Genomic DNA, 56907 nt, shown 5'->3' with positions numbered 1-56907 from the left:
CCATTGACCATTACTGCGTTCATCACGCCATTGACGTTGGCGATCAGACGGTCAGCCGGAATCAGCGTCGGGTGCACGCGCAGCTCGATGCCCGCTTCGGTGCGACGCGCCACACCCAGGTGCTTGATGCGATAGCCCAGCGCTTCGGCGTAGTTCACGTCAGCCGTGGTCAGCTTGGTGATGCCTTCGGTGTAGGCCTTGTCGAACTGCAGCGGGATGCCGAAAGCGATGGACGCCAGGATGGTCAGCTTGTGCGCCGCGTCGATGCCTTCGACGTCGAAGGTCGGATCGGCCTCGGCATAACCCAGCGCCTGCGCTTCCTTGAGCACGTCCTCGAAGGCACGGCCCTTCTCGCGCATCTCGGTGAGGATGAAGTTGCCGGTGCCGTTGATGATGCCTGCCAGCCAGTTGATGCGGTTGGCCGCAAGCCCCTCGCGGATCGCCTTGATCACCGGAATACCGCCAGCGACGGCCGCTTCGAAGGCGACGATGACGCCCTTCTCGCGCGCCTTGGCGAAGATCTCGTTGCCGTGCACGGCAATCAGCGCCTTGTTGGCGGTGACCACGTGCTTGCCATTCTCGATGGCCTTGAGCACCAACTCCTTGGCCAGGGTATAGCCGCCGATCAGCTCGATGACGATATCGATCTCGGGGTTGTTGACCAGCTCGAACACATCGCTGGTCATGGCAATGCCGGTGGTGTCGTACTGCGGCTTGGGCGAACGAATGGCGATCTGGGCAATCTCGATGCCGCGACCGGCGCGCCGAGTAATCTCCTCGGCATTGCGCTTGAGTACATTCAAAGTACCGCCACCGACGGTGCCCAACCCACAGATGCCCACTTTGACCGGCTTCACACTCAATTCCCCATCAGCACTGCACGAAACGGCCGGAGCATGCTCCGGCCGCAGATAAAGAGCCGCACCTTACGAAGCGGCTGTTTGTTAGTCAATCCAACTCAGTCATTCGACTCCAGCGCAATCTTGGCCAGCTGCGGCGCCGGCTGGTAGCCCGGAATCATCTTGCCGTTGGCCAGGATGACGGACGGCGTCCCGTTGACGCCGATCAGATGCCCCAGCTCGTACTGCTTGGCCACCGGATTGTCGCAGGTCGCCTCCGGCACCCCCTGACGGGTCTTGGCTTTGTTCATGGCCGCCTGGCGATCCTTGCTGCACCAGACGCTCTGCAACTCACGCGCTGCCGAGCTGTTCATGCCCTGACGCGGGAAGGCCAGATAGCGAACCTCGACGCCCAGACGATTGAGCTCGGGGATTTCGCTGTGCAGCTTCTGGCAGTAGCCGCATTCGGTATCGGTGAAGACGGTGATATGAGTCTTCGCGTCCTTTGCCGGGAAGACCACCATCTCGCTGGTCGGGATGGCGTCGATCTGCTTGGCAACCGCGCGGCTTTCCTCGACTTCGGTGAGGTTGACGGCCTTGCCATCCTTGACCTGGAACAGATAACCCTGGATCAGGAACTGCCCATCGGCACTGGTGTAGAGCTGACGACCGCCCTTGAGCTGAACCTGGTAGATACCCGACATCGGGCTTTCGGCGATGGCCTCGATCGGCAGCTCTGCGTCCAGCGACTTCAGGCTCTGACGGATGGCCTGATCCGGATCGGCGGCCAGGCTGATACTGCTACCCAGTGCCAAAGCCAGGGCGACGGAAAGACGAATCGGGGACATGAATACTCCTGTCGAAGGACAAGCGGCGGAATGGGCACAGCCTACCACAGAAGCGCCACACGGCAGCGCGGCGCTGTGCCAGCGGTGTGAACGGGCAGACGGATCGCTCTGTTCGATTCGGCAACGCCGACGATGTTCCCCATCACCCTCGGGGATGGTGCCGAGCATGCAATTCCTGCAAGCGAGCACGAGCGATATGGGTATAGATCTGCGTGGTGGACAGATCGCTATGGCCCAGCAACATCTGCACCACGCGCAGGTCGGCGCCATGGTTGAGCAGGTGCGTGGCGAAAGCGTGGCGCAGGGTATGCGGCGACAATGCCTTGGCGATCCCCGCTACACGGGCCTGGAGCTTGATCCGATGCCAGAAGGTCTGCCGGGTCATCTGTTCACCACGCAGGCTGGGAAACAGCACGTCACTGGGCTTGCCCGCGAGCAGCAACGGGCGCGCCTCGCGGCTGTAGCGCTCGATCCAGGCAATGGCCTCCTCACCCAATGGCACCAAGCGCTCCTTGCTGCCCTTGCCGAACACACGCAGCACGCCCTGACGCAGATTGACCTGCTCCAACGTCAGACCGACCAGCTCGCTGACACGCAAGCCGCAGGCATACAGCACTTCGAGCATGGCGCGGTCACGCAAGCCAATAGGGTCATCCAGATCAGGCGCCTGCAGCAGCGCCTCGACATCCGCCTCGGACAGCGACTTGGGTAGCGGCCTGCCGATATGCGGTAGCTCGACCTGCAAGGTCGGGTCTTCGCTGATCAGCGTCTCGCGCAACAGAAAGCGGTAGAAACCGCGTACCCCAGACAGGAAACGTGCCGTGGAACGGGCCTGGTAACCCTGCTCCAGACGCCAGGCCAGATGATCGAGAATGGCGTCGCGACCGGCATGTCGTAGCACGAGGCCACGGCCATCGAGCCAGGCATTGAAATGCTCCAGGTCGCTGCGATAGGCGGCCTGGGTATGGGCAGAAAGGCCTTTTTCCAGCCACAGCGCCTCGAGAAAGCGCTCGATCAGTGGATCGGGTAAGGTTGCCATCGAAGACTCATGCACAGGTGAGTCGCCTAGTGTTCCATAGCCCCACGCCGATAGGGAGATCCGATGAGCGAGACACAGATCCTGCTGAGCCTGGGCGGCATCGGCCTGCTGGCACTGGCCAGCCAGTGGCTGGCCTGGCGCATCCGCCTGCCGGCGATCCTCTTTCTGCTGTTCGGTGGCATCCTGGCCGGCCCGCTGCTGGGCCTGCTCGACCCACAGGAACTGTTCGGCCCACTGTTGTTTCCCTTCATTTCCCTGGCCGTCGCACTGATCCTGTTCGAGGGCAGCCTAACCCTGCATCTGTCGGAATGGCGTGAGATCGGCCAGGTGGTACACCGCCTGGTCACCCTGGGCGCCCTGCTGACCTGGGCGGTGATCAGCATAGCCAGCCATTACCTGCTGAATTTTTCCTGGGATCTGGCCCTGCTGTTCGGCACCCTCACCCTGGTCACCGGGCCGACGGTGATCGCCCCGATGCTGCGCGTGGTTCGCCCCACCTCGGCAGTCGCCAATATCCTGCGCTGGGAAGGTATCGTCATCGACCCCATCGGCGCCCTGCTGGCCGTGGTCACCTTCGCCTTCATCGTCAGCTACGCCGAGGGCAACGCCTGGAGCGAGAGCCTAAGCACCTTCGCTGCGGTGATCGCCTGCGGCAGCCTGCTCGGCGCCGCTGCCGGCTGGGGTTTCGGCATCGTCCTGCGGCGCCGCTGGCTGCCCGAATACCTGCACACCTTTGCCGCCCTGGCCGCCGTGCTCGGCGTATTCATCGCCGCCAACTTGATCGAACACGAGTCCGGGCTGCTTGCCGTCACCGTGATGGGCATGTGGCTGGCGAACATGCGCGGCGTGGACATCCGGCCGATCCTGCACTTCAAGGAAAACCTCAGCGTGCTGCTGATCTCCGGCCTGTTCATCATCCTCGCCGCCCGCCTGGATCTGCACGCGCTACTGGCGCTCGGCCCGGTAACACTGCTTCTGCTGGCAGTCATCCAGTTCGTCGCGCGCCCGCTGAATATCCTGGCCTGCACACTGGGCTCCAACCTCAACTGGCGCGAACGCGCGCTGCTGGCCTGGATCGCTCCACGCGGCATCGTCGCCGCAGCCGTCTCGGCCATCTTCGCCCTGCGCCTGGAGCAGCAGGGCAATCCCCAGGCGCAGCTTCTGGTGCCATTGACCTTCATGGTGATCATCGGCACCGTCGTCCTGCAGAGCGCAACGGCGCGCCCGCTGGCACGCCTGTTGAGAGTGACCGAACCGTCGCCGAGCGGCTTTCTGATCATCGGTGCCAACCCCGTGGCCCGAGCACTGGGCAAGGCAATCCAGAGCCTTGGCAGCCAGGTGCTACTGACCGACTCGAGCTGGGAGAATATCCGCGCCGCTCGCATGGCCGGGCTGCCCACCTATTTCGGCAACCCGACCTCGCAGCACGCAGAAGCCCATCTGGATCTGGTCGGCCTCGGCCACCTGCTGGCCGTGTCGCCATCGGCGGAACTCAACGCCCTGGCCTGCATGCACTTCCGCCATGATTTCCCGGGCAACCGACGCTTCACCCTGCCGACCAGCAGCGACGGCAAACGCAGCGACAAGCATCGCAGCAGCGATGAAGTACGCGGCCTGCCCCTGGGCAGCCAGGCCACGAGCTATCCACGTTTCGCCAGCCAACTGGCCCGCGGTGACGAGGTACGCAGCACCACCCTGACGCAGACCTTCGACTGGCCGGCCTATCAGGCGCTGCATGGCAAGCGCGCGACGCTGATCCTGGCCCGCGACCCCAACGGCTGGCTGCATGTCGCCACGCTGCCGCTGACCTTCACACCCACGACCGGCTGGACGCTGACGGCACTGATCGAAACAGAACAGCCTCCAGTTGAGCAGGAAACACCCGACACCAGATAAGCGTCGACCAATAGCCTATCTTTGGTTGGGTGACGAACATGAGCGCCAAGCGCATGATTTCACCATGCCATCAGCCACCCGGAAGCATGCCATGCCCCAACACAGCAACTCGCGACTTGGCCAGATATTGATCAGCAAGGGGCTGATCACCTCCGCGCAGTTGGATGCCGCGATCAAACTGCAACTGGTCAGTCGCCAGCGCTTGGGCGAAGTACTGCTCGAACAGGGCCTGGTCACGCAAAAGCAACTGAGCAAGGCGCTCAAGAAACAGACCAACCTGCGCCTCGCCGCCACGCTGGTAGCCGCCCTGCTGAGCCCCTTCCAGATGGCCAGCGCCGATATCCAGCGATTGCAGCCCCCGACCAGCATCACCCGCCAGGAAACACCGCCCGGCATGCGCAGCCTGAGCGACAGCGAAATGAGCGAGGTTAGTGCGCAAGGCCTGGACGCCGCCCTTCAGGGGCTGCTGCTGCAAGCGGAAAGCGGCGACGGTATGGGCGCGATGCAACAACTGGCGAAACTGGTCATGCCGGCGCTGGAAAGCCTGGAGGCGGAGACCACACTGAGCGATGTGCGCTATGACACCAGCAAGCTACGCTCGACACTCAATGCCGACGGCTCGTTCAACGTCAACCTTCCCAGCTCGATCGGCGAAATGCGCTTCGACAACATTCGCGTCAAAGGCGCGGCCCCAGAACAGAACTTCGGCAGCCTGCGCCTGCACGACATCGACCTGTCACAGGCCAGCTTGAAGATCAGCCTGCGCCCATGACGGAACACAGAAACGAAAAAAGCAGCCCGAGGGCTGCTTTTTTCTTGGAGAGCGTCCGAACTTAGGACAGCTTTTCCTTGATGCGCGCGGCTTTGCCGGACAGGTCGCGCAGGTAGTACAGCTTGGCCTTGCGTACGTCACCGCGACGCTTGACGCTCAGGCTGTCGACCAGCGGCGAGTAGGTCTGGAAGGTACGCTCGACGCCCACACCGCTGGAAATCTTGCGCACAGTGAACGCGCTGTTCAGGCCGCGGTTACGCTTGGCGATAACAACGCCTTCGAAAGCCTGCAGACGCTGACGGTCGCCTTCCTTCACTTTCACTTGCACGACAACGGTGTCGCCCGGTGCGAAAGTCGGGATTTCTTTGTTCATCTGCTCAGCTTCGAGCATCTGGATAATCTTGTTGGTCATGCTGCGCTCCTAAGACAAGCCTCCCGGCCTGCCATCGATACGTTAACTATCGTCCCGCTGGCGGATGTATTCCTCCAGCAGCTTCTTCTCTTCTCCAGAAAGCGAGCGGCTATCCAGAAGATCAGCGCGGCGTTCCCAGGTTCGTCCAAGGGACTGCTGCAAACGCCAGCGCCGGATGTGTTCGTGATTGCCACTAAGCAATACTTCAGGAACACGTTTATCCGCATACACCTCCGGGCGGGTGTAGTGCGGGCAGTCGAGCAGGCCATCCGTAAAGGAGTCCTCCTCGGCCGAGTCGGCATGACCCAATGCACCAGGCAAAAGGCGCGTCACCGCATCGATCAGCACCATGGCCGGCAGCTCACCGCCGGACAGGACGTAGTCGCCGATCGACCATTCCTCATCGACATGCGCTTCGATGAAGCGCTCGTCGATACCTTCATAACGACCGGCAATCAGGATCAGTGCTTCTTCCTGAGCCAGCTCACGAACCGCAGCCTGATTCAGCTGCCTGCCCTGAGGCGACAGGTAGATCACCTTGGCCGCCTCCCCCGCTGCCTGCCTGGCGCTTGCCAGAGCATCCTCGAGGGGCTTGATCTTCATCACCATGCCGGGGCCGCCACCGAAGGGGCGATCATCCACCGTGTGATGTCGATCGGTCGTGTAATCCCGCGGATTCCAGCAATTGAGCTTCAGCAGCTCCTGCTTCACCGCGCGACTGGTGATGCCATACTCGCCGATGGCGGCAAACATTTCCGGGAACAGGGTGATGACTTCTACGCGCATGAGCCTTAGAAATCCGCATCCCAGTCGACCCGCATCTCACCGACTGCCAGATCGATCGAAAGCACGCACTGATCCGTGTAGGGCAGTAGACGCTCGCGATCATCCAGGCTGCCTGCGCAAGCCTTGACCACCATCACATCGTTGGCACCGGTCTCGAACAGATGGTCGACCACACCGAGCAACTGCCCCGCCTGATCAATGACCTTCAAGCCCTGCAACTGGTACCAGTAGAACTCGCCTTCTTCCAGATCCGGCAGCTCGCTACGCGGCACGCAAATCTCGAAACCGGCGTATGTACGCGCGATCTCGCGATCATCCAGACCTTTCAACTTGGCTACCAGCACCTTGCCTTGTAGGCGGCCGCTGGCCAATTCCACTTTTTTTACCTCACCGTCACGCCTGAGCGTCCAGTTTTGGTAATCGAGCACGTTATCGATGGGATCGGTAAAGGAGTACACCTTCACTTCACCCTTGACGCCGTGCACCGAAACAATCTTGCCGAGAACTACCAGATCCTCGGCTACGGCCGGCGTCGTACTCATAAAAGCGCTTAGGCAGCAGCCTTGGCAGCTTCCTTGAGCAGCTGAGCAACGCGCTCAGACGGCTGTGCACCCTGGCTCAGCCAGTAGGTAGCGCGCTCTTGATTGACGGACAGCTTGACTTCAGCACCCGAGGCGATCGGATTGAAGAAGCCGATACGCTCTACGAAGCGACCGTCGCGCGCATTGCGGCTGTTGGTCACGGTCAGGTGGTAGAAGGGGCGCTTTTTGGAGCCGCCACGAGCGAGACGAATAGTTACCATGAGAACATCGTTCCTGTTGTCGGTGCTAACTTGAGGCACACATTAAAAATGGGCCTGGGCCCGAAAGGCCGCATATTCTAAGAGCTTATGCGGCATGCTGCAAGCGGCAGGCTGAAGGCAATTGCAACGCAGACCCAAGGCATAGCCTGAGGCCCGCAACCTACAGCCTGCCGCCACTTTTCTAGAACTTCGGCATCCCGCCACCACCGGGCAGCATGCCGCCCATACCGCGCATCATCTTGGCCATGCCACCCTTGGCGGTGAATTTCTTCATCATCTTCTGCATCTGCTTGTGCTGCTTGATCAAGCGGCCAATGTCCTGCACCTGGGTACCGGAACCCATTGCGATACGGCGCTTGCGCGAGCCGCTGATGATGTCCGGGTCACGGCGCTCGGCCGGCGTCATCGAATTGATGATGGCTTCCATCTGCTTGAACTGCTTCTCGGCCGCGCCCTGGGCGTTACCCATCTGCGACAGGTTGACGCCACCGATAGACGGCAACTTGTCCATCAGGCCGCCGAGGCCGCCCATGTTTTTCATCTGCTGCAGTTGGTCACGGAAGTCTTCGAGATCGAAGCCCTTGCCCTTCTTCAGCTTCTTGGTGAGCTTCTCGGCCTTCTCGCGATCGAGGGTCTGCTCGGCCTGCTCGATCAGGCTGAGCACGTCGCCCATGCCGAGGATGCGCGAGGCGATACGATCCGGGTGGAAGGGCTCGAGTGCGTCGCTCTTCTCGCCCATACCGATGAATTTGATCGGCTTGCCAGTGATCTGGCGCACCGACAGCGCGGCACCGCCACGGGCATCACCGTCGACCTTGGTCAGCACCACACCGGTCAGCGGCAGCGCATCACTGAAGGCCTTGGCCGTGTTGGCCGCATCCTGGCCGGTCATGGCGTCGACAACGAACAGGGTCTCGACCGGCTTGACCGCCGCGTGCAGCGCCTGAATCTCGGCCATCATCTCGGCATCCACGGCCAGACGACCGGCGGTATCGAGGATGACCACGTCGATGAATTTCAGCTTGGCTTCGCGGATCGCCGCATTGGCGATATCCACGGGCTTCTGGCTGGCATCGGAGGGGAAGAAGGTAACGCCCAGATCGCCGGCGAGGGTTTCCAACTGCTTGATCGCTGCCGGGCGATAGACGTCGGCCGACACCAACAGCACCGACTTTTTCTTGCGCTCCTTGAGGAACTTGGCCAGCTTGCCGGCAGTAGTGGTCTTACCCGCACCCTGCAGGCCGGCCATCAGCACAACAGCGGGCGGTGCGGCATTGAGCGCGAGGTCTTCGTTGGCCGCGCCCATCAGCTCTTCCAGCTCGGCACGGACGATCTTCACGAACGCCTGACCCGGCGTCAGGCTCTTGGAGACCTCGGTGCCGACGGCACGCTCCTTGACCTTGCCGACGAAGTCCTTGACCACCGGCAGGGCCACGTCAGCCTCGAGCAGCGCCATGCGCACTTCGCGCAAGGTGTCTTTGATGTTGTCTTCGGTGAGCTTGGCCTTACCCGTGACGTTACGCAGCGTCTGGGACAGGCGGTCGGTAAGATTTTCGAACATGCGCGTTCCTTTGAGGTCCGACCCGACATGGCGGGCATGCGACAAGCGGCGGATTATAGCGAAGTCCCCTGGCTGCCGACACCGCCAGCGGTCTTTCGTGACGACCGCGTTGTGTGCCACACTCAGCGTCTTTCGGGCCCGCCTTATACGGATTTATGCACCCTCTGCTGCCCAGCCTCGCCGCCGCCGTCCTGTATGCCGGCGCTGCCACCTACCAAGGCCTGCGCCTCTCCCAGCGCAGCCCCGTCGACAAGCGCCTCCTTGCACTATTCGGCGCCTTCGCACTTGTGCTGCACGTCGCCAGCCTGTTCTACCAGCTGAATCAGGGCGGCAGCCTCAACCTGGACTTTTTCAATGCCGCGAGCCTGATCGCCTGCGCCGTGATCGGGCTGACGCTGCTGGCATGCCTGCGCATCCCGGTGGAGAACCTGCTGCTGTTGCTGTTCCCGCTCGGCACCCTGACGGTACTCAGCGCCGAGTTCATGCCCAGCGGCACCATCCAGCCCATCGTCGAACACCCCGGCATCCTTGCCCACATTCTCCTGTCAGTGCTGGCTTACGGCATGCTCACCATCGCCGTGGTTCAGTCCGTCCTGCTGCTGCTGCAGGATCATCAGCTCAAGCACAAGCACCCCTCGGGGCTGATTCGCAACTTCCCGCCGCTGCAAACCATGGAAAGCCTGCTGTTCGGCTTTCTCTGGGCCGGCTGGGTGCTGCTGTCGCTGTCGCTGCTGTCCGGCGCGCTGTTCATCGACGACCTGTTCGCCCAACACCTGGCGCACAAGACCATCCTATCCTGCTTTGCCTGGGTGGTATTCGCCGTGCTGTTGTGGGGACGCCATCAGTTGGGCTGGCGCGGCCACAAGGCCATTCGCTGGACCCTCGCCGGGTTCTGCCTGCTGATGCTGGCCTACTTCGGCAGCAAGCTGGTTCGCGAATTTATCCTGCACATCTGAGGCAGTCGTCATGGATGACTTTCATTCGAGCCACCTGCTCGGCCTGCTGATCTTCCTGATTCTCTGCTCGGCGTTCTTCTCCAGCTCCGAGACCGGGATGCTCAGCATCAACCGCTACCGCCTCAAGCATCTGGCCAAGGAAGGACACAAGGGCGCCCGCCGCGTTTCGCGCCTGCTCGAGCGCCCGGATCGACTGCTCGGCACCATCCTGGTCGGCAACAACGTGGTGAACATCCTCGCCGCCTCTATCGCCACGGTGCTGGCGGTGGAAGTCTGGGGCGAAGCCGGCATTGCCATCGCCACCGCCGGTCTCACCGTCATCGTGCTGATCTTCGGCGAGATCACGCCCAAGACCCTGGCGGCCCTGCGCCCCGAGCTGGTTGCCTTTCCCGCCAGCCACGTGCTGATCTTCCTGCTACGCCTGCTCTATCCGGTGGTATGGCTGACCAGTGCGGTGAGCAACCTGCTGCTGCGCCTGTTCGGCGTCGATCCGGCACAACGCGCCAGCGACAGCCTGTCCACCGAGGAGCTGCGCAGCGTGGTGCGCGAGTCGGGCCCGGAGCTGCCGGAGAACCGCCAGAGCATGCTGCTGGGCATCCTCGACCTGGAACGGGTCACGGTGGACGACATCATGATTCCGCGCAATGAGGTGGCCGGCATCGACCTCGAAGATGACCTGGAAACCATCATCGACCAGCTGCGCACCACCCATCACACGCGGCTGCCGGTGTACCGCAGCGACATCAACCAGATCGAAGGCGTGGTGCACATGCGCCAGATCGCGCGCCTGCTCAGCCACAATCAGTTGACCCGCGAGAGCCTGCTGGCGGCCTGCAACGAGCCGTACTTCATCCCCGAAAACACGCCGCTGTCGACGCAACTGATCAACTTCCAGAAGGAAAAGCGCCGCATCGGCATCGTCGTCGACGAATACGGCGACGTGATCGGCATCGTCACTCTGGAAGACATCCTCGAGGAAATCGTCGGTGACTTCAGCAACCAGGACAGCCTGCGCAGCCCCGACATCCATCCGCAGGACGATGGCACTCAGGTCATCGACGGCGCAGCCTACATCCGCGAGGTCAACAAGAGCCTCGGCTGGCACCTGCCCAGCGATGGCCCGAAGACCCTCAACGGCCTGATCACCGAAGCCCTGGAGAGCATTCCGGACAGCCCGGTGTGCCTGAAGATCGGCCCGTATCGCCTGGAAATCCTCCAATCGGCCGAGAACCGGGTGAAGAGCGTGCGTGTCTGGCAGGCGGAAAAGATCAGCGCAGAGGCGGCAGCAGCCGACTGACGTGCGCAGCCAGGCCCTCAGCCCACTGCCGATAGCCCAACGCTGAAGGGTGGTAACCGTCCTCGGCCAGATACTGCGTCTCGAAGCGCAAATCCAGCGCGCAATGCTGCGCCCTCAAGCGCGCTGCCAGAACCTGCAACTCCCCATCGAGCAGCCGCGCACGCCAGCCCATCAGCATCCGCAGCAACCAGGGCAAGGCATGAAAATGCTGCAGCGGCGGCACTGCGCTGAAGGCGACGCGCGCACCGCGCTCGGCCAGCGCGGTCGCCATCGTGGCCATGGACGCCTGCCAACGCGCGCTCGACGTCAGGTGCGTGGTGTCATTGACGCCGAACACCAGCAACGCCAGATCGGCCGGCTCGTCCAGCGCCTGCGGCAAGAGTCGCTCGCACGCCTGCGAGGCGGTGATGCCATTCTCACCCAGAGTGCGCCAGCTCACCGGACGCCGCAGGCGCGCAGCCAAGGCCGAAGCCAGGCAGGCGGCCAGCGCCTGATCAAGATGGGTCACCCCGACGCCGGCCACCGTCGACTCGCCGATCAGCAGCAGGCGCAGGGGTTCAGCGGTAAAGGCCTCACCGGTAATGCCATGGGCCTCACCCTGCGCCACGGGCAGGCGCACCGCCGTGCGCCGGGTATGCCATGCCAGAGGCAATAGCGCCGGCAACAACGACACGGTCAGCGCCCACCAGAGCGCGTGACGGCTCACAGCTGGACGCGTACCGCCCGCGCGCTGCGCAGCGCCTTCTCACGCGCCACTTCGATCGACTCGTCGCGCGCCAGCGCCACACCCATGCGGCGCTGCCCCTTGACCTCGGGCTTGCCGAACAGGCGCAACGCGGTATCCGCCTCGCTCAGGGCCGCGCCGAGATTGGAGAAACTGGCCTGCTGCGAATTGCCTTCGACCAGGATCACCGCCGAAGCCGACGGGCCCATCTGGCGAATGGCCGGAATCGGCAGGCCGAGAATGGCACGCGCATGCAGGGCGAACTCGGACAGTTCCTGGGAGATCAGCGTCACCAGGCCGGTATCGTGCGGACGCGGAGACACTTCGCTGAACCACACCTGATCGCCCTTGACGAACAGCTCGACGCCGAACAGGCCACGCCCGCCCAGCGCTTCGGTCACCGCCAGGGCAACGCGCTCGGACTCGGCCAGCGCCTTCGGGCTCATCGGTTGCGGCTGCCAGGACTCCTGATAGTCACCGTTCTCCTGGCGGTGGCCAATCGGCGCGCAGAAGCTGGTACCACCGGCATGACGCACGGTGAGCAGGGTGATTTCGTAATCGAAGTCGATGAAGCCCTCAACGATCACCCGGCCCTTGCCCGCACGCCCACCCTCCTGAGCATAGTCCCAGGACTTCTGCAGGTCGGCATCGCTTTTCAGCACGCTCTGGCCCTTGCCGGACGAACTCATGATCGGCTTGACCACACAGGGGTAACCGACCGACTTCACCGCTGCGGCGTAGTCCTCGAAGGTGTCGGAGAAGTGATACGGCGAGGTCGGCAGGCCCAGCTCTTCAGCCGCCAGGCGGCGAATGCCCTCGCGGTTCATGGTCAGTTGCGCCGCACGCGCGGTCGGCACCACATTGAAGCCTTCAGCCTCCAGCTCGACCAGCGTGGCAGTAGCGATGGCCTCGATTTCCGGCACGATGTAGTGCGGCTGTTCCTTCTCGATCACTGCACGAAGGGCTGCGCCGTCGAGCATGTCGATCACGTGGCTGCGATGCGCCACCTGCATGGCCGGTGCATTGGCGTAGCGATCCACGCCGATGACTTCGCAGCCCAGGCGCTGCAGCTCGATGACCACTTCCTTGCCAAGCTCGCCGCAACCACACAGCAGTACACGGGTCGCGGACGACGACAAAGGGGTTCCAATACGGGGCATGAGGATTCCTCGAACAGTGAATCAGGAAGGCATTAAAAGACCCGAAGCGCGGGCGCGCTCCAGGCAGCGTTGCAACACCACGCGGCGCTCGGCATTGTCCATGCGGCCCCAGCGGGTGATTTCGTCAGCGGTGCGCTGGCAGCCCAGGCAGATGTCCTGCTCGTCCAGCGCACACACGTGCACACAGGGCGAGCGCACGGGTTTCTCGTCATTCATCGTCAACAACCAGCTCTCGGGCGTAGCGCTGCGCATTATGAACGTAATGGGCAGCGCTGGCCTCCAGCATCTTCTTCTGCTGCTCGCTCAGCTCGCGCACCACCTTGCCGGGGCTGCCCATGACCAAGCTGCCATCGGGGATCACCTTGCCTTCGGGAATCAGGCTGTTGGCGCCGATGATGCAGTACTTGCCGATCTTCGCGCCGTTGAGGATCACCGAGTTGATGCCGATCAGGCTGTAATCGTCGACCGTGCAGCCATGCATCATGACGTTATGACCAACGGTGACGCCCTTGCCCAGGGTCAGCGGAAAGCCCATGTCGGTGTGCATCACGCTGCCGTCCTGCACGTTGCTGTTCTCGCCGATGTGGATCAGCTCGTTGTCGCCGCGCAGCACGGCACCGAACCAGACGCTGGCGCCGGCCTCCAGACGCACCTTGCCGATCAGGTCGGCGCTCGGCGCGACCCAGCTTTCGGGGTGAGCCTCGACACGGGCAGTTCCCAGGCGATATTTCATGAGCGGCATTCCTCAGCGCAGATGGATGAAATGTTCAGGCGGCTGGTGCAGGGCGATGTCGGCGTCGTAAAGCAGATTGACCAGCTCGACCACCATGATCGCGGTCAGGCCCCAGATGCGGTACTCGCCATAGGTGTAGGACGGCACGTACCAGCTCTGCCCGAGGTAGTCGATGCGGTGGGTGACCTCACGCGGGTCGCTGCGGAAGAACTCCAGCGGCACCGAGAACACCGCCGCGATTTCAGCATCATTGGCCTTGTACTCGACATAATCGGGCACCAGCCCGACGTAGGGCGTGACCCGGATGCCATGGCGCGACACCAGCGGGCTGAGCGGCCCGACCACTTCGACCAAGCCAGGCGGCAGACCGACCTCCTCCTCCGCCTCGCGCAGTGCAGTGTGAATGAGGTCGCGATCCTCGGGGTCACGGCGCCCACCGGGGAAAGCCACTTCGCCACCGTGGGTCGACAAGCCACTGGCGCGCAGCGTCAGCACCAGTTCGGGGTCTTCGCTACGGGTGATGGGTACCAGCACCGCCGCCTCGGGCAAATGGCGGTTGGTCTCCAGAGTACGCGGGCTGTATTCGCGCACACGATGGAGCAGCTCATCCTGCATGGTCACACTCGCATGTTGTTGTAGTTGGGCCTTCCCGCTTCGCCGTGAGCCGCGAACGAATCAGTGACAGACCCCGGAATCATGGCATGAAAGGCGCTGGCCGCCCAACTCCGGGTTAGGGCACGCTGGCCGAATTCGCGGGCTTGCCGGCCAGACGCCGCACCAGCAAGATAGCGCCAGGAAACGAGGACAGAGCATGAAATTCTGTAACCAGTGCGGCAAGCCAGTGACCCACATGATACCCCCTGGCGACAACCGCCTGCGCCACGTGTGCGGCCATTGCGACACGGTGCATTACGAAAACCCGCGCATCGTTGCCGGCTGCCTGCCGGTGTGGGGTGAACAGGTGCTGCTGTGCCGTCGCGCCATCGAGCCCAGGCGCGGTTACTGGACGCTGCCGGCCGGTTTCATGGAAAACGGCGAAACCATCGAGCAGGCCGCCGCCCGCGAAACCCTGGAAGAAGCCTGTGCCCGCGTACGCGCGCTCAGCCTCTATACCCTGTTCGACCTGCCGCACATCAGCCAGGTGTACATGCTGTTCCGCGCCGAACTGGTCGACCTGGACTTTGCCGCCGGCGAGGAAAGCCTGGAAGTCCGGCTATTCGCCGAAAGCGAGATTCCCTGGGCAGAGCTGGCTTTCCCGACCATAGGCCGTACCTTAGAATGCTTCTTCGCCGACCGTCGGCAGAATGTCTTTCCGGTGCGTAACGAGCCACTCGAGCCGCTGCGTCCCCACTCCACATCCCGTTGACCTTTGCGGATACCCTCGATGCGCTGGCTGTTCACCCTGCTTTGTCTGACCCTCAGCTTCAACACCCTGGCCAGCAGTCCCGTCGTCGACGGGCAGCGAACGGTGGACAAGGTGCTGGTGATGAAATCCGAGCGCAAGCTGTACCTGCAGCAGCGCGGCGAGACCATCAAGAGCTACCGCATCTCCCTCGGCAAGCAGCCCGATGGAGCCAAGCAGCGCGAGGGCGACCTGCGTACGCCGGAAGGTTTCTACTGGATCGACTGGCGCAAGCCCAGCGACAACTATCAGCTCTCCCTGCACATCTCCTACCCCAACGCCCGCGACCTGGCCAAGGCAAAGCAAGCCGGTGTGCCGCCGGGCAGCATGATCATGATTCACGGTACGCCCGTGGACGAAGAGTACCCGGAGTGGTTCTTCCACACCCTGGACTGGACCGAAGGCTGCATCGCCATGAGGAACGCCGACATTCGCGAGGTCTGGAACCTGGTCAAGGACGGCACGCTGATCGAAATCAGGCCCTGAACCGCTACATTGAAAAAGGCGCCATCGGCGCCTTTTTCATATCGACTAGAACTGCAGATCGGATAACCGCCAGACGTCGAAGGCTGGCGTTTCATAGGGGTGACTCTTCTTCAGCGCCTTGACCGCATCGTGGATCAGCTCGTCGGCGACGACCATTTCCACCTTCCACTCGGCCACCTCTTCAATACTGCCAACTTCGCCAATGAACGGCTGGCTGCCCTCCAGCGCCCGGAACTGGCCGCGCCCCAGTACCTGCCAGCAGCAGTTGTCGTAGCGGCCAACGCGCCCGCCACCGGCTGCGAACACCGCCTTTTTCACCGGTTCCAGATGGGCTTCCGGCACGTAGAAACACAGTTTGTACATCAAGCTCTCCGCAAATGGGCAACCGAACAACAGACAATCCATGACGCCAATATGATGTCACTTTGACATGCCATTGTCTTGAGATCACCCGCACAAAATCACAGCTCACAACGAACGATTCGCTGTTTTCGACCCCGACGCAGGCTGTGACGTTCTCAGTTACCCGAGAAAAAACGTCGCCACTTGTCGATCAGGCCTGGGGCTGGCGGACTATGACTGCCATCGCAGTAAGGCAGGCTGGCGGAAAGACGGCAGCGACACAGCAGCAGACGCTGCTCGCGCTCGGGACACAGCTCTAGAGACTGTTGGCAATCAGGCGTGCAGTCCGGCATCTCGGGCGAATGCCCGCAGCGGCACAGGCGATGGGTTTCACCTGGGCGGACTAGGCTAACTTCGGGAAGGATGGGGCGAGCGTTTTCGGCCATGGCAGCGTAGCCCGGATGGAATCCGAGGAGTGTGCCAGGGATCATTCCCGGATTGCATCCGGGCTATGCGCCCTGCTCCCCTTTCCCGCTTGCGGGAGGAGAGGGTTCGGCGCGGGGCACAACACCCTCTCCCGCCCTTCGGGCACCCTCTCCCATGAATGGGAGAGGGTCAGCAGAAGGCCGCTGCGCGGCCGCTATTAGTCCACCCAAACGCGGGCGTTGCGGAACATGCGCATCCAGCCGGCGTCTTCCTGCCACTCGTCCGGGCGCCAGGAGTTCTGCACGGCGCGGAACACGCGCTCAGGGTGCGGCATCATGATGGTGACGCGGCCGTCGCGGCTGGTCAGGCCGGTGATCCCGCGCGGCGAGCCGTTGGGGTTGGCCGGGTAGGCTTCGGTGACCTTGCCGTGGTTGTCGACGAAGCGCAGGGCCACAGCGCCGGACAGATCGGCCTCGAGCAAGGCTTCCTCGCTCTCGAACTCGGCATGACCTTCACCATGGGCGATGGCGATCGGCATGCGCGAGCCGGCCATGCCCTGCAGGAAGATCGACGCCGACTCCTGCACCTGCACCATGGCCACGCGCGCCTCGAACTGCTCGGAGCGGTTGCGCACGAAGTGCGGCCAGGCCTCGGTGCCCGGAATCAGCTCGTGCAGGTTGCTCATCATCTGGCAGCCGTTGCACACGCCGAGGGCGAAGCTGTCCTTGCGCTCGAAGAAGGCCTGGAAGCCTTCACGGGCACGGGCATTGAACAGGATCGACTTGGCCCAGCCTTCACCGGCACCCAGTACGTCGCCGTAGGAGAAGCCACCGCAAGCCACCAGGCCCTTGAACTGCTCCAGGCTGACGCGACCGGCAAGGATGTCGCTCATATGCACGTCTATCGCGCTAAACCCGGCGCGGTCGAACGCGGCGGCCATTTCCACCTGACCGTTGACGCCCTGCTCGCGCAGGATCGCCACTTGCGGGCGCACGCCTTTCTTGATGTAGGGCGCGGCGATGTCGTGGTTGACGTCGTAGCCGAGCTTGACCGACAGCCCCGGGTTGTCTTCTTCCAGCAGCAGGTCGAATTCCTGGTCGGCGCACTGGGCGTTGTCACGCAGGCGCTGGATGCGATAGCTGGTTTCCGCCCACTGACGCTGCAGCAGACGACGCTCGCCGGTGAATACCGCTTCACCCTGGAAGCTGACGATGATGTCGCCGTTGTTGACCGGCTGACCGATCACCGCTACGCAGTCATCGAGACCGGCTGCGCTGAACTGCGCCAGCACTTCGGCGGTGGCGTCCTGGCGGACCTGGATCACCGCACCGAGTTCTTCGTTGAACAGCACGGCCGGTAGCTCGGCTGTGGCATCGGCCAGGGCGTCGAGGTTCAGGGCCAGGCCGCAATGACCGGCGAAGGCCATTTCCAGCACGGTGGTCATCAGGCCACCGTCGGAGCGGTCGTGGTAGGCCAGGATGTGGCCGTCGGCGTTCAGGCCCTGCACCACGGCGAAGAAGGCCTTGAGGTCTTCGGCATCGTCAACGTCTGGCACCGTCTGGCCGATCTGCGCATGGGTCTGCGCCAGGATCGAGCCACCCAGGCGATCCTGCCCACGACCGAGGTCGATCAGGATCAGGTCGGTTTCACCCTTGTCCATGCGCAGTTGCGGGGTCAGGGTCTGGCGCACGTCCTGTACCGGGGCGAAGCCGGAGATCACCAGCGACAGCGGCGAGGTCACGCTCTTCTCGCCCTCTTCGTCCTGCCAGCGGGTTTTCATGGACATGGAGTCCTTGCCCACCGGGATGGTGATGCCCAGCGCCGGGCACAGTTCCATGCCGACGGCCTTGACGGTGTCGTAGAGGCGGGCATCTTCACCCGGATGACCGGCAGCGGCCATCCAGTTGGCCGACAGTTTGATGTCGGAGAGTTTGTCGATGCGCGCGGCGGCCAGGTTGGTGATGGTCTCGCCAACGGCCATGCGGCCGGATGCCGGCGCGTCGAGCAGCGCCAGCGGCGTGCGCTCACCCATGGCCATGGCTTCGCCGGTGTAGACGTCGAAGCTGGTGGCGGTCACGGCGCAATCGGCCACCGGCACCTGCCAGGGGCCGACCATCTGATCGCGAGCCACCAGGCCGGTGATGGTGCGGTCACCGATGGTGATCAGGAAGCTCTTGCTGGCCACGGCCGGATGGCGCAGCACACGCGATACCGCGTCCTGCAGATCCAGGCCAGAGGCGTCGAAGTCATCGCCCTGCTCCGCCTCGCGGCTGACGCTGCGGTGCATGCGCGGCGGTTTGCCCAGCAGCACTTCCAGCGGCATGTCCACCGGGGTGTTACTGAAGTGGCTGTCGGTCACGGTCAGGTGCGGCTCGGCAGTGGCCTCGCCGACCACGGCGAAGGGGCAGCGCTCGCGTTCGCAGATGGCCTGGAAACGCTCGAAGTCAGCGGCGTCCACGCTCAGCACGTAGCGCTCCTGCGACTCGTTGCACCAGATCTCGTGCGGGGCCATGCCCGGCTCGTCGTTGGGCACGTTGCGCAGCTCGAAGCGGCCACCACGGCCACCGTCGTTGATCAGCTCCGGCAGGGCGTTGGAGATACCGCCGGCGCCGACGTCGTGGATGAACTTGATCGGGTTGGCCTCGCCCAACTGCCAGCAGCGGTCGATGACCTCCTGGCAGCGGCGTTCCATTTCCGGGTTCTCGCGTTGTACCGAGGCGAAGTCCAGATCCGCCGAGCTGGCACCGGTGGCCATCGACGAAGCGGCACCGCCGCCCAGGCCGATGAGCATGGCCGGGCCACCGAGCACGATAAGCTTGGCGCCGACGGAAATCTCACCCTTCTGCACGTGATTTTCGCGGATGTTGCCGAGGCCGCCGGCGAGCATGATCGGCTTGTGGTAACCGCGCACTTCCTCACCGCGCGGGCTGCTGACCGCCTGCTCGAAGGTACGGAAGTAGCCGTTGAGCGCCGGACGACCGAATTCGTTATTGAACGCAGCGCCGCCCAGCGGGCCTTCGATCATGATGTCCAGCGCGCTGACGATGCGCTCGGGCTTGCCGTAGGGCTTTTCCCAGGGCTGGAGGAAATCGGGGATGTTCAGGTTGGAGACCGAGAAACCGGTCAGGCCGGCCTTCGGCTTGGCACCACGGCCGGTGGCGCCTTCGTCGCGGATCTCACCACCAGAGCCAGTGGAGGCGCCGGGGAACGGGGCGATGGCGGTCGGGTGGTTGTGCGTTTCCACCTTCATCAGAATGTGCACCGGCTCCTGCACCGCGCCGTACTGGCGGGTCTCAGGGTTGGGGAAGAAGCGCCCGGCGGTGTGGCCGACGATGACGGAGGCATTGTCCTTATAAGCGGACAGCACGCCTTCGTTGTGCATCTGGTAGGTGTTCTTGATCATGCCGAACAGCGACTTGTCCTGGCTCTCGCCGTCGATGTCCCAGCTGGCATTGAAGATCTTGTGGCGGCAGTGCTCGGAGTTGGCCTGGGCGAACATCATCAGTTCGATGTCGTGCGGATTGCGCCCCAGGTCATTGAAGCTCTTCACCAGGTAGTCGATTTCGTCCTCGGCCAGGGCCAGGCCCAGATCCTGGTTGGCCTGTTCCAGCGCGGCGCGACCACCACCGAGTACGTCCACGGCGGTCAGCGGCTTGGGCTGGGCATGGCTGAACAGCGCACCTGCGTCTTCCAGGGCGCCCAGCACCAACTGAGTCATGCGGTCATGCAGCAGGCTGGCAACGGTGGCGCTGTCGGCTTCGCTCAGTTCGCCACTCACGTAATAGGCGATGCCACGTTCCAGACGCTGGATCTTGCTCAGGCCGCAGTTACGGGCGATGTCGCTGGCCTTGCTGGCCCAGGGCGAGATGGTGCCGAAACGCGGAATGGTCAGGAACAGCTTGCCGCTGGGCTCCTGCACCGGCACGCTCGGGCCGTACTTGAGCAGGCGCGCCAGCACCTGTTCTTCATCGGCAGTCAGAACGCCGGTGACATCGGCGAAGTGTGCGAACTCGGCGTACAGCCCGGTCACGGCCGGCACCTTGCTGGTCAGTTGCTCGAGCAATTTGCCATGGCGGAAAGCGGAAAGAGCGGGAGCGCCGCGCAGAATCAACATCGTCGGAACAGCCTCTGGAGAAGGGGGTGTGCTTAGAGGCCGTGCATTCTAGCCTAAAGCCGCGCGCGCGGCACCCGTGCCGCGCCGTTTCAAGACGGGCGAGCGCTAGCAGAGAAGCGCCTCGCTGTCGAGATATGGCACTGGATGCGCTTTGCGTATACTGCGCCGATGTTTGCACGACCTGCGATACGCATGCGTTGCGCCACAAGGCTGTTGGCGATTGGAACCCTCCTGATGCTTGCTGGCTGTGGCGAAGAGCACAAGCCCAGCGTACTCGAGCAGGTAAAGGCGGAGGGTGAGCTGCGCGTGGTCACCCGAAACAGCCCGTCGACCTATTTCCAGGATCGTAACGGCGCGACCGGTTTCGAATACGAACTGGCCAAGCGCTTCGCCACCGACCTGGGCGTGGAACTGAAGGTCGAAACCGCCGACAACCTCGACAGCCTGTTCGCCAGCATCGACCGCAAGGACGGCCCGGTACTCGCCGCCGCCGGCCTGATCGATACGCCCCTGCGCCAGCGCCAGGCACGCTTCTCCATCCCTTATCTGGAAGTCACCCCGCAGGTCGTCTACCGCCAGGGCGAATCACGCCCGACCAAGCCGGAAGACCTGATCGGCAAGCGCATCCTGGTACTGGCCGGCAGCAGCCATGCCGAACAGCTGGCCGCCCTCAAGCAACAACTTCCGGATCTGCAATTCGAAGTCTCCGACGCCGTCGAGGTGGTCGACCTGCTGCGCATGGTCGACGAAGGTCAGATCGACCTGACCCTGGTCGACTCCAACGAACTGGCGATGAACCAGGTGTACTTCCCCAACGTGCGCGTTGCCTTCGACCTGGGCGAAACCAACCGCATGCGCTGGGCCGTCGCCGCTGGCGAAGACGACAGCCTGCTGCAAGAAATCAACGCCTTCCTCAAGCGCGCGGAAGCCAACGGCACCCTGCAACGCCTGAAAGAACGCTACTACGGCCATGTCGACGTGCTCGGCTACGTGGGCGCCTACACCTTCGCCCAGCACCTGCAGCAGCGCCTGCCGCGCTACGAGCAGATGTTCCGCCACTCGGCCCGCACGCATCAGGTGGACTGGCGCCTGCTGGCCGCCATCGGCTATCAGGAGTCGATGTGGCAGCCTGGCGCCACCTCCAAGACAGGCGTGCGCGGGCTGATGATGCTGACCCAGCGCACGGCGCAATCGGTCGGCGTCGCCAACCGTCTCGACCCCAAGCAGAGCATCGAAGGCGGCGCGCGCTACTTCCTACAGGTGCACAGCCAGTTGCCGGAAGACATCGCCGAACCGGATCGCACCTGGTTCGCCCTGGCCGCCTACAACGTCGGCGGAGGGCATCTGGACGACGCACGCCGCCTGACCGAAGCCGAGGGCCTGGATCCGAACAAATGGGCCGATGTGCAGAAGATCCTGCCGCGCCTGGCGCAGAAGCAGTGGTACAGCAAGACGCGCTATGGCTACGCCCGCGGCGGCGAGCCGGTGCATTTCGTGCGCAACATCCGCCGTTACTACGACATCCTGACCTGGGTAACCCAGCCGCAGCTGGAAGGCACCGAGGTCGCCGAGAGCGGCATCCACCTACCGGGCATCGACAAGCGCAAGCCCGAAGACGAAACCCCGCCGCTCTGACGCCTGCCGCCCTCAGCGCAGGCTCTGATTACCCACCGAGCAACGACTCTGTGCCCGCTTGGCCTGCGGCAAGGCCGCCAGTTTCGACGCGCACTGCGCCTGGCTAGGCATCCGCTCGACCTTGAGATTGGACGCTTCGTCGATGCTGATCAGGTAGGGATGGCTGTAGCGCGCCCGGTCGTTCCACTCACTGAAGTGCTGCGTGGTGAACACGCAGCGATAATCCAGCTGGCCGGTGAAACCCTTGAAGCGATCCCGCATGAAGATATGGTGATAGCGCAGCCAGTCGCGATCACGCTGTCCATCGCGCACGGCCACCCGGCACTCCTCCAGGGTGGTGATCTCTGGCTCATACAGAAAAATGCTCTGCGCCAGGTTGGAGCCACCCAGTTGCACGGTGGCCAGCAGATACACGTCTCGCTGCTCGGCCAGAGCCGGAGCCGCCACCAACGCCAACAGCGCCATCAATCGCCTCATCATCTCTCCCTGTAAAAGAACAGCTCAGCTACGCCGCGCCTTGAAGAATGCTTTCAACAGCGCCCCGCTCTCCTCGGCCAGCAGCCCGCCCTCTACCATCACCCGATGATTGAGAAAGCCCTGCTCGAAGAAACGCCCCTGACTGACCGCCATGCCGGCACGCGGCTCGCTGGCGGCGAACACCACACGGGCGATACGTGCATGCACGATAAGCCCGGCGCACATGCTGCAAGGCTCCAGCGTGACGTACAGGGTGCTGCCCGGCAGGCGGTAGTTCTGCACGCTTTCCGCTGCGGCGCGGATCGCCACCATCTCGGCATGGGCGCTGGGGTCATGGCGTGAGATCGGGCAATTGAAGCCACGCCCGATAATTTCACCGTGCTGTACCAGCACCGCCCCCACCGGCACCTCGCCCAGCTCGGCGCCCTGGCGTGCCAGCTCCAGCGCCGCCTGCATGAAAGGCTCGTCGAGAGATCGGTCGATGATTCGCGGTCTGTTCATGGAGAGTGAAATGCCAGCAGGCGCCGTTGAATGTGCGCAATGTACAGACAACGGCGCGGAAAGAAAGCCCCGCCCTTACCAGCCGGACGGCAACAACTGCAGAGCACTGAGCACTGCATAGACAGCGCTGGCCAAGTAGATCAGCACGATCACCCCCTGCAGCACCGGATGGGCAATCCAGCCGCACTGCCAGGCCGGCTGCAGATCACCGCTGCGGCGCGCCTGGCGCAGCATCAGGATCGGCATGATCGAAAGGATCACGCCACTGAAGGCGCCGGCGAAATACAGCGCGTTGACGAAGCCGACCATGCCGCTGTACGCCAGCACGAACGGTGGCACGCACACCAGGCCGAGTACCATCAGGCGGGTCTTGGGCTGCGACTCGGCGCCGAGCGACTGGAACTTGTCGAAGATGTTGGTCAGGAAGCTGCCGCCCAGGCCCCAGTACGAGGTCATCATGGCGCACAGGGCGAAGGTATTGGCGGTGTAGAACGCCCACTGCCCCAGCGCCTCGCCCCAGGCCAGGGTGGCCACCTCGGACTGATTTTCCAGACCGGTCAGGGCGATCACCGAAGCCGGCACGATGGCCAGCAGGACGAAGGTGCTGATCATCCCGGTGATCACCGCGCGCGGCAGCAACTGCGGGCGATCGGCGAAACCACGGGCCATCTCCGGCACGATGTACTGCGCCGAGAAGCAGAACACGGCGATGTTGAACACCGGCACCATGTAGACCCAGTCGCCTTCGAGCAGACGCGCGGCATCGGTGTTCTCATTGATCAGCGTCGCGACCACCAGAATCAGGATCATGCTGACCATGCCGATGCTGATGAACTTCTCGCCCTTGCCGATCGCGCTCAGGCCCAGATACAGCACCAGCGCCGCCGGGACGAAGAACAGCAGACTGCCCAGCGCCGGACTGATGCCGAGGAACGCCGAGAGAATCTTGCCGCTGCCGCTCATGTAGGCGATCAGCGCGCCGATGCTGTTGACCGCGACCGAAAGAAAGATCGCCCAGGAACCGAACGAGCCGACGTAGCGCTTGGCCAGCCCGCTGAGCTGGCTGTGCGCACGGGTGCGCAGTGCGGTTTCCGAGACGTAGAGCATGGTGATGGTGGTGAAGATGCCGGCCACTGCCAGCCAGATCAGCAAGGGCATGAAGCCGGCCTTGCGACTGGCGTAGGCCATTGACAGTACACCGGCCCCAATATTGGTGCCCACGATCATGGCCACGGCTTCGAGGAAGCTCAGGCGCTTGACCTCCAGCCCCGATGCGGCCGTCGGCTCGGCGCCGGCTTGCTCCGCCACGGAGCGGATCTGCGTTTCACTCATCACAACACCTCTACAACGAAATCAACGTATCAGGAGGGCCTGAACCGAACTGCCACGGCCTTTGTTCTGAACGGTGAACGGGCATTGCGCAAACAAAACGGAGATCCAGGCCCACCCTGGCGACTGCCCGGAGGACGTCCCGCCCGCCACCAACCAGAGGCCGGCCGCGAACGGGGCGCGCACCTTACCACAAGGTTTCCGGCGCGCGGGCTAGCATCAGGGTTTCAGGCCACCTCGATGGCGGCCATCAGGCCGGTTTCCATGTGATCGATGACATGGCAATGGAACATCCACACCCCCGGATTATCGGCCACGAAGGCGATGCGCGCCGTCTCGTTCTTGCCCAGCAGGTAGGTGTCGGTGAAGTACGGAATGATCCGCTTGCGGTCGGAGTCCAGCACCTTGAACGACATGCCGTGCAGGTGGATCGGGTGCTGGTACTGGGCCATGTTGCGCAGCACGAAGATGTAGTGCCCGCCGAGTTTGAGCGTGGCGATGGGGCGGTCGGCGCAGGTCTTGTCGTTGATGTCCCAGGCCTGGCCGTTGATCTGCCAGTACTTGTAGCGTCCGGCGGCTTCGTCGGCCGGCGAGGCCAGCGCCGCCGCCCACTCGAAGTTGAAGCGCAGGGTCTCGGCCTTGGCCAGATCCGGCTCGGCTACCGGGTTGGCTGGCAACGCTGGCGGCCAATCGCCAGGCGCCTCGTTGTTCGCACTGCCCTTGAGGGTGGCCAGGCGCAGCGGGCCATTGCGCAGGGACAGCTCCTGACCGGCAGCCGGCACCTTGAGCGCCAGATCGATACGCATCCCCGGCCCCAGCCAGTATTCCTTGCCCAACGGCCTCGGCTGCACGGGGTTGCCGTCCAGCGCATAGATGCGCGCCTCGCCGCCCGGCAGGTTGAGGCGATAGGTGATGGTGTTGTCGAGGTTGATCAGACGCAGACGCACCACCTGCCCGGCCGGCAGCTCCAGCGTCGGGTTCGGCTCGCCATTGATGGTGGTCAGACGTCCACGCGTGCCCTCGCGCGCGGCCTCGCGTGGCACCGAGAAGGGCGTAAAGGCGCCCTGCTCGTCGACATGCCAGGTCTTCAGGCTCAGCGTGCGCTCATGGCGAAAGCCGGTCGGCTCACGCTCCTCGACGATCAGCGGGCCGACCAGGCCGCGGCCGAGCTGCTCACTGCTGGTGGTATGCGGGTGATACCAGTAGCTTCCGGCATCCGGGCAAATGAAGTCGTAATCGAAGTACTCGCCGGGCAGCACCGGCGCCTGGGAGACGTAAGGCACGCCATCCATTGCCAGCGGCAAGCGGATGCCATGCCAGTGAATGGTGCTCTGCTGCTCCAGCTTGTTGATGAAGCGCACCCGCAAGCGCTCGCCCTGGCGGCAGCGCAGTTCGACACCCGGCGCTTGCCCGCCGTAGCCCCATGCTGGCGTGACATGCCCCGGCACCAGCTCCACATCCACCGGCGCGGCGATCAGCTCGTAGTCATGGGTTGCCACATTCTCCGGGCGCCCCAGCCAATAACGCACACCACCAGCGCCCAGACCGACCACACCCAGGCCAGCCAAACCGGCCAGCACCTGTCTACGGGAAAATGCCATCTACGACCTCGACGATTCGTGCGCTTCACTCAGTTGCAATATCTTCTCATTATCGCAAGGGTGTTGCCCAGAATCGCCCCAGGCAGCAGTGACAGATCGCCACATCAGCCAGGTGCGGGACAGGATCGGTGCCTCAGTTTTCGCTCAGTGCGAAACGCGCTGCGCGCTCGACCAGTTCGCCGTCGGGACGCACACCGGTGTACAGGACGAACTGCTCCAGCGCCTGCAGCACGATGACTTCGCCGCCGGTGATGACCGGCTTGCCCAGCGCCCTGGCCAAACGGATCAGCGGGGTTTCCACGGGCACGGCCACCACGTCGAAGATCCATTGCGCAGCCTCGACGGTCGCCTCGTCGAAAGCCAGTTGCGCGGCCTGCTCGCCACGCATGCCCAGCGGCGTGACATTGACCAGCAGCCCGGCAGGCTGAGCATCCAGGCTCTCGCACCAGTCCACGCCGCACACATCGGCCAGCGCCCTGCCCGTGTGCGCGTTGCGGGCGACGATGCAGCCGTTGGTAAAACCACTGTCACGCAGGGCGCAGCCCACTGCCTTGGCCATGCCGCCGCTGCCGCGCAATGCATAAGGGATGTCACGCGGCACGCCGTGCTGCGCCAGCAACTTCACCACCGCACTGTAGTCGGTGTTGTAGCCGGTCAGCCGTCCCGCATCGGCAACGATGGTGTTGACCGACTGCAGAGTGGCAGCCGATTCATGCAAACCATCGAGGCAGGGAATGCAGGCTTCCTTGAACGGCATCGACACCGCACAACCGCGCACGCCGAGGGCACGAATACCGGCAATCGCCGCCGGCAGATCGTCGGTGGTGAACGCCTTGTACAGGTAGTCCAGCTCCAGGGCCTGATACAGGTAGTTGTGAAAGCGCGTACCGAAATTACCCGGCCGCCCGGACAACGACATGCACAGGCGCGTGTCCTTGTTGATCTGCAAGGTCATCGCCCGTCAGTCCAGCAATGCCAAGGCTTCGGCGCTGACCTGGCGCACGGCGTCCCAGCCCGTCGAGCTGTCGAGCATCCAGCTACCGCCGACACACATCACATTGGCCAGCGCCATGTAGCGCTGCAGATTGGCCGGGCCAACGCCGCCGGTCGGGCAGAAACGCACATCCGCGAAGGGGCCGCCAAAGGCCTTGAGCGCGGCGACTCCGCCACAGACCTCGGCCGGGAACAGCTTGAAACGGCGGTAACCGAGGCGGTAGCCGAGCATGATTTCCGAGGCGCTGGCCACGCCAGGCAGCAGGGGCAGCGGACTTTGCAGCGCGGCCTGCAGCAGCTCATCGGTGCTGCCGGGGCTGACCACGAACTGCGCGCCGGCCTCTTCCACCGCCGCCAGCGTGTGCGGATCCAGCACCGTACCGGCGCCGATGCACAGGTGCGGGCGCTCCTGGCGCAGGCGGCGGATGGCCGTCAGGCCATGGGGCGAGCGCAGGGTGATTTCCAGCACCTGCAGGCCGCCGGCATCCAGAGCATCGGCCAGCGGCAGGATGTCCTCCTCACGGGCGATGGTGATCACCGGCATGATCCGCGCGCGGGCGCAGAGCGCATCGATGCTGGCGACCTTCTCGGCCATGCTGGGAACCGTGCGGCTCATGGATTGGGTCATGGGATTGCTCCTTACGGGCACCAATAGATGTTCAGGGGCGCCCCAATGAAGGCGCTGATCGGCATATGGTGCGGATCACGCTGCTGCAGCGCCTGTTCCAGTACCACCAGCTTGCTCTGGCCTTCTATCGCCAGGATTTGCAGTCGCGCAGCCTTGAGCACGGGCAGGGTCAAGGTCAGGCGCTGGTGCGGCACGCTCGGCGCCAGCATCGGCAGGCAGCGGCGCGGGCAATCGGCCTGCAACGCCTGCGGCAGATTGGGACTACCAGGGAACAGCGAAGCGGTATGGCCATCGGTGCCCATACCCAGCACCAGCACGTCGATTGGCGGCAGCTCGCGCAGGGCCTGCTCGGCCAGCTCAGCGGCCTGTTCCAGGCTCCCTGCACTGTGGTAAAGACCGAGCAAACGCGCTTCGGCAGCCGGCCCCTGCAAGAGGTGGCGGCGCACCAGCGCCTCGTTGCTGTCCTCGTGACTGACCGGCACCCAGCGCTCATCGGCCAGGCTCACCAGCACCTTGCTCCACGGCAGAGCCTGCATCGCCAGCGCCTGGAAGAAGGCAATCGGGCTGCGCCCACCGGATACCACCAGCGTGGCCTGCCCGTTCTCGGCGATGGCCTCACGCAGGGCGGCGGCTACGCGCTCGGCCAGCGCGCTGGCCAGATGTTGTGCCCGCGCGAAGCCATGCGTCACGACGCCAGCGGGAAATTGCAGATCAGAGATCGCCATACCAGGCCCATCCATCACGAGTGGTCAGGGCAATGGAACTCATTGGCCCCCAGGTGCCGGCGACGTAAGGCTTGGGTGAGTCGCCGAGTTTCTGCCAGCCGGCGATCAACTGATCGCACCAGTGCCAGGCATGCTCGATTTCATCCTTGCGCACGAACAGGTTCTGATTGCCACGCATGACCTCCAACAGCAAGCGCTCGTAGGCATCGGGAATCCGCTCACTGCCGTAGGCCGTGGAGAAATTCAGCTGCAGTGGCCCGCTGCGCAACTGCATGCCCTTGTTCAGCCCCTGATCCTTGGTCATCACCTGCAACGAGATGCTCTCATCGGGCTGCAGACGAATGATCAGCTTGTTGCCGATCAACTGGCGCTGTTCGGGGGCGAAGATATAGTGCGGCGGCGCCTTGAAGTGAATGACGATCTGCGACAGCTTCTGCGCCATGCGCTTGCCGGTGCGCAGGTAGAAGGGCACGCCGGCCCAGCGCCAGTTGCGGATGTCGGCACGCAGCGCGACGAAGGTCTCCGTGTCGCTCTGGGCGTTGGCGTTTTCCTCTTCCAGATAGCCCGGTACCGGCTTGCCATCGCTGATGCCAGCCACGTACTGGCCACGCACCACGCGCTGCGACAGTTGCTCGGCGCTGATCGGCTCCAGCGCACGCAGCACCTTGACCTTCTCGTCACGGATGGCATCGGCCGAGAGGTCGCCCGGTGGATCCATGGCGATCAGGCAGAGCAGTTGCAGCAGGTGATTCTGAATCATGTCGCGCAGCTGCCCGGCCTTGTCGAAATAACCCCAGCGCCCCTCGATACCCACCTTCTCCGCCACGGTGATTTCCACATGGCTGATGTGGTTCTGGTTCCACTGGGTCTCGAACAGGCTGTTGGCAAAACGCAGAGCGATGAGGTTCTGCACCGTCTCCTTGCCCAGGTAATGGTCGATGCGATAGACCCGGCTCTCCGGGAAGTAGGCGGCCACTGCCTCGTTGACCGCACGCGAGGATGGCAGGTCGTGGCCGATGGGTTTTTCCAGCACCACGCGGGTGTTGGCAGCGAGGTCGACCGCGGCCAGATTGGCGCAGATGCCGCCATACACCGAGGCCGGCGTGGCGAAATAGGCGATCAGGGGGCGATCACGCCCGACCCACTCGGCCAGTTGCGAGTAGCCATCGGCCGGCAGGAATTCCATGCCCAGGTAGTGCAGGCGCGCCCGAAAGCGCTGCAGCACGGCTTCATCCAGCTCATTGGCCGGCAGGTAGCGGCGAAGGTGGCGTTCGATCACCTCCAGGTGCATGGCGGCGTCACCCGTCTCGCGGGCCAGGGCCAGCAGCCGGGTGTCCTCGTGCAGCAGGCCGGCACGGTCGAGCTGATACAGGGCGGGAAACAACTTGCGCAGCGCCAGGTCACCCAGGGCGCCGAACAGGGCAAAGGTACAGGGTTCAACGGGCATCACAGGCATGATCTTTTTTCTTCTATCAAGTTGCAGTATTGATAGCGACTAATACCGAGCATGGCAACCTCAATGTAGTAATAAAAACAACATTTAGCGGAAAATCCTGTAGCGGTAGCCAGCCAGCGAGCCCCAGCTTAGCAGGCCGTTGAAAAACGTAGGCGAGGCAGCCAGTGCAAGGCAAAAACAGGCGAAAAAGCGGAGTTTACGAGCTGTAAATGAGCGTTTTGAGCCTGTTTTTAACGCAGCAATGGCAACGTAGGTAGTTTTTCAACAGCCTGTTAGGATTGACTCCGCATTTAATCGGACAAGGACAACAATGGATCGCGTGCGCAATCTTCTCGAGCAGATTCAGGGCCGCCTGGAAAGCCTGAACAAGGCCGAACGCAAGGTCGCCGAAGTGATACTGCACAACCCGCAGCAGGCCACCCGCCTGAGCATCGCCGCCCTGGCCCAGACCGCACAGGTCAGCGAGCCGACGGTGAATCGCTTCTGCCGCTCCTTCGGCGTCAACGGTTACCCCGAACTGAAGATGCAACTGGCGCAGAGCCTGGCCAGCGGCGCGGCCTACGTCAGCCAGGCGGTGGAAGCCGACGACGGCCCCGAGGCATACACACGCAAGATCTTCGGCAGCGCCATCGCCTCGCTGGACAGCGCCTGCCAGAGCCTCGATCCGAACCTGATCAGCCGCGCCGTGGACATGCTGATCCAGGCCCGGCAGATCCATTTCTTCGGCCTCGGCGCATCTGCGCCGGTGGCGCTGGACGCGCAGCACAAGTTCTTCCGTTTCAACCTGGCGGTATCGGCCCATGCCGATGTGCTGATGCAGCGCATGCTGGCCTCGGTGGCGCACACCGGCGACCTGTTCGTGATCATCTCCTACACCGGGCGCACCCGTGAGCTGGTGGAGGTAGCACGCCTGGCCCGCGAGAACGGCGCCTCGGTGCTCGGCCTCACCGCCGCCGGATCGCCCCTGGCCCAGGCCAGCAGCCTGAGCCTGGACATCCCGCTGCCCGAGGACACCGACATCTACATGCCGATGACCTCACGCATCATTCAACTCACCGTACTCGACGTACTGGCCACCGGCATGACCCTGCGCCGTGGTGTGGACTTCCAGCCGCACCTGCGCAAGATCAAGGAGAGCCTCAACGCCAGCCGTTATCCAGCTGACGAAGAGCCGATCTAGCAGCCGCAAGCGGCAGGCTTCAGCCGCTCACTTCCACCAGTACTCCACCTGCACGCCGAAGTTGGAGCCGTTGCGCGAGCTGCCGAAGGCGCCGCTGTCGGACAGCGCCGAGCCTTCGGCCAGCAGGTTGGCCGCCTGTTGCGCGGCTTTGTTCCAACTGGCATAGGTGTAGTACAGGCGAATTTCCGGGCGCGCCCAGAAGCCGGGGCCGGCAGGCGACCAGGTCGGCGCGACGGTGAACTTGGTCAGCTTGCGCGTGCCGCCAGGGGCCTCGACCTGATCACGACCGATCTCGCCCACCAGCTTGAACTGCTCGGTGAAGGCGTAGCTGGTGCGACCGCCGACCGACAGCCAGTTCTGATCCGCCCCGTCGGAGCGCGTGTCCTTCTGATAGACCAGCTCGACCTGGCCACCAAGGCGCGGGGTCATCTGGAAGTCGAAGAACTCGACCATGCGCCAGCTCTTGGCGCTGCGATCCAGGGTCGGGTCGCCGGTGTAGCCCAGCCCCGTGCCCGGCCCCTCGCCGTATTGCAGGGCGAACTTGTTGTCGCCGCTCAGACCCAGGAAGTTCTTCTGCACGTGCTGGCCGGTCACGGCCCAGCCGCTGTGCGAGTCCTCCACCGAAGACGGCTTGTCGATGTAGCTGACGCCCACTTCGACCTCGCCGCCCGGATTGGTGACGAAGCCGCCGACGTTGAAGTCGTGACGGTTGATGTATTCCTTCTGGTCGTAGCTGTCCTTGCGCGAGAACACGTAACTGTACTTGTAATCACCGATCTTCATCTCGTCGATGCCGAAACCGGTGGCGCTCTGGTTCCAGTAGTAGAAATCGGAGATATGGATGTCGTTACGTTTGTAGAAACGGCGCCCGGCCCACAGCGAGCCGCCACCCAGCGCTGGCATCTTGCTCCACTCGGCGTACATCTGGTTCATCCGTGCGGTGCCATAGTCGCCAGTGAATTTCGGCGTGTGGCCGTACTGGTTGTAGAGCTGCGCCATGCCCTCGACGCTGAGTACCGAGCCGTCATCCAGGGTGAACAAATCCTGGCGCAGATCCAGCTCGGCGTACTGTTCGCACTCGTTACCCAGGCGGTACTTGGATTGCGCACCCGGCAGTTGGAAGCACGATTGCCGGCCATTGCCATCGGCCGTACCGGCACCGCTGCGCACGTAGCCGGTGAATTCCAGCGCCATGCTCGACATCGGCAGTGCCAGGGAACCCAGCGCCATGGCCAGGCCCAAACCCGTTGCTCGTTTCATAACCTCTCCCGCTGTTTTTATTGTTGTTACCGCTGTGCAATGCCGGCATCAGGACTGCGAGGCCGACTCCTTGTGATGCTCATTCGCGGCGCTGGCAGCGCCCGGTTGCGCCGCCAGCGGGCGCACGCGCTCACCACTCTCGGCATCGAAGAGCAGGGCGCGCGCCGCATCGATCTGCAGGTTCAGAGATTGACCAACCGGCGGTGCCTGATCGGGCGCCAGGCGGCAGCACAGCTTGCTGCCGTTGACCTCGACGAACACCAGGGTGTCCGGGCCGGTGGGTTCGAGCACCTCGACCGCTGCCGGCAGCACGCCCTGGATGGCGCCAGCACTGGCGAGCTGCACCTGCTCGGGGCGAATGCCCAGCAACAACTGGCGCGCCTCACTGCCAGCCGGCAACTGCCCGAGCGGCAGCTCGCAGCGCCCGGCCGACGACACCAGGCCGGCCCAGAACTGGCCGTCACGCTGCTGCAGTTGCACCGGCACGAAATTCATCGGCGGCGAGCCCATGAAACTGGCGACGAACAGGTTGGCCGGCTCGTTGTAGATCTGCTGTGGGGTGCCGAACTGCTGGATCACGCCCTCCTTCATCACCGCCACCTTGTCGCCCAGGGTCATGGCCTCGATCTGGTCATGGGTGACGTACACCGTGGTGGTCTTCAGGCGCTGGTGCATCAGTTTGATTTCGGTGCGCATCTCCACGCGCAGCTTGGCGTCGAGGTTCGACAGGGGCTCGTCGAACAGGTAGATCTTCGGCCGCCGCGCCAGCGCCCGGCCCATGGCCACGCGCTGCTGCTGGCCGCCGGAGAGCTGGCCCGGCTTGCGGCTGAGCAGGTGCTCGATCTGCAGCATCCTGGCCACGCGGGTCACTTCCTCGTCGATGGCCGCCGGCGCCATCTTGCGCATCTTCAGACCGAAGGCGATGTTGTCGCGCACGCTCATGGTCGGGTACAGCGCGTAGGACTGGAACACCATGGCGATGTCGCGATCCTTGGGGCTCATGCCGCTGATATCCACGCCATCGACGAGGATCTCGCCCTGGCTGATGTTCTCCAGCCCGGCGATGCAGTTCATCAGGGTGGATTTGCCGCAGCCCGATGGGCCGACCAGGATCAGGAACTCGCCGTCATCGATCTGCAGGTCGATGCACTTGAGGGTATCCGTCAGGCCACTGCCGTAGGACTTGTTGACGTTACGCAGTTCGAGCGTTGCCATTCACTTCTCCACTGCTGCCAGCGCAGCTTTCAACCCTTGACCGCGCCAGCCGTGAGGCCGCGCAGGAAATATTTGCCCGCCAGGATGTACACCAGCAGGGTCGGCAGTCCGGCGATCATCGCTGCGGCCATGTCCACGTTGTATTCCTTGGCCCCGGTGCTGGTGTTGACCAGGTTGTTCAGGGCCACGGTGATCGGCTGCGCATCGCCACTGGCGAACACCACGCCGAAGAGGAAGTCGTTCCAGATCTGGGTGAACTGCCAGATCAGGCAGACCATGATGATCGGCACCGACATCGGCAGCAGGATGCGCCCGAAGATGGTGAAGAAGCCGGCGCCATCCAGGCGCGCCGCCTTGACCAGGGCCTCCGGCACGCTGACGTAGTAGTTGCGGAAGAACAAAGTGGTGAAGGCGATGCCGTAGACCACGTGCACCAGCACCAGGCCGGTGGTGGTATTGGCCAGGCCCAGCTTGCCGAGGGTGAAGGACGCCGGCAGCAGCACCGTCTGGAACGGCAGGAAGCAGCCGAACAGCAGCAGGCCGAAGAACAGTTGCGAGCCACGGAAGCGCCACATCGACAGCACGTAGCCATTCAGCGCACCGATGGCCGTGGAGATCAGCACCCCCGGCACGGCGATCTTCACCGAGTTCCAGAAGTAGCCATCGACCACGCCCCAGGCCTTGACCCAGCCGATCAGGGTGAACACCTCGGGCAGCGACAGCAGGTTGCCGGTGCGCACGTCCTCGGGGGTCTTGAAGCTGGTCAGCAGCATCACCACCAGCGGCACCAGGTACAGTGCGGCAGCGAACAACAGGGTGGCGTAGATCGCCACGCGGCTGAGGCTGAAGGCTCTAGTCATGGCGTTTGCCTCGCAGTTCCGAATAGAGGTACGGCACCAGAATCGCCAGGATCGCGCCGAGCATCAGCATCGCGCTGGCCGAGCCAATGCCCATCTGTCCGCGGCTGAAGGTGAAGCTGTACATGAACATCGCCGGCAGGTCGGAGGAGTAGCCAGGGCCGCCAGCGGTCATCGCCGCCACCAGGTCGAAGCTCTTGATGGCGATGTGGGCGAGGATCATCACCGCGCTGAAGAACACCGGACGCAGGCTCGGCAGGACGATGCGCAGGTAGATGGTCGGCAGACTCGCGCCATCCACCTGGGCGGCGCGGATGATCGACTGATCGACGCTGCGCAGCCCGGCCAGGAACAGCGCCATGACGAAGCCTGAGGCCTGCCACACGGCGGCGATCACCAGGCAGTAGATGACCCGATCCTGATCCACCAGCCAGTCCAGGCGAAAGCCTTCCCAGCCCCAGTCGCGAAGCATCTTGTCCAGACCCAGGCCAGGGTTGAGCAGCCACTTCCAGGCGGTGCCGGTGACGATCATCGACAGCGCCATGGGGTACAGGTAGACGGTGCGGATGAAGCCTTCACGGCGTATGCGCTGATCCAGCAGCACCGCCAGCAGTACGCCGACCACCAGGCTGATGCCGATGAATAGGCCGCCGAAGACCATCAGGTTCTTGCTCGCCACCCACCAGCGATCGTTGTCCAGCAGGCGCGCGTACTGCTGCAGGCCCACCCACTTGTAGCTGGGCATGAAGCTGGAGTTGGTGAACGACAGCAGCGCCGTCCACAGGATGTAGCCATAGAAACCGACCAGCACCACCAGCATGCTCGGCGCCAGCACCAGCTTGGGCAGCCAACGTTGCAGCGCATCGAAGGGTGAAGCCTTGGCAGCTCGCGTCGTGACACTCATCGGGCATTACCAGTGTGTGGATGAAATTCGGGCCGAACGCTGCCCACGACAGCGCCGGGGCCTGTCGGCAAGCATCGAGGAAAAGGAAGCGGGCCTGCGGCGGCAGGCCCGCAGCGCCTTACTGCGCGGCCTTGATCGCCGCGTAGATCTGCGCCCCGGCCTTGCTCGGGTCGGCGTTCTTGTCGGTCATGAAGTTGCTGACCACATCGAAGATCGCGCCCTGCACCGCCAGGTTGGTGGCCATGCTGTGGGCCATGCTCGGCTCCAGCGCACCGGCCTTGTCAGCCGCCTGGAAATCCTTCATGGAGGCCTGGGCGCAACTGTCGAACTTGCTCATGTCCAGATCGGGGCGCACCGGGATCGAGCCCTTGTTCTCGTTGAACACGTACTGGAACTCGGGCTCCAGGGCGATGCGCGCCAGGGCATGCTGGGCGGCGATGTCGCCTTCGTTCTTGAGCTTGAACATGGCCAGGGAGTCGATGTTGTAGGTGTAGCTGCCAGCGGTGCCCGGCATCGGCACGCACTCGTAGTCCTTGCCCGCCACCTTGCCGGCAGCCGTCCACTCGCTTTTGGCCCAGTCACCCATGATCTGCATGCCGGCCTTGCCCTGGATCACCTGCGCAGTGGCCAGGTTCCAGTCGCGCCCGGCGCGGTTGTCGTCCATGTAGGTGGAGAGCTTCTTCAGCGCGCTGAACACCTCGGTCATCTGCGCACTGGTGAGGGTCGCCTCGTCATGTTCGACGAACGCCTTGTGGTAGCCATCGGCACCCATGATGCCGAGCACCAGGCCCTCGAACACGGTGCTGTCCTGCCAGGGTTGGCCGCCATGGGCCAGGGGTACGAAGCCGGCGGCCTTGAGTTTGTCGCCAGCGGCGTAGAGTTCGTCGAGGGTAGTCGGCGCCTTGTCGATACCGGCCTTCTTGAAGACTTCCGGGTTGATCCACAGCCAGTTGACGCGGTGGATGTTCACCGGCACGGCGACGTAATGGCCGTCGTACTTCATGGTGTTGGCGACGGTCTTGGACAGCAGGCCATCCCAGTTGTTGGCCTTGGCCACGTCATCCAGCGGTGCGAGCAGATCCAGCGCGCCCCACTCCTGCAGATCCGGCCCCTTGATCTGCGCGGCGCCCGGCGGGTTGCCGGAAATCACCCGAGTCTTCAGCACGGTCATGGCGGCAGCGCCGGCACCACCGGCCACGGCGCTGTCCTTCCAGGTGTAGCCGTCCTTCTCCACCAGCTCGCGCAGCACCTTGACGGCAGCGGCCTCGCCACCGGAGGTCCACCAATGCACGACCTCCACCGTACCTTTGGAGTCGGCGGCCAGGGCGGAGAACGGGAGCAGGGAAACGAGAGAAACGGCAGCGGCGAGACGAGAAATCGCGTTCATCGGAAATACCTTTCTTGTTGTTATCCGGCAAGTCATGGCGCTTGCATGGGATGGAGTGTAATCAGCCTGCGAGGGCGCTCAGGTAACGAAGCTACGCGCGAGTGTCACCAGCTCGTTACAAAGCCACCAGAGCACTGGCCAGGCTCGGCGCCAGCGGCAGGCTCGGCAACAGCACGGACTGATAGGCGTGATAGAGGTCGGGTTTGCCGGGCCAGATGCTCGCTGCCGGGCGATTGTCGCTGTCCAGTTCGTGATGCCAGCTGCCGCCCTGCAGGTCGATGAAATGGCGCGCGGCAAACTCCCAGAACTGCCGATACCAGCGCTCGTAGTCGGCCTCGCAGGTGCGCCGCAACAGAGCCGCCGCCGCTGCGATGGCTTCGGCCTGCACCCAGTGCAGACGCGCCCGCACCACCGGCCGCGCCTGCCAGTCCAGGCTGTAGACCAGCCCCGGCGCGCCGTCGGCCTGCCAGGCAGCGCGGCAGGCACTGGCGAACAGGCCACGGGCATCCGCCAGCAGCCAATCAGGCGCAGCCAGGCCGGCGCGTAGCAAGGCCGCCTCCAGATGCAGCAGCAGGCGCGCCCACTCGAAGCTGTGACCCGGTGTGCTGCCGTAGGGGCGGAAGGGGTCGGCGCGGTTGTCAGCGTTGTACTCGGGCAGCGGCTGCCAATGGCGGTCGAAATGCTCGACCACGACATGGCCGCAGGCCACGGCATGGCCATGGATCAGCCGCCCGGCGACGCGCAGGGCGCGCTGCAGCCAGACGCTGTCGCCGGTGACATCGGCCAGGGCGAGAAAGGCCTCCACACCATGCATGTTGCTGTTGGCGCCGCGATAGGCTTCTTCCTGCGTCCAGTCGCGGCTGAAGCTTTCGCGCAGGGCGCCCTCTTCCTCACTCCAGAAATGCCGCTCAAGCACCGCGATGGCCTCGGCCAGCAAGGCCTCGGCACCAGGCCGCTGGGCCACCTGTGCGGAGCTGGCCGCCAGGGCGACGAAGGCATGCAGGTAGGCGCTCTTGTCGCCGCTGCGGCGGGCATCGGCGAACCAGCCGCCATGCACCTCGTCACGCAGCGCCCCGTGCAACGCCGCGATGCCGTGGTCGACCAGATGAGCATGACCGGGCAGACCCTGAACATGCGCCAGGGCGAAGCAATGGGTCATGCGCGTGGTGTGGATCAGCTCGGCGCAGGCATCGGCCGGTAGGTTGCCGCGCTCATCGAGGGCGGCGAAGCCCTGCTCGACACGCGCGGCCCTGGCGAAAGCCAGCAGGCGCAGGCCTTCGGCGTCCAACCAGGCCTGATGGCTGGCTTTGCTAAGCCAACTGGTGGCAGGCAGTTCAGGCAGGTTCATGGCAGTGACTCCGAAGATTTTTGGCGAGCACCTGGGTTACCAGGCAACAAAACGACGACACCTGCGCTGCCCGTAGCCTGGGTTGAACGCAGTGCCATTGGCACCTGCGTATCGCCCGAACGCAGTACACACTCGCAGCTAGCAGTCAGTCCGGCGTGCGCGGCAACTGCAGGGTCACCCGCAGGCCGCCTTCACGCAGGTTCTGCAGGCTCACCTCGCCGCCATGGCTGTGGGCGATATTGCGTGCAATGCCCAACCCCAGGCCGTAGCCCTGCTGCTGCCCGGCCAGGCGGAAATGCGGCTCGAACACCTGCTCCAGGCGTTGTTCGGGCACGCCGGGGCCGTCGTCATCGACATGCAGCACGTAGGCCTGGGCATCGTCCTCGATATGCAGATGGGCGCTGTGGCCGTACTTGAGTGCATTGTCGATCAGGTTGCCGATGCAGCGGCGCAGCGCCAGAGGCTTGCCAGGGTAGGCAGCCTGGGCCTGGCCATGCACGGTCACCTGGCCTGTCCCCGTCGACGCCAGGTAGGGCTCGACCAGGCAATGCAGCAGGTGATTGAGATCCACCGGCTCGATGTTTTCGTGGATGTCGGTGTCCTTGACGCATTGCAGCGCGCCTTTGACCAGCAGCTCCAGCTCGTCCAGATCGCGACCGAACTTGGCCTGCAGCGCCTCGTCTTCCAGCAGCTCGACGCGCAGACGCAGACGGGTGATGGGGGTGCGCAGGTCGTGGGAAATGGCGCTGAACAGTTGCGCCCGCTCGGTCAGGTAACGGCTGATGCGCTCGCGCATGGCATTGAAGGCGCGGCTCACCTCCACCACCTCGCGCCCACCGCCCTCGGCCAGCGGCTCAACCTCGGCGCCCAGCGACATGTGCCGCGCCGCCCGCGCCAGACGCTTGAGCGGCCGGCTCTGCCAATGCACCAGCAGGCCGATGAACAGCAGCAGGAAGGCGCTGCTGAAGAGCATGAACCAGAGTTGCTGGGTCGGCAGCACCGGCTCCTCCAGGCTGGTATAGGGCTCGGGCAGCAGCGAGGCGATGTACAGCCATTCGCCGGGGGCCAACTGCATCTGGGTGACCAGTACCGGCGGCTTGACTGGCTCCAGGGTCAGCGCGTAGTGCGCCCAGGAGCGCGGCAGCTCGTCGAGCTTGAGGCCGCCATTGAAGATCAGCAGGTCGTCTGGGCTGACGAAGCTCACCGAGATGTCCGCACTGCCGCCAAGCGAATCACGCAGCACCTCGCTCACCGCGTCGGTCACCGCCTGCTTGCGTGGCGTGGCCGGCAGCAGCTTCATCTGCAAGGGGCGGTCATTGAGGCTGACCACGAAGCGCGTGCCGCCCATGCTGCGCAACTGGTCGAGCACCAGGGGGCGATAGGCGACCGGCAGCGAGCGGAAGTAACGCACGCTGGCCGACATCGAATGGGCCAGGCTGCGCGCGGCGGTGACCAGGCCTTCGAGCTGGGTGGCGCGCAACTGCGACAGCCAGATGGCGCTGGACAGCGCCTGCGCCACCAGCACGGCGAGCAGAGTCAGCAGCAGCATGCGCCCGAGCAGCGAGCGCGGGATCGGAAACAGCCGCCGCCACTCAGCGCGCATGGCCGGCCTGGGCGGTGACCGTTGCGGCCAACTGGTAGCCACTGCCACGCACGGTGCGGATCAGCCGGGGCGGCTTGTCGGTGTCGCGCAGACGCTGACGCAGGCGGCTGACGGCCATGTCGACGACGCGCTCCAGGGGCATCATCTCGCGGCCACGGGTGGCGTTGCCGATGGTGTCGCGGTCGAGAATCTGCTGCGGGTGGTCGAGAAACAGCTTGAGCAGGGCGAAGTCGGCGCCGGACAACAGCACCTCCTCGCCATCGAGATGGAACAGGCGGTGGCTGACCATGTCCAGACGCCATTCGTCGAAGGCCAGCACCTCGGGCGCGCGCTCCTGGGCGAAGTGCACGCGGCGCAGCAGCGCCTTGATCCGCGCCAGCAGTTCACGCGGGCTGAAAGGTTTGCCGAGGTAATCGTCGGCACCCAGCTCCAGGCCGATCACCCGGTCGGCCTCGTCGGAGCTGGCGGTGAGCATGATGATCGGCACCTGGGCGAAACGCCCGTGTTCGCGCGTCCAGCGACACAGGCTGAAGCCGTCCTCGTCGGGCAGCATCACGTCGAGAATCAGCAAGTCCGCGCCGCCCTCCTCCAGCGCCTGACGAAAGCCGGCGCCATCGGCCACGCTGCGCACCTGCAGGCCGGCGCGGCCCAGGTAGGTTTGCAGCAACTCGCGGATGTCCTGGTCATCATCGACCAGCAGGATGGATTTTCCGGTCGGGCTCACATCGATAGTCCTTGATCTTGTTGTTATGCAACGCCACGTGGGGCTATCACCTGCGCGCCAGATACTGCTCCGCCGCCACACCGGCACCCATCAGCCCTGGATACTCGGCCGTCACCAGCCACACCGGCAAGCCGTCGAAGTAACCGCTCATGCAGCCCTTGTCCCGCAGGCAACGGGAAAAACCGCTGGCCAGGAAGAACTCGGCGAAGCGCGGCACCATGCCGCCGGCGATATACACGCCACCGCGTGCGCCCAGGGTCAGCACGTTGTTGCCGGCCACCCGTCCCAGCAGGCAGCAGAAACTTTCCAGCACGCTGGCGGCCAGCGCGTCGCCCTCAAGCGCCGCGCCGGTGATCTGCGCGGCACTGTGCAACAGCGGCGGCTGGCCGTCCACCGCACAGGTGGCGCGGTACAGCGCCAGCAGGCCATTGCCGCTGAGCGCACCGGCCTCGGCGCTGACGTGCCCGAGCTGATCGTGCAGGACCTGCCAGAGCTGCGCCTCACGGGCATTACCGACCGGCAGATCGACATGCCCGCCTTCGCCCGGCAGCGCATGCCAGCCGCCACCCGGCAGCTCCAGCAGGGTGCCCACCCCCAGGCCGGTGCCGGCGCCGATCACCACCTGCGGGCGACCCGGCTCGGCCACGCCGGGGCAGACACTGATGCGCTCCTCGTCACGCAGGCAGGTCATACCCAGGGCCATGGCCGAGAAGTCGTTGATCAACAGCAGCTCGCGCACCTGCAGCTCGGCACAGAAGGCCGCACGGCTGATACGCCAGGCGTTGTTGGTGAAGCGAAACGGATCGACTTCCACCGGCCCGGCGCAGGCCAGGCAGACGGTCTGCACCTCCCCCGGCGCCAGCCCTACGGCGGCCATGTAGGCAGCCACGGCCTGCTCCGGCGTAGCATGCTCGGCCGTGGCCGAGACCCTCACCGCTTCGATACGGCCATCGCGCCACAGGGCGAAACGGGCATTGGTGCCGCCGACATCGCCGACCAGCACCAGGCTCATCGTAGCGACTCCAGTTCAGAGGTGAAGGCACTGGCGCCCTGCTCCGCCGGGCTGAAGGCGGCGCGCATGAAGGCGAACAGCTCGCGGCCACAGCCAACACCCGTGCCTTGTGGGCGCGGCGCCAGTTCGCGGGCGGCCCAGTCGGCCTCATCGACCAGCACTTGCAAGTGCCCGGTCACGCCATCGACGCGAATCACATCTCCATCGCGCACCTTGGCCAGCGGCCCGCCGTCCCAGGCCTCGGGGCTGACGTGAATGGCCGCCGGCACCTTGCCCGATGCGCCGGACATGCGCCCGTCGGTGACCAGCGCCACCTTGAAACCACGATCCTGCAGCACGCCCAGGTAAGGCGTGAGCTTGTGCAGCTCGGGCATACCATTGGCCTTGGGCCCCTGGAAGCGCACCACAGCAACGAAGTCGCGCTCCAGCTCACCGGCCTTGAAGGCATCGGCCAGCTCGGTCTGGGTCTCGAACACCCGTGCCGGGGCCTCGACCACCTGATGCTCCGGAGCCACCGCCGACACCTTGGCCACGCCATTGCCCAGATTGCCCGTGAGCACGCGCAGCCCGCCTTCCGGCGAGAAGGCCTCGCTCGCACCACGCAGGATGTCGCGATCCAGACTCTGCATCGGGCCTTCGCGCCAGACCAGGCGGCCATCGTCGAGGAAGGGCTCCTGGGTATAGCGTGCCAGGCCGGGGCCGGCCACGGTGTGCACGTCCTCGTGCAGCAGGCCGGCTTCGAGCAGGGTGCGTACCATGAAGGGCACACCGCCGCAGGCATGGAAGTGGTTCACATCAGCCTGACCGTTGGGGTAGACCTTGGCCAGTGTCGGGGTCACGGCGGAGATATCGGCCATGTCCTGCCAGGTCAGGTGGATGCCGGCAGCACGGGCGAAGGCCGGAATGTGCAGGGTGTGATTGGTCGAGCCGCCCGTGGCGTTGAGCGCCACCACCGAGTTGACGATGGCCTTCTCGTCGATGATCCGGCACAGCGGCGTGTACTCGCCGCCCTGGCGGGTCAGGCGTACCACCTGGCGTGCGGCCTCGGCGGTCAGCGCGTCGCGCAGCGGCGTGTAAGGGTTGACGAAGGACGAGCCGGGCAGGTGCAGGCCCATGATCTCCATGACCACCTGATTGGTATTGGCGGTGCCGTAAAAGGTGCAGGTGCCGGGGCTGTGATAGGACTTCATCTCCGACTCCAGCAGCTCTTCGCGGCTCGCCTTGCCCTCAGCGTAGAGCTGGCGCACGGCGGCCTTTTCCTTGTTGGGGATGCCCGAGGGCATCGGCCCGCCCGGCACGAAGATCATCGGCAGATGGCCGAAGCGCAGCGCGCCGATCATCAACCCCGGCACGATCTTGTCGCAGATGCCCAGAAGCATCGCCGCATCGAACATGTTGTGCGACAGCGCCACGGCGGTGGACATGGCGATCACCTCGCGGCTGGCCAGACTCATTTCCATGCCCGGCTCACCCTGGGTCACGCCATCGCACATGGCCGGCACGCCACCGGCCACCTGGCCGACCGAACCGATCTCGCGCAGCGCCTGCTTGATCATCTCTGGGTAATGCTCGTAGGGCTGGTGCGCCGAGAGCATGTCGTTGTAGGCGGTGACGATGCCGACGTTGGCCTCGTTCATCAGACGCAGGCGCTGCTTGTCGCCAGCGGAATTGCAGCCCGCCACGCCGTGGGCGAAGTTAGCGCACTGCAGCGTGCCACGATGCGGGCCCTGGCTGTCGGCGGCCGCCATCTGCACCAGATAACGTTTGCGGGTCGCACGGCTACGGGCAATGAGGCGCTCGGTGACCTCAAGAATGCGGGGATGCATGGTTTCGACTCCAGGCTTTCGAACAGCCATTAAATTGTATTTTTATCAAAATACTGACAGCCAAAGCGCTTGATTTCTAGCCTCACGGGAATAATCTTGTTTTAAAACAACAAAACGAGAAAAACCCCATGACACTGCGAATTGCCATCAACGGTTTCGGTCGCATCGGCCGCAACGTGCTCCGCGCCCTCTACACCCAGAACTATCGCGACGATCTGCAGGTGGTCGCGATCAACGACCTGGGCGACAGCGCGATCAATGCCCACCTGCTCAAGTACGACAGCGTACACGGCATTTTCGCTGCATCGGTCGAGACCGACGGGCAGAGCCTGATCGTCAACGGCGACGCCATCGCCGTCAGCGCCATCCGCAACCCTGCCGAACTGCCGTGGCAGGCGCTCGGGGTCGACGTGGTATTCGAGTGCACCGGCCTGTTCACCGAACGCGACAAGGCCGCCGCGCACCTGGCCGCTGGCGCGCGCAAGGTGATCATCTCAGCCCCGGCCAAGGGCGCCGATGCCACCATCGTCTATGGCGTCAACCACGATAGCCTGCGCGCCGATCAGCAGATCATCTCCAACGCCTCCTGCACCACCAACTGCCTGGCGCCGGTGGCCCAGGTGCTGCAGCGCGAACTGGGCATCGAAAGCGGGCTGATGACCACCATCCACGCCTACACCAACGACCAGAACCTCTCCGACGTCTACCACGCCGACCCCTTCCGCGCCCGCTCGGCCACCCAGTCGATGATCCCCACCAAGACCGGCGCCGCTGAAGCCGTGGGCCTGGTGTTGCCGGAACTGGCCGGACGCCTGACCGGCATGGCGGTGCGGGTGCCAGTGATCAACGTGTCGCTGGTAGACCTGACCGTGCAGGTGCAGCGCGACACCAGCGTTGAAGAGGTCAACGCCCTGCTACGCGCCGCCGCCGAAGGCTCGAAGGTACTGGGCTACAACCCGCTGCCGCTGGTGTCCTGCGACTTCAACCACAACCCGCTGTCGTCGATCTTCGACGCCAACCACACCAAGGTGAACGGCCGTCTGGTCAAGGTACTGGCCTGGTACGACAACGAATGGGGCTTCTCCAACCGCATGCTCGACACCTGCCTGGCGGCGTGTGCGGTGAGGTAAGGACATCGATTGACTGCCCCCCGGATCCAAGCGGCCGATAAGGCTGCGGGATACTGCCCCGAGGCCAAAGCCAGCTCGAAGTAGCAACTAAAGGGCAGGCGATGTGACAACACCGGCGGCGCACTTAAGCGCGCCGGATTGGCGCAAGTGCCTGCAAGCGCCTGACGCAAGGCTGCCAGCATGAACGCCACGAATATTGCTCGCAGCCAGCACGACCTGCCGGCGCAACAAAATCAAAGTGCCACTAGTCGTAAAGAATGTAGAAATCTAAGGGTCGGCCGATAGGATCCCATTAGAGCAGCGTGCAACCCTGCTCAGTACCGGCTGGCAAGGACAATCCGTTCGGTTACTTATCCGGTTGTGTTTTCAGAGCGACGCGCGATGAAGAAAACCCTGCTCGCCGTAAGAGCACTGATGTCCGCACCCAAGGACAACCCTGACCTGATCAAGGCGCAATACATCGCACTGGCTCGCCAACTGCCCATGATGTATTTCATTCTGCTGGTCAACACCCTGATGTTGGCCGGCACCCACCTTGCCTTCGCGCCGCGCTGGCTTGTGGTGTATTGCCCGTTGCTCATGATGGTGTTCGGCGTCATTCGCTCGGTCGGCTGGATACGCACACGCAAACAGGCGCAAAGCACGGAGCAAATGCTGACGGCACTGAAACGCACCAACATGCTCGCGCCTTTCGTGGCCGTGGCGTTCACTGCCTGGTCGCTGGCGCTGTTTCCCTATGGCAACAGCTATACCCAGGCGCATGTGGCCTTTTATATGGCGATCACCGTCATCGGCTGCATTTTCTGCATGATGCATCTGCTGCCAGCTGCCCTGGTCACCGCTGCGGTGGTCAACACGGCGTTCGTGCTGTTCTTCGCGTCGACCCACATCATTACCTTCGTGGCCACGGCGATTGATGTGCTGCTGGTATCCATCGCCATGCTGATCATTCTCAAGACGCAGTACGCCGACTTCACTCGCATGGTGAACATGCAGGCGCATACGGCAAAACTCAGCGAGGAAAACCTGCATCTGGCCAATCAGGACAGCCTGACCGGCCTGGCCAATCGCCGGCAGTTCTTCTCCCGCCTCGACACGCAGCTGTCCCGCGCCCGCAATCAGGAGGCTCGCCTGGCTGTGGGATTGATCGATCTGGATGGCTTCAAGCCGGTCAACGACCTGTATGGCCATCGCGTCGGTGACAAGCTGCTCTATCAGGTTGGCCAGCGCCTGAGCGGGCTGTTCGACGACGATGTGCACCTGGCCCGACTGGGCGGCGACGAGTTCGCCCTGATCATCACCAGGCCCATGAGCGACGAGCAACTCCGGGCGTTTGGCGAAAAAATCTGCACCAGCATGCGCGAGCCGTTTCTATTGGTGGACATCCCGATTCAGATCAGCGGCTCACTGGGTATCGCGACCTTCCCGGATCATGCCGCCAGCGCCGTGCAAGTGTATGAATACGCCGACTACGCCCTGTATCAGAGCAAGCGCCATCGCCCCGGAACGGCCTGCCTGTTCAGCGCCGTTCATCACCAGCAGCTCAACCGCGAAGGCCTGACCGAACAGACCCTGCGCAGGGCCGACCTGGAGCGTGAGTTTCACGTGGTGTTCCAGCCGATCATGGATATTCACCGTGAGCAAACCGTCGCCTTCGAGGCACTGGCGCGCTGGGAAAGCCCGGAGCTGGGTAGCGTGCCACCCAATGAGTTCATCCCGATCACCGAGCGTATCGGCCTGGTCAATCGCCTCACGCTACCGTTGCTGAGCAAAGCGCTGGAAGCCGCCGCGAGCTGGCCTGCAGGTATGCGCCTGTCATTCAATCTCTCCGCCCACGACTGTAGTTCGGAGGACGCCGCCCAGCAGATCGTCGAGCTGATCAAGAGCAGTCGTTTCGACCCGGCCTGTCTCGATCTGGAAATCACCGAAACAGCAGCCATTCAAGACCTGCCGCAGACCCAACGGACGATCAGCCGGTTGCGCGAACTGGGCTGCGGCATTTCACTCGATGACTTCGGCACCGGCTATTCCAGCCTGAGCCACATCCACGCGCTGTCACTGACCAAGCTGAAGGTGGATCGTACTTTCGTCACCGACATCCACGTCGATCCGGCCAGCTTCAAGATCGTCAGGTCGCTGGTTGCCCTGTGCCAGGACATGCAGCTGGAGTGCATCGTCGAAGGCGTGGAAACCGCCGCCGAACTCGACGCTCTAAAAAGTCTCGGCTGCGCCTGGGCCCAGGGCTACCTGTTCTCCAAACCCATGCACGCCAGCGAAATCAGCGCTTGGCTTGAGAACAAGCAACCGGCCAAGGCAGACGGTTTGATCCAGTGATAAGCGGGCGTAACGCGCGTTTACGTACGGGGAGACGCATAACCGCTACCTGCACTTGCCAGCCTCAAACGCCGTGGTCGCGACTGAGAGATAACGCTGAGAAAAGGACAGCCGTACCTGGATAGAATCGCCAGGCAATTCAAAGGAAACGCGCGCCCTGACATGGAAAGCTTCTTCTTCGACGCACCCTTGGGGATCATGATCGCAGCGATCACGCCCCTGCTCCTGCTGATGTGGATCGGGCTCATGGCCGCATTCGGCGAAATGATCTGGACGGACTGCTACAGGCTCAGCCGCCCGCACGACATCGTGAAAGCGGTGATCATCGATCAGAAACTTGTCAACGCACGCATCAGCGCTGGCAAAACCACAATTGTCAGTCTCAAACCCGTCTATCGCCTGCGTTACGAGTATGAACAGCGTACCTACGAAGTGGAGCATCTCGTGCTCAACCAAGAGCACGTCGAGTTCAACCAGCAGGCCGGCACTTTTCTACTCTACGTTCCCAAAGCGAACCCAGCCGATGCCACCCCGGAATCACCAAACGCCGCATCGCCATTCGCCGCGATCATGCTGATGATCATGGGCTACATGATCTGGGAAGCCGCGCCGACCCTGCTAACAGGGCTCTGAGCATGATCGTGGTCTTCATTCTGCTCGGCGGCCTACTGTGGCTGATCAGCCTGCTGCTTTTCGCCTTCTCCATCTGGGGCGTCTACAAACTCGCGCGACTGCTCTGGGAAAAAATCCACCGAGCTTTGCTGCGCCCGGGTACAGCGCAAATCACGGCCTATGAAGTATTCACCCCCGACCCCGAGGACATCCACGTCCAGGATACCCGCCCGCAAATCCGCTTCGAACTGGACTGCGAGCGCCATGGGCAACACTTTCAGATGTCCCTGGGACCGCTGACCTGCGAGGAACTGTTCCCCGCGCTGGATCTGCCAGCACACCATGTTGCCTGCTGGCTGAACGAGGACGATTGGCGCCAACTGCTGGAGAAGCGCTGGATCACCATCGCCTGCGATTGGCGCCAACGCCAGGCGATACTCACCAGTCAGATTCGTCGGGATAGACGCATTCTGCTGATCAGCTTCCTTAGCCTGAGCCTATTCGTACTCACTGTAACGCTCTCTCTGCTGCACCGCTGAAAGCATGCAGCCATGAAAAAACCGGCCGAAGCCGGTTTTCTCATGCATCACTCAGCGCAGCGGGATCACTCCCACTCAATGGTCGCTGGCGGCTTGCTCGACACGTCGTAGGTGACGCGGGAGATGCCGTCGATTTCGTTGATGATGCGGCCGCTGACGGTCTCCAGCAGCTCGTACGGCAGGTGTGCCCAGCGAGCGGTCATGAAGTCCACGGTTTCCACGGCGCGCAGGGCGACGACCCAGGCGTAGCGGCGGCCGTCACCGACGACGCCAACCGATTTCACCGGTTGGAAGACTACGAAGGCCTGGCTGGTCTTGTGGTACCAATCAGCCTTGCGCAGCTCTTCGATGAAGATGTGGTCAGCGCGACGCAGGATGTCGGCGTATTCCTTCTTCACTTCGCCGAGGATACGCACGCCCAGGCCCGGCCCCGGGAACGGGTGGCGGTAGACCATGTCGTAAGGCAGGCCCAGCTCCAGACCGATCTTGCGCACTTCGTCCTTGAACAGTTCACGCAGCGGCTCGACCAGTTTGAGGTTCATCTCCTCCGGCAGGCCGCCGACGTTGTGGTGGCTCTTGATCACATGGGCCTTGCCGCTCTTGGCGCCAGCCGACTCAATCACGTCCGGGTAGATGGTGCCCTGGGCGAGGAACTGGATGTTGTCCAGTTTGCTGGCCTCGGCATCAAACACGTCGATGAAGGTGCGACCGATGATCTTGCGCTTCTTCTCCGGGTCGGCTTCGCCAGCCAGATTACCGAGGAACTGCTCTTCGGCGTTGGCGCGAATCACCTTGACGCCCATGTTCTCGGCGAACATGGCCATGACTTGGTCGCCCTCGTGCAGGCGCAGCAGGCCATTGTCGACGAACACGCAGGTCAGTTGATCGCCGATGGCCTTATGCAGCAGCGCCGCAACCACCGAGGAGTCCACACCGCCGGACAGGCCGAGCAGCACGTTGGCATCACCAACCTGGGCACGCACGGCGGCGATGGCGTCTTCGACGATGTTGGCCGGCGTCCACAGGGCTTCGCAGCCAGCGATTTCCAGCACGAAGCGCGACAGAATGCGACCGCCCTGCTTGGTGTGGGTCACTTCCGGGTGGAACTGCACGCCGTAGTAGTGACGGGTGTCGTCACACATGGCGGCGATCGGGCAGCTCGGGGTGCTGGCGAGGATGTGGAAGCCTTCCGGCAGACGGGTGACCTTGTCGCCGTGGCTCATCCACACATCGAGGCCCAGCACGCCGTCGGCGTCGACATGGTCTTCGATGCCGGCCAGCAGCTCGCTCTTGCCGACCACGTCGACACGCGCGTAGCCGAACTCACGCAGGTCGGAGCCTTCCACCTTGCCGCCGAGTTGCTCGGCCATGGTCTGCATGCCGTAGCAGATGCCCAGCACCGGCACGTTGAGGTCGAATACGGCCTGCGGCGCACGCGGGCTGTTGGCTTCGTGCACCGACTCCGGGCCACCGGCGAGGATGATGCCGCGCGGGGCGAAGGCGCGGATGTCCTCGTCGCTCATGTCCCAGGGGTGCAGTTCGCAATAAACGCCGATCTCACGCACGCGGCGGGCGATCAGTTGGGTGTACTGGGAACCGAAGTCCAGAATGAGGATGCGGTGGGCGTGAATGTCGTGGGCCATGGCCGTCTCTCGTAGGTATTCACAAATGACACGGGGCTGATCGAACAGCCCCGTTATTCATACATGGCAAAAATCGATTTGCCGCGTCGCGAGCGACGAGCAGGCAAGGCGGAGAGAAACGAGAAAGCGGAGTTTGCTGAAGCAAATGAGCATTTCGAGTTTTTCTCCAACGCCGCATGCGCAAGCGCAGCAGCGTCAAATCGATTTTTTAGCCGACTCGGTAGTTGGGTGCCTCTTTGGTGATCTGCACGTCATGGACGTGCGACTCAGCCATACCGGCACCAGTGATGCGCACGAACTCCGGCTTGGTGCGCATCTCTTCGATGGTGGCGCAGCCGGTGTAGCCCATGGAGGCACGCAGGCCACCCATCAACTGGTGAACGATGGCCGCCATCGCACCCTTGTACGGAACGCGGCCTTCGATACCTTCCGGCACCAGCTTCTCGGCGCCGGCCGAGGAGTCCTGGAAGTAACGGTCGCTCGAACCTTGTGCCTGGGCCATGGCGCCCAACGAGCCCATGCCGCGGTAGGCCTTGTAGGAACGACCCTGGAACAGTTCGACTTCGCCCGGAGCTTCTTCGGTGCCGGCCAGCATCGAGCCGATCATCACGGCAGAAGCGCCAGCGACGATGGCCTTGGACAGGTCACCGGAGAAACGGATGCCACCATCGGCGATCAGCGGCACGCCGGTGCCCGCCAGCGCGGCAGCAACGTTGGCGACGGCGCTGATCTGCGGCACGCCGACACCAGCGACGATGCGCGTGGTGCAGATCGAGCCTGGGCCGATGCCGACCTTGACGCCGTCAGCGCCAGCCTCGACCAGTGCCAGAGCGGCCGCGCCAGTGGCGATGTTGCCGCCGATCACCTGGACATCCGGGAAGTTCTGCTTGACCCAACGCACGCGGTCGATCACGCCCTTGGAGTGGCCATGAGCGGTGTCGACGATGATCACGTCGACGCCAGCGGCAGCCAGAGCCGCCACACGGTCGCCAGTGTCAGCGCCGGTGCCGACGGCAGCGCCAACACGCAGACGGCCCTGGTCGTCCTTGCTCGCCAGCGGATAGGCCTTGGCCTTTTCGATGTCCTTGACGGTCATCATGCCCTTGAGCGCAAAGGCGTCGTCGACGATCAGCACTTTCTCGATGCGGTGCTTGTGCAGCAGCTCGCGCACGGCTTCCTTGGTGGCGCCTTCCTTGACGGTGACCAGGCGCTCTTTCGGCGTCATCACGTCGCGCACCAGGGCGTCCAGACGATTCTCGAAGCGCACGTCGCGGGAGGTGACGATACCGACCAGGTCACCGTTGGACAGCACCGGTACACCGGAAATGTTGTTCTGACGAGTCAGCTCGAACAGATCGCGCACGGTGGCGTCGGCTTCGATGGTGATCGGATCCTTGACCACGCCCGCCTCGAACTTCTTGACCTTGCGCACTTCGGCAGCCTGCTGCTCGATGGTCATGTTCTTGTGGATGATGCCGATGCCGCCTTCCTGCGCCATGGCGATGGCCAGGCGTGCCTCGGTCACCGTGTCCATGGCGGCGGACAGCAGTGGGATATTCAGTTCGATACCGCGCGTCAGGCGGGTCTTGAGGCTGACATCCTTGGGCAGAACCTCGGAATAACCGGGTATGAGCAGGACGTCGTCGAAGGTGAGTGCTTCTTGGCTGATGCGCAGCATGGCGGGCTCCCGAGCGGGAAAAATAAGAAGCGCGGCATTATACCCAGCGACCTCGCTGCACTCAATGCAAAGTGTTGATCGGCAGGCTGATTCTGACCTCACTGCCTCTCGCATCGAAACGACAACTGCCCCTAGGCATGCACAGGAGAGAACACATAAAATAATGATTCTCAAAAACGCCCGCACCTGAGTATCAAATGAAATCCAACCGCCCTTCCCTGAGTGGCTGTCACGCCGCTCTGCTCAGCCTTTGCCTGCTTCCCACCAGCGCTCTGCTGGCCCAGGAACTGGAATTGCCCAGCCAGGACATCACCGCCGCTCCCGCTGCCGATGAAAATGGCTACCAGGCCAAACGCGCCAGCACGGCGAGCAAATCTTCTGTCGCGCTCAAGGATGAGGCTCAATCGGTACAGGTGGTCACCCCGCAGACCATCGAGGACTTCCAGGTCAACTCGCTGGACGATGCGATGAAGTTCGTCAGCGGTATGACCCAGAGCAACACCCTGGCCGGCACCCAGGATGGCTTCGTCAAACGTGGCTTCGGCACCAATACCGACGGTTCGACGCTGCGCGACGGGGTGCGCAGCAACCTGTCACGCAACTTCGACGCGACCACCGAGCGCGTGGAGGTGCTCAAGGGGCCGGCCTCGCTGCTGTATGGCGCGCTGGAGCCGGGCGGGCTGATCAACGTCATCAGCAAGCGCCCCGAATACAGCCAGCGCACTCGTCTTTCAGGCGCACAGTCGAGCTTCGGCGGCGGCAACCTGTCGGTCGATACCACCGGCCCGCTGGGCGACAGCGGTTTCGCCTATCGTCTGGTGGCCGAGCGACAACACGAGGATTACTGGCGCAACTACGGCAGTGACGAGCGCAGCCTGATCGCTCCCTCGCTGAGCTGGACGGGCGAAGACCTGCGCATCGATCTGTCCTACCAGTACAAGGAATATTCCACACCGGTTGATCGCGGCACGGTGCTGGTCAACAAGCGCATCGCCAATACCCGCTACAACCAGCAGTTAGGCGAGCCCTGGGCGAAGAACGAAGGTATCGACCAGATCTTCGATGCACGCATCGAGTACCAGTTGAACCCGGACTGGAAGACCCGCTTCACCTACAGTTTCAATCAGGAGAAGTACGACTTCGCCGAGGCGGTAGCCACTGCGGTGAATGCCAATACAGGCGCCCTGACCCGCCGCGCCAACGGCGCCGAATACGACAACCAGGTGCAGTACGCTGCCTGGGACTGGATCGGTGACACCCTCCTGTTCGACCAGCGCCACGAAATGCTGCTGGGTATCGATGATGAGCAGGTCGATAACTTCCGCGGTGACACGTACCGTGGCGCTGCCAGCAGCAACTTCAACATCTATAACCCGGTCTACGGCAACCTCGCCGAATCGAGAGCCTTGAGCGCCACGCAAAGCGACCGCCGCGATGAACTGCACTCCAACTCGATCTACGCCAAGGACAACTGGCATCTCGACGATCAGTGGATTCTGGTGCTCGGTGGTCGTTATCAGCGCTACGACCAGTATCTGGATCAGGGTCTGGGCAGTAACTACGACCGCCTGATCGACGATCAGGGCCAGGCCTTCATGCCGTTCGCGGGGGTGGTGTTCGCCGTCACCAACAAGCTCTCGCTCTATGCCAACTACAGCGAGTCGTTCAAACCCAACCAGTCCGACAGCCTGTCCGACGCCAGCGCCTATGACCCCGAGGAAGGCAAGAGCCGCGAAGTCGGCGCCAAGTACGACATCACGTCCGACCTGAGCGCCAACATTGCTTTCTACGACATCGAGAAGAAGAACGTAGTGGTCACCAACAATGGCAACGACGAAGCCGCCGGCAAGGTCGGTTCACGCGGTATGGAGATCGATCTGACCGGGCGCATCGCCGAACGCTGGAACCTGATCGCCACCTACGCGTACACCGACACGGAAATCCTCGACGACCCGGATGACAAGGGCAACGCCCTGGTCAACGCGGCGAAGAACATGGGCAGCCTGTACCTGAGCCACGACCTGGCGATGCCGAGCGAATTCGGTCTCTGGCGCGTTGGCGGCGGCGCACGCTACGTCGGCAAGCGCGCGGTGGACAATGCCAACAGCGCATGGCTGGACAGCTACACCGTCGCCGACGCCTTCGTCTCCTGGGAAACCACGCGCCTACTGGGCGACAAGACCACGCTGCAACTCAATGCCAACAACCTGTTCGACAAGGAGTACTACCCCTCCAGCGGTGGCGACCTGCGTATCGCCGTCGGCGAGCCACGCGAGCTGCGCCTGTCGGCCAGCGTCGAGTTCTGAAACGTCCCGTGGGAGGCGCTTCAGCGGCGACTGAAACATGAAGTCGCGGCTAAAGCCCCTCCCACGATTTCAGAAAACGGCTCAAGCCGGATCGTCCACCCGCACCTGCCTGACGGCAAAGCCCAGGCGTTCGCCGAACTCTTCGACGAACGCCGGGCGCAGGCCAGCCTCAGCCCATCCGTTGAAGATGAAGCCCAGGTTGGAAAAGCCACAGGGTTGCAGGAACAGGAAGCCGTTGATGTCGTCTTCGTGCCCGCATTCCGGACAGGTGAAGTTGTCGGTTTCCCCCGGCCACCACACCTCTAGGCTGTCGAACAGCGGCACGCCCACTTCGCGGCGGCATTCGGCGCAGCCCGCCTCTTCGAGAAAATCCCGCGTCGGCACATAGATGCAGCGCTTGGTGATGATTTCCAGACCATTGTGCGGCTGACCGTAAGGCAGCAACTCCGGGCGCTGAGCAATGCGCCGAGCACCTGGCCCGATGGCGTAGGCCATGCCGTTGCCGCCCTGACCGCAGGTGGTCGGCAGCGCCGCGACGATCTCCCGCTTGACCAGCCAGCGCAGCATGGCCTGGGCCTTTTGCTCATGGGCGGGAAGCGTGGATATCTGCGGGACGAGGATCAGTTGCGCGGTCATGGTGCTCGGGAAGCTGGCGAGGAAAGGGCGGCAGCTTAGCCGCTGCAGCCAGCCAATCAAGCCCCGCGACAGACCGCCGAAGCCCCCTGCGCCTGGCGCCGCGCTAGCCAGCGCGCCCGCAGCACGTCATAGATCCAGTTGAAGCCCAGGGTATAGGGCAGGAAGAACAGGATCAGCCCGATATCGAGCAGCAGCGCCTCGAGCAGGCTGATCGACAACCACCAGGCCGCCAGCGGTACCAGCATGACCACCAGGCCACCTTCGAAGAGCAGCGCATGGCTGAGCCGTGCCCACAGCCCGCGCTCGAAACCCAGGTGCTGCTGCGCCCGGTCGAACAGGTAGTTGAACAGCATGTTCCAGAGCATGGCGACGGTGGAGAACATCAGGGTCAGCGCCCCGAGGTGCACCAAGGGTTTGTCCATGACCCAGGCCAACGCAGGTGCGCAGATGAGCACGGCGATACCCTCGAAGGCCAGGGCGTGACCGATGCGCTCACGCAGGGAGCGCGGCAGGGGCTGATTCATGGAGCGAACCTCGTGATGAATGACGATGGGCGCTATGATCATCGGCTTACCAGCCAAACCAAAGGCAGCAGCCATCGGCTAAACCGATATGAATATATCTCCCGAAGCCCTCCAGGCCTTCGCCCAGGCCGCCAGTTGCGGCTCGCTGAGCGCCGCCGCACGGCGCCTGGGCAAGAGCCAGTCGACCGTCAGCGAGGCCGTCGCCCGCCTGGAAATCGATCTGGGCGTGCCCCTGTTCGAGCGCGGCCCACGCACGCTGCAACTGACCGCAGCCGGTGCCAGCCTGCTGGATCATGCCGAACAGGTGCTCTGCGCCGCCGACCGCCTGGCACGACATGCCGCCAGCCTGGCCAAGGGCCAGGAGGCGCGCCTGACCCTGGCGCTGTCCGATGCTTACCAGCCCAAGCGTTTCGAGGCCCGTCTGCAGGAGCTGGATCAGCGCTTTCCCGACCTGCAGTTCGAGAGCCTGATCGCCGAGCAGGCCGACGTGCTCGACCTGGTCACCCAGGGCCGTGCGCAACTGGGGCTGATCGCCGCACTGCCGACCTACCCGCCGCATATCGCCCACACCCGCCTGGAAATGAGCAGCGAATTCGGCCTGTTCGTGGCCAAGGATCATCCGCTGAGCAGGCTGGCCCAGGTGCGCACGGAAGAGCTGTCGCACTGGCGCCTGCTGCGCCTGAGCAGCGTCGCCAACGACGACAGCAACAGCGACAATCTGCCCGGCAGTGGCGGGCGCTGCTGGGCCGCGCCGGATTACCTGATGCTGTTGGAGATGGCGCGCCTGGGCTTCGGCTGGGCCGAGCTGCCCCGGCAACTGGTCGAGGCCTACGGTTTCGATGGCCTGCATGAACTGCCCTGCAACGGCTGGCCGCGCCAGGTGACGGTGGACGCCATCTGGTCGCGTCAGCGCGAACTCGGCCCGGTGGCGGCCTGGTTGCTGGAACGTCTGCTCGAAGACAGTTGAGCGCCTCTGCGCTTATCATGCCGCCCCATGATCAAGGATCCCTTCGCCCGCCTGAACCTCGACCGTGAGGTGCTCAGCGTCAGCCAGCTCAATAACCGCGCCCGCCTGCTGCTGGAGGACGTGTTCTCCGGCATCTGGGTCGAGGGGGAAATATCCAACCTCGCCCGTCCGGCCTCCGGCCACATCTACTTCACCCTGAAAGACAGCCAGGCCCAGGTGCGCTGCGCGCTGTTCCGGCAGAACGCCGCACGCGTGCGCCAGGCGCTGCGTGATGGCCTGGCGGTGAAGGTGCGCGGCAAGGTTTCGCTGTTCGAGGGCCGCGGTGACTATCAGTTGATCCTCGATGCGGTGGAGCTAGCCGGTGACGGCGCCCTGCGCCTGGCCTTCGAGGCACTCAAGGAAAAGCTCGGCGGCGAAGGGCTGTTCGCCACCGAGCGCAAGATCGCCCTGCCCGCTCATCCCAAGCGCATCGGCATCGTCACCTCGCCGACCGGCGCGGTGATCCGCGACATCATCAGCGTGTTCCGCCGCCGTGCGCCGCAGGTGGAGCTGAACCTGATCCCCACCGCCGTGCAGGGCCGCGAGGCCACCGCGCAGATCGTCCGCGCCCTGCAACGCGCCGACGCGCAAGGGTTCGACGCGCTGATCCTGGCCCGTGGCGGTGGCTCGCTGGAAGACCTCTGGTGCTTCAACGAGGAAGCCGTGGCCCGCGCCGTTGCGGCCTGCGTCACGCCCATCGTCAGCGCCGTGGGTCATGAGACGGATGTGTCCATCGCCGACTTCGTTGCCGACGTGCGCGCGCCGACGCCCTCGGCCGCCGCCGAACTGCTGGCCCCGGACAGCAGCGAGCTGGTGCAGCGCCTGCACAACCTGCAGCGCCGCCTGGTGCTGCAGATGCAGGGCCGCCTGGCCCGCGAGCGCCTGCGCCTGGAAGGCACCAGCCGGCGTCTGCGCCACCCCGGCGAGCGGCTGCGCCAGCAGGCCCAGCGCCTGGATGATCTGGACATGCGCCTGCGCCGCGCCTTCAATCAGCAACTGGCCAATCAACGCGAGCGCCTGGCGCGTCTGGATGCGCGTCTTGCCGCACAGCATCCGGGACGAGGCCTGGCACTGCTGCGCCAGCGCCTCGATGGCCTGGCCGCACGCCTACCCCGCGCCATGCAAGGACAATTGCGCAGCCAGCGCCAGCAATTGGCGGCATTGGCCGGCCAGCTACAGATCGTCAGCCCACTGGCCACCCTGGGTCGCGGCTACAGCATCCTCCTCGACGAACGTGGCCAGG

The 56907-nt window shown here is 63.8% G+C and carries 53 protein-coding genes (2 of these 53 running past the window's edge); 15 read left to right on the top strand and 38 right to left on the bottom strand.

Annotation, left to right across the window (positions count from 1 at the left end):
- From ACODS1_RS00870 to xerD, 3 genes are all read right to left on the bottom strand, one after another.
- Positions 1-857: the 5' portion of a homoserine dehydrogenase gene (locus tag ACODS1_RS00870; RefSeq protein ID WP_489084156.1), read on the bottom strand. It extends 448 nt beyond the left edge of the window; the window shows 857 of its 1305 coding nt (coding positions 1-857); the start codon lies at positions 855-857; its stop codon lies off the left edge, out of view.
- Between the two features lie 101 nt (positions 858-958).
- Positions 959-1687 (bottom strand): bifunctional protein-disulfide isomerase/oxidoreductase DsbC, encoded by a 729-nt coding sequence (gene dsbC / locus ACODS1_RS00865; protein WP_322981059.1) that lies wholly within the window; start codon positions 1685-1687, stop codon positions 959-961.
- A gap of 142 nt (positions 1688-1829) precedes the next feature.
- Positions 1830-2726 carry a site-specific tyrosine recombinase XerD gene (xerD, locus tag ACODS1_RS00860; protein ID WP_489084155.1) on the bottom strand — a complete coding sequence of 299 codons (897 nt, stop codon included), beginning with the start codon at positions 2724-2726 and terminating at the stop codon, positions 1830-1832.
- 63 nt (positions 2727-2789) lie between these two features.
- Between xerD and ACODS1_RS00855 the strand changes: the two genes are divergently transcribed.
- Positions 2790-4622 (top strand): cation:proton antiporter, encoded by a 1833-nt coding sequence (locus ACODS1_RS00855; protein ID WP_489084154.1) that lies wholly within the window; start codon positions 2790-2792, stop codon positions 4620-4622.
- 91 nt (positions 4623-4713) lie between these two features.
- Positions 4714-5394, top strand: a complete 681-nt coding sequence (locus tag ACODS1_RS00850) for a cyclic di-GMP-binding domain-containing protein, MshE-related (protein WP_489084153.1) — start codon at positions 4714-4716, stop codon at positions 5392-5394.
- A gap of 61 nt (positions 5395-5455) precedes the next feature.
- Here the strand turns inward: ACODS1_RS00850 and rplS are convergent, their stop codons facing one another.
- The 5 genes from rplS to ffh form a co-directional block, all read right to left on the bottom strand.
- Complete coding sequence (gene rplS, locus ACODS1_RS00845) at positions 5456-5806, bottom strand: 50S ribosomal protein L19 (protein WP_003246155.1); 351 nt, start codon at positions 5804-5806, stop codon at positions 5456-5458.
- A 42-nt stretch (positions 5807-5848) separates the two neighbouring features.
- Entirely contained in the window at positions 5849-6592 is a 744-nt protein-coding gene (gene trmD / locus ACODS1_RS00840) for a tRNA (guanosine(37)-N1)-methyltransferase TrmD (protein WP_322981063.1), read from the bottom strand.
- Between the two features lie 5 nt (positions 6593-6597).
- Complete coding sequence (gene rimM / locus ACODS1_RS00835; RefSeq protein ID WP_489084152.1) at positions 6598-7134, bottom strand: ribosome maturation factor RimM; 537 nt, start codon at positions 7132-7134, stop codon at positions 6598-6600.
- 8 nt (positions 7135-7142) lie between these two features.
- A complete protein-coding gene (gene rpsP / locus ACODS1_RS00830) occupies positions 7143-7394 on the bottom strand; it encodes a 30S ribosomal protein S16 (protein ID WP_009403592.1) in 252 nt (83 codons plus the stop codon).
- A gap of 181 nt (positions 7395-7575) precedes the next feature.
- The gene (gene ffh / locus ACODS1_RS00825) at positions 7576-8955 is read right to left on the bottom strand and encodes a signal recognition particle protein (protein ID WP_322981065.1); all 1380 of its coding nucleotides are present in this window, start codon (positions 8953-8955) and stop codon (positions 7576-7578) included.
- 155 nt (positions 8956-9110) lie between these two features.
- Between ffh and ACODS1_RS00820 the strand changes: the two genes are divergently transcribed.
- Both ACODS1_RS00820 and ACODS1_RS00815 read left to right on the top strand, forming a co-directional pair.
- Entirely contained in the window at positions 9111-9911 is an 801-nt protein-coding gene (locus tag ACODS1_RS00820; protein ID WP_489084151.1) for a cytochrome C assembly family protein, read from the top strand.
- A gap of 10 nt (positions 9912-9921) precedes the next feature.
- Positions 9922-11208: an HlyC/CorC family transporter gene (locus ACODS1_RS00815; RefSeq protein ID WP_489084150.1), complete on the top strand. Its 1287-nt coding sequence runs from the start codon at positions 9922-9924 to the stop codon at positions 11206-11208.
- On the opposite strand, the gene ACODS1_RS00810 is transcribed toward ACODS1_RS00815, so the two are convergent.
- Genes ACODS1_RS00810 through ACODS1_RS00790 form a run of 5 tightly spaced genes read right to left on the bottom strand, consistent with a single transcriptional unit; the run spans position 11180 to position 14440 of the window.
- Positions 11180-11914, bottom strand: coding sequence for an SGNH/GDSL hydrolase family protein (locus ACODS1_RS00810; RefSeq protein WP_489084149.1), 735 nt, complete (start codon positions 11912-11914; stop codon positions 11180-11182). The two genes, ACODS1_RS00815 and ACODS1_RS00810, sit on opposite strands and share 29 nt — an antisense overlap.
- Positions 11911-13092, bottom strand: a complete 1182-nt coding sequence (gene purT, locus ACODS1_RS00805) for a formate-dependent phosphoribosylglycinamide formyltransferase (protein ID WP_489084148.1) — start codon at positions 13090-13092, stop codon at positions 11911-11913. The genes ACODS1_RS00810 and purT overlap by 4 nt, the downstream gene beginning before the upstream one ends.
- 21 nt (positions 13093-13113) lie before the next feature.
- A complete protein-coding gene (locus ACODS1_RS00800; RefSeq protein WP_147810018.1) occupies positions 13114-13308 on the bottom strand; it encodes a DUF1289 domain-containing protein in 195 nt (64 codons plus the stop codon).
- Entirely contained in the window at positions 13301-13825 is a 525-nt protein-coding gene (locus tag ACODS1_RS00795) for a gamma carbonic anhydrase family protein (protein WP_489084147.1), read from the bottom strand. The genes ACODS1_RS00800 and ACODS1_RS00795 overlap by 8 nt, the downstream gene beginning before the upstream one ends.
- Positions 13826-13837: 12 nt before the next feature.
- Positions 13838-14440, bottom strand: coding sequence for a CoA pyrophosphatase (locus ACODS1_RS00790; protein WP_322981071.1), 603 nt, complete (start codon positions 14438-14440; stop codon positions 13838-13840).
- A 196-nt stretch (positions 14441-14636) separates the two neighbouring features.
- On the opposite strand from ACODS1_RS00790, the gene ACODS1_RS00785 reads away from it, so the two are divergent.
- Positions 14637-15191: an NUDIX hydrolase gene (locus ACODS1_RS00785; protein ID WP_322981072.1), complete on the top strand. Its 555-nt coding sequence runs from the start codon at positions 14637-14639 to the stop codon at positions 15189-15191.
- Between the two features lie 18 nt (positions 15192-15209).
- Entirely contained in the window at positions 15210-15713 is a 504-nt protein-coding gene (locus ACODS1_RS00780) for a L,D-transpeptidase family protein (RefSeq protein ID WP_322981073.1), read from the top strand.
- 45 nt (positions 15714-15758) lie between these two features.
- Here ACODS1_RS00780 and ACODS1_RS00775 read toward each other — a convergent pair whose 3' ends face one another.
- The 3 genes from ACODS1_RS00775 to purL form a co-directional block, all read right to left on the bottom strand.
- Complete coding sequence (locus ACODS1_RS00775) at positions 15759-16076, bottom strand: NGG1p interacting factor NIF3 (protein WP_489084146.1); 318 nt, start codon at positions 16074-16076, stop codon at positions 15759-15761.
- 155 nt (positions 16077-16231) lie between these two features.
- Positions 16232-16408, bottom strand: a complete 177-nt coding sequence (locus tag ACODS1_RS00770; protein WP_489084538.1) for a CDGSH iron-sulfur domain-containing protein — start codon at positions 16406-16408, stop codon at positions 16232-16234.
- 290 nt (positions 16409-16698) lie between these two features.
- Positions 16699-20595 carry a phosphoribosylformylglycinamidine synthase gene (purL, locus tag ACODS1_RS00765; protein WP_489084145.1) on the bottom strand — a complete coding sequence of 1299 codons (3897 nt, stop codon included), beginning with the start codon at positions 20593-20595 and terminating at the stop codon, positions 16699-16701.
- A 168-nt stretch (positions 20596-20763) separates the two neighbouring features.
- Between purL and mltF the strand changes: the two genes are divergently transcribed.
- Positions 20764-22230, top strand: a complete 1467-nt coding sequence (gene mltF / locus ACODS1_RS00760; RefSeq protein ID WP_489084144.1) for a membrane-bound lytic murein transglycosylase MltF — start codon at positions 20764-20766, stop codon at positions 22228-22230.
- Positions 22231-22242: 12 nt separating this feature from the next.
- Here the strand turns inward: mltF and ACODS1_RS00755 are convergent, their stop codons facing one another.
- The 8 genes from ACODS1_RS00755 to zwf form a co-directional block, all read right to left on the bottom strand.
- On the bottom strand, positions 22243-22710 hold the full coding sequence (locus tag ACODS1_RS00755; RefSeq protein WP_489084143.1) for a hypothetical protein: 468 nt from the start codon (positions 22708-22710) through the stop codon (positions 22243-22245).
- Positions 22711-22731: 21 nt separating this feature from the next.
- On the bottom strand, positions 22732-23208 hold the full coding sequence (gene tadA, locus ACODS1_RS00750) for a tRNA adenosine(34) deaminase TadA (protein WP_489084142.1): 477 nt from the start codon (positions 23206-23208) through the stop codon (positions 22732-22734).
- A 75-nt stretch (positions 23209-23283) separates the two neighbouring features.
- Positions 23284-24540, bottom strand: a complete 1257-nt coding sequence (locus tag ACODS1_RS00745) for an aromatic amino acid transport family protein (RefSeq protein ID WP_489084141.1) — start codon at positions 24538-24540, stop codon at positions 23284-23286.
- Between the two features lie 224 nt (positions 24541-24764).
- Positions 24765-26138, bottom strand: coding sequence for a multicopper oxidase family protein (locus ACODS1_RS00740; protein WP_489084140.1), 1374 nt, complete (start codon positions 26136-26138; stop codon positions 24765-24767).
- Between the two features lie 133 nt (positions 26139-26271).
- Positions 26272-27093 (bottom strand): shikimate 5-dehydrogenase, encoded by an 822-nt coding sequence (locus tag ACODS1_RS00735; RefSeq protein WP_489084139.1) that lies wholly within the window; start codon positions 27091-27093, stop codon positions 26272-26274.
- 6 nt (positions 27094-27099) lie between these two features.
- Positions 27100-27759 carry a bifunctional 4-hydroxy-2-oxoglutarate aldolase/2-dehydro-3-deoxy-phosphogluconate aldolase gene (locus ACODS1_RS00730; RefSeq protein WP_322981083.1) on the bottom strand — a complete coding sequence of 220 codons (660 nt, stop codon included), beginning with the start codon at positions 27757-27759 and terminating at the stop codon, positions 27100-27102.
- A gap of 11 nt (positions 27760-27770) precedes the next feature.
- Positions 27771-28484, bottom strand: coding sequence for a 6-phosphogluconolactonase (pgl, locus tag ACODS1_RS00725; RefSeq protein WP_489084138.1), 714 nt, complete (start codon positions 28482-28484; stop codon positions 27771-27773).
- Positions 28471-29940: a glucose-6-phosphate dehydrogenase gene (gene zwf, locus ACODS1_RS00720; protein ID WP_489084137.1), complete on the bottom strand. Its 1470-nt coding sequence runs from the start codon at positions 29938-29940 to the stop codon at positions 28471-28473. Before zwf ends, pgl begins: the two co-directional genes overlap by 14 nt.
- Positions 29941-30259: 319 nt before the next feature.
- On the opposite strand from zwf, the gene ACODS1_RS00715 reads away from it, so the two are divergent.
- Positions 30260-31120, top strand: coding sequence for a MurR/RpiR family transcriptional regulator (locus tag ACODS1_RS00715; RefSeq protein ID WP_489084136.1), 861 nt, complete (start codon positions 30260-30262; stop codon positions 31118-31120).
- A gap of 27 nt (positions 31121-31147) precedes the next feature.
- Here ACODS1_RS00715 and ACODS1_RS00710 read toward each other — a convergent pair whose 3' ends face one another.
- The 10 genes from ACODS1_RS00710 to edd form a co-directional block, all read right to left on the bottom strand.
- Positions 31148-32380: a maltoporin gene (locus ACODS1_RS00710; RefSeq protein WP_489084135.1), complete on the bottom strand. Its 1233-nt coding sequence runs from the start codon at positions 32378-32380 to the stop codon at positions 31148-31150.
- Positions 32381-32428: 48 nt separating this feature from the next.
- Positions 32429-33595 (bottom strand): ABC transporter ATP-binding protein, encoded by a 1167-nt coding sequence (locus ACODS1_RS00705; RefSeq protein ID WP_489084134.1) that lies wholly within the window; start codon positions 33593-33595, stop codon positions 32429-32431.
- 29 nt (positions 33596-33624) lie between these two features.
- Entirely contained in the window at positions 33625-34455 is an 831-nt protein-coding gene (locus tag ACODS1_RS00700; protein WP_489084133.1) for a carbohydrate ABC transporter permease, read from the bottom strand.
- On the bottom strand, positions 34448-35356 hold the full coding sequence (locus tag ACODS1_RS00695) for a carbohydrate ABC transporter permease (RefSeq protein WP_489084132.1): 909 nt from the start codon (positions 35354-35356) through the stop codon (positions 34448-34450). Before ACODS1_RS00695 ends, ACODS1_RS00700 begins: the two co-directional genes overlap by 8 nt.
- A gap of 118 nt (positions 35357-35474) precedes the next feature.
- The gene (locus ACODS1_RS00690; RefSeq protein WP_489084131.1) at positions 35475-36743 is read right to left on the bottom strand and encodes an ABC transporter substrate-binding protein; all 1269 of its coding nucleotides are present in this window, start codon (positions 36741-36743) and stop codon (positions 35475-35477) included.
- A gap of 115 nt (positions 36744-36858) precedes the next feature.
- Positions 36859-38091: a D-mannose isomerase gene (locus ACODS1_RS00685; protein ID WP_489084130.1), complete on the bottom strand. Its 1233-nt coding sequence runs from the start codon at positions 38089-38091 to the stop codon at positions 36859-36861.
- Positions 38092-38236: 145 nt separating this feature from the next.
- Complete coding sequence (locus tag ACODS1_RS00680) at positions 38237-39694, bottom strand: ATP-binding protein (protein ID WP_489084129.1); 1458 nt, start codon at positions 39692-39694, stop codon at positions 38237-38239.
- Positions 39684-40418: a response regulator gene (locus tag ACODS1_RS00675; protein ID WP_489084128.1), complete on the bottom strand. Its 735-nt coding sequence runs from the start codon at positions 40416-40418 to the stop codon at positions 39684-39686. The genes ACODS1_RS00680 and ACODS1_RS00675 overlap by 11 nt, the downstream gene beginning before the upstream one ends.
- Positions 40419-40464: 46 nt before the next feature.
- Complete coding sequence (locus ACODS1_RS00670; protein ID WP_489084127.1) at positions 40465-41430, bottom strand: glucokinase; 966 nt, start codon at positions 41428-41430, stop codon at positions 40465-40467.
- A complete protein-coding gene (gene edd / locus ACODS1_RS00665; RefSeq protein WP_489084126.1) occupies positions 41427-43256 on the bottom strand; it encodes a phosphogluconate dehydratase in 1830 nt (609 codons plus the stop codon). The genes ACODS1_RS00670 and edd overlap by 4 nt, the downstream gene beginning before the upstream one ends.
- Before the next feature lie 128 nt (positions 43257-43384).
- Here edd and gap point away from each other — a divergent pair, with 128 nt between their 5' ends.
- The 4 genes from gap to ACODS1_RS00645 all read left to right on the top strand — a co-directional run bounded on the left by gap (position 43385) and on the right by ACODS1_RS00645 (position 47871).
- A complete protein-coding gene (gap, locus tag ACODS1_RS00660; protein ID WP_489084125.1) occupies positions 43385-44386 on the top strand; it encodes a type I glyceraldehyde-3-phosphate dehydrogenase in 1002 nt (333 codons plus the stop codon).
- Between the two features lie 381 nt (positions 44387-44767).
- Positions 44768-46720 carry a putative bifunctional diguanylate cyclase/phosphodiesterase gene (locus ACODS1_RS00655; RefSeq protein WP_489084124.1) on the top strand — a complete coding sequence of 651 codons (1953 nt, stop codon included), beginning with the start codon at positions 44768-44770 and terminating at the stop codon, positions 46718-46720.
- 162 nt (positions 46721-46882) lie between these two features.
- On the top strand, positions 46883-47353 hold the full coding sequence (locus ACODS1_RS00650) for a hypothetical protein (RefSeq protein WP_322981098.1): 471 nt from the start codon (positions 46883-46885) through the stop codon (positions 47351-47353).
- A 2-nt stretch (positions 47354-47355) separates the two neighbouring features.
- Positions 47356-47871 carry a hypothetical protein gene (locus ACODS1_RS00645; protein ID WP_489084123.1) on the top strand — a complete coding sequence of 172 codons (516 nt, stop codon included), beginning with the start codon at positions 47356-47358 and terminating at the stop codon, positions 47869-47871.
- 65 nt (positions 47872-47936) lie between these two features.
- Here the strand turns inward: ACODS1_RS00645 and guaA are convergent, their stop codons facing one another.
- A complete protein-coding gene (guaA, locus tag ACODS1_RS00640; RefSeq protein WP_489084122.1) occupies positions 47937-49514 on the bottom strand; it encodes a glutamine-hydrolyzing GMP synthase in 1578 nt (525 codons plus the stop codon).
- 208 nt (positions 49515-49722) lie between these two features.
- Positions 49723-51192 (bottom strand): IMP dehydrogenase, encoded by a 1470-nt coding sequence (guaB, locus tag ACODS1_RS00635; RefSeq protein WP_322981101.1) that lies wholly within the window; start codon positions 51190-51192, stop codon positions 49723-49725.
- Between the two features lie 197 nt (positions 51193-51389).
- On the opposite strand from guaB, the gene ACODS1_RS00630 reads away from it, so the two are divergent.
- On the top strand, positions 51390-53498 hold the full coding sequence (locus tag ACODS1_RS00630; protein WP_489084121.1) for a TonB-dependent siderophore receptor: 2109 nt from the start codon (positions 51390-51392) through the stop codon (positions 53496-53498).
- A gap of 81 nt (positions 53499-53579) precedes the next feature.
- On the opposite strand, the gene ACODS1_RS00625 is transcribed toward ACODS1_RS00630, so the two are convergent.
- On the bottom strand, positions 53580-54134 hold the full coding sequence (locus ACODS1_RS00625) for a sugar ABC transporter ATPase (protein ID WP_489084120.1): 555 nt from the start codon (positions 54132-54134) through the stop codon (positions 53580-53582).
- A gap of 56 nt (positions 54135-54190) precedes the next feature.
- Positions 54191-54658 carry a multidrug/biocide efflux PACE transporter gene (locus ACODS1_RS00620; RefSeq protein ID WP_489084119.1) on the bottom strand — a complete coding sequence of 156 codons (468 nt, stop codon included), beginning with the start codon at positions 54656-54658 and terminating at the stop codon, positions 54191-54193.
- An 88-nt stretch (positions 54659-54746) separates the two neighbouring features.
- Between ACODS1_RS00620 and ACODS1_RS00615 the strand changes: the two genes are divergently transcribed.
- Positions 54747-55625 carry a LysR family transcriptional regulator gene (locus tag ACODS1_RS00615; RefSeq protein ID WP_489084118.1) on the top strand — a complete coding sequence of 293 codons (879 nt, stop codon included), beginning with the start codon at positions 54747-54749 and terminating at the stop codon, positions 55623-55625.
- 27 nt (positions 55626-55652) lie between these two features.
- On the top strand, positions 55653-56907 hold the 5' portion of the coding sequence (gene xseA, locus ACODS1_RS00610; RefSeq protein WP_489084117.1) for an exodeoxyribonuclease VII large subunit. The gene runs 125 nt beyond the window's last position; 1255 of the gene's 1380 nt are visible here — the first part of the coding sequence; its start codon is at positions 55653-55655; the stop codon falls past the right edge of the window.

Source organism: Pseudomonas sp. FG29 (assembly GCF_057809355.1).
This window is presented reverse-complemented; position numbering and strand designations above follow the sequence as displayed.

Bases quoted from the DNA above. Each gene is read 5' to 3' on its own strand.
- dsbC (WP_322981059.1), bottom strand. From the start codon at position 1,687: ATGTCCCCGATTCGTCTTTCCGTCGCCCTGGCTTTGGCACTGGGTAGC.
- xerD (WP_489084155.1), bottom strand. From the start codon at position 2,726: ATGGCAACCTTACCCGATCCACTGATCGAGCGCTTTCTCGAGGCGCTG.
- ACODS1_RS00855 (WP_489084154.1), top strand. From the start codon at position 2,790: ATGAGCGAGACACAGATCCTGCTGAGCCTGGGCGGCATCGGCCTGCTG.
- ACODS1_RS00850 (WP_489084153.1), top strand. From the start codon at position 4,714: ATGCCCCAACACAGCAACTCGCGACTTGGCCAGATATTGATCAGCAAG.
- rplS (WP_003246155.1), bottom strand. From the start codon at position 5,806: ATGACCAACAAGATTATCCAGATGCTCGAAGCTGAGCAGATGAACAAA.
- trmD (WP_322981063.1), bottom strand. From the start codon at position 6,592: ATGCGCGTAGAAGTCATCACCCTGTTCCCGGAAATGTTTGCCGCCATC.
- rimM (WP_489084152.1), bottom strand. From the start codon at position 7,134: ATGAGTACGACGCCGGCCGTAGCCGAGGATCTGGTAGTTCTCGGCAAG.
- rpsP (WP_009403592.1), bottom strand. From the start codon at position 7,394: ATGGTAACTATTCGTCTCGCTCGTGGCGGCTCCAAAAAGCGCCCCTTC.
- ffh (WP_322981065.1), bottom strand. From the start codon at position 8,955: ATGTTCGAAAATCTTACCGACCGCCTGTCCCAGACGCTGCGTAACGTC.
- ACODS1_RS00820 (WP_489084151.1), top strand. From the start codon at position 9,111: ATGCACCCTCTGCTGCCCAGCCTCGCCGCCGCCGTCCTGTATGCCGGC.
- ACODS1_RS00815 (WP_489084150.1), top strand. From the start codon at position 9,922: ATGGATGACTTTCATTCGAGCCACCTGCTCGGCCTGCTGATCTTCCTG.
- purT (WP_489084148.1), bottom strand. From the start codon at position 13,092: ATGCCCCGTATTGGAACCCCTTTGTCGTCGTCCGCGACCCGTGTACTG.
- ACODS1_RS00800 (WP_147810018.1), bottom strand. From the start codon at position 13,308: ATGAATGACGAGAAACCCGTGCGCTCGCCCTGTGTGCACGTGTGTGCG.
- ACODS1_RS00795 (WP_489084147.1), bottom strand. From the start codon at position 13,825: ATGAAATATCGCCTGGGAACTGCCCGTGTCGAGGCTCACCCCGAAAGC.
- ACODS1_RS00790 (WP_322981071.1), bottom strand. From the start codon at position 14,440: ATGCAGGATGAGCTGCTCCATCGTGTGCGCGAATACAGCCCGCGTACT.
- ACODS1_RS00785 (WP_322981072.1), top strand. From the start codon at position 14,637: ATGAAATTCTGTAACCAGTGCGGCAAGCCAGTGACCCACATGATACCC.
- ACODS1_RS00780 (WP_322981073.1), top strand. From the start codon at position 15,210: ATGCGCTGGCTGTTCACCCTGCTTTGTCTGACCCTCAGCTTCAACACC.
- ACODS1_RS00775 (WP_489084146.1), bottom strand. From the start codon at position 16,076: ATGTACAAACTGTGTTTCTACGTGCCGGAAGCCCATCTGGAACCGGTG.
- ACODS1_RS00770 (WP_489084538.1), bottom strand. From the start codon at position 16,408: ATGCCGGACTGCACGCCTGATTGCCAACAGTCTCTAGAGCTGTGTCCC.
- purL (WP_489084145.1), bottom strand. From the start codon at position 20,595: ATGTTGATTCTGCGCGGCGCTCCCGCTCTTTCCGCTTTCCGCCATGGC.
- mltF (WP_489084144.1), top strand. From the start codon at position 20,764: ATGTTTGCACGACCTGCGATACGCATGCGTTGCGCCACAAGGCTGTTG.
- ACODS1_RS00755 (WP_489084143.1), bottom strand. From the start codon at position 22,710: ATGATGAGGCGATTGATGGCGCTGTTGGCGTTGGTGGCGGCTCCGGCT.
- tadA (WP_489084142.1), bottom strand. From the start codon at position 23,208: ATGAACAGACCGCGAATCATCGACCGATCTCTCGACGAGCCTTTCATG.
- ACODS1_RS00745 (WP_489084141.1), bottom strand. From the start codon at position 24,540: ATGAGTGAAACGCAGATCCGCTCCGTGGCGGAGCAAGCCGGCGCCGAG.
- ACODS1_RS00740 (WP_489084140.1), bottom strand. From the start codon at position 26,138: ATGGCATTTTCCCGTAGACAGGTGCTGGCCGGTTTGGCTGGCCTGGGT.
- ACODS1_RS00735 (WP_489084139.1), bottom strand. From the start codon at position 27,093: ATGACCTTGCAGATCAACAAGGACACGCGCCTGTGCATGTCGTTGTCC.
- ACODS1_RS00730 (WP_322981083.1), bottom strand. From the start codon at position 27,759: ATGACCCAATCCATGAGCCGCACGGTTCCCAGCATGGCCGAGAAGGTC.
- pgl (WP_489084138.1), bottom strand. From the start codon at position 28,484: ATGGCGATCTCTGATCTGCAATTTCCCGCTGGCGTCGTGACGCATGGC.
- zwf (WP_489084137.1), bottom strand. From the start codon at position 29,940: ATGCCTGTGATGCCCGTTGAACCCTGTACCTTTGCCCTGTTCGGCGCC.
- ACODS1_RS00710 (WP_489084135.1), bottom strand. From the start codon at position 32,380: ATGAAACGAGCAACGGGTTTGGGCCTGGCCATGGCGCTGGGTTCCCTG.
- ACODS1_RS00705 (WP_489084134.1), bottom strand. From the start codon at position 33,595: ATGGCAACGCTCGAACTGCGTAACGTCAACAAGTCCTACGGCAGTGGC.
- ACODS1_RS00700 (WP_489084133.1), bottom strand. From the start codon at position 34,455: ATGACTAGAGCCTTCAGCCTCAGCCGCGTGGCGATCTACGCCACCCTG.
- ACODS1_RS00695 (WP_489084132.1), bottom strand. From the start codon at position 35,356: ATGAGTGTCACGACGCGAGCTGCCAAGGCTTCACCCTTCGATGCGCTG.
- ACODS1_RS00690 (WP_489084131.1), bottom strand. From the start codon at position 36,743: ATGAACGCGATTTCTCGTCTCGCCGCTGCCGTTTCTCTCGTTTCCCTG.
- ACODS1_RS00685 (WP_489084130.1), bottom strand. From the start codon at position 38,091: ATGAACCTGCCTGAACTGCCTGCCACCAGTTGGCTTAGCAAAGCCAGC.
- ACODS1_RS00680 (WP_489084129.1), bottom strand. From the start codon at position 39,694: ATGCGCGCTGAGTGGCGGCGGCTGTTTCCGATCCCGCGCTCGCTGCTC.
- ACODS1_RS00670 (WP_489084127.1), bottom strand. From the start codon at position 41,430: ATGAGCCTGGTGCTGGTCGGCGATGTCGGCGGCACCAATGCCCGTTTC.
- edd (WP_489084126.1), bottom strand. From the start codon at position 43,256: ATGCATCCCCGCATTCTTGAGGTCACCGAGCGCCTCATTGCCCGTAGC.
- gap (WP_489084125.1), top strand. From the start codon at position 43,385: ATGACACTGCGAATTGCCATCAACGGTTTCGGTCGCATCGGCCGCAAC.
- ACODS1_RS00655 (WP_489084124.1), top strand. From the start codon at position 44,768: ATGAAGAAAACCCTGCTCGCCGTAAGAGCACTGATGTCCGCACCCAAG.
- ACODS1_RS00650 (WP_322981098.1), top strand. From the start codon at position 46,883: ATGGAAAGCTTCTTCTTCGACGCACCCTTGGGGATCATGATCGCAGCG.
- ACODS1_RS00645 (WP_489084123.1), top strand. From the start codon at position 47,356: ATGATCGTGGTCTTCATTCTGCTCGGCGGCCTACTGTGGCTGATCAGC.
- guaA (WP_489084122.1), bottom strand. From the start codon at position 49,514: ATGGCCCACGACATTCACGCCCACCGCATCCTCATTCTGGACTTCGGT.
- guaB (WP_322981101.1), bottom strand. From the start codon at position 51,192: ATGCTGCGCATCAGCCAAGAAGCACTCACCTTCGACGACGTCCTGCTC.
- ACODS1_RS00630 (WP_489084121.1), top strand. From the start codon at position 51,390: ATGAAATCCAACCGCCCTTCCCTGAGTGGCTGTCACGCCGCTCTGCTC.
- ACODS1_RS00625 (WP_489084120.1), bottom strand. From the start codon at position 54,134: ATGACCGCGCAACTGATCCTCGTCCCGCAGATATCCACGCTTCCCGCC.
- ACODS1_RS00620 (WP_489084119.1), bottom strand. From the start codon at position 54,658: ATGAATCAGCCCCTGCCGCGCTCCCTGCGTGAGCGCATCGGTCACGCC.
- ACODS1_RS00615 (WP_489084118.1), top strand. From the start codon at position 54,747: ATGAATATATCTCCCGAAGCCCTCCAGGCCTTCGCCCAGGCCGCCAGT.